The organism is Mucilaginibacter rigui (assembly GCF_014773275.1).
Lineage (GTDB): Bacteria > Bacteroidota > Bacteroidia > Sphingobacteriales > Sphingobacteriaceae > Mucilaginibacter > Mucilaginibacter rigui_A.
In genome coordinates this window covers 1,382,124-1,438,696 of record NZ_JACWMW010000001.1, presented here as the reverse complement: position 1 = coordinate 1,438,696, position 56,573 = coordinate 1,382,124, and the positions used below count along the sequence as shown (strand labels likewise).

Annotated in this window: 63 protein-coding genes and 1 riboswitch (2 of these 64 cut by a window edge); of the genes, 32 read left to right on the top strand and 31 right to left on the bottom strand. The window is 42.2% G+C overall.

Annotation, left to right across the window (positions count from 1 at the left end):
- On the bottom strand, positions 1-404 hold the 5' portion of the coding sequence (locus tag IDJ75_RS06450; RefSeq protein ID WP_191174755.1) for a DUF4112 domain-containing protein. Its footprint begins 70 nt before the window's first position; only the first 404 of its 474 coding nucleotides appear in the window; the start codon lies at positions 402-404; the stop codon falls past the left edge of the window.
- A gap of 56 nt (positions 405-460) precedes the next feature.
- Positions 461-1,414: a helix-turn-helix transcriptional regulator gene (locus tag IDJ75_RS06445; protein WP_191174754.1), complete on the bottom strand. Its 954-nt coding sequence runs from the start codon at positions 1,412-1,414 to the stop codon at positions 461-463.
- 129 nt (positions 1,415-1,543) lie between these two features.
- Between IDJ75_RS06445 and IDJ75_RS06440 the strand changes: the two genes are divergently transcribed.
- From IDJ75_RS06440 to IDJ75_RS06420, 5 genes are all read left to right on the top strand, one after another.
- A complete protein-coding gene (locus IDJ75_RS06440) occupies positions 1,544-3,601 on the top strand; it encodes a TonB-dependent receptor plug domain-containing protein (protein ID WP_191174753.1) in 2,058 nt (685 codons plus the stop codon).
- A gap of 28 nt (positions 3,602-3,629) precedes the next feature.
- Positions 3,630-4,244 carry an HmuY family protein gene (locus tag IDJ75_RS06435; protein ID WP_191174752.1) on the top strand — a complete coding sequence of 205 codons (615 nt, stop codon included), beginning with the start codon at positions 3,630-3,632 and terminating at the stop codon, positions 4,242-4,244.
- Between the two features lie 102 nt (positions 4,245-4,346).
- Entirely contained in the window at positions 4,347-4,673 is a 327-nt protein-coding gene (locus tag IDJ75_RS06430; RefSeq protein WP_191174751.1) for a DUF6686 family protein, read from the top strand.
- Between the two features lie 65 nt (positions 4,674-4,738).
- On the top strand, positions 4,739-4,915 hold the full coding sequence (locus tag IDJ75_RS06425; RefSeq protein WP_191174750.1) for a hypothetical protein: 177 nt from the start codon (positions 4,739-4,741) through the stop codon (positions 4,913-4,915).
- Positions 4,916-5,043: 128 nt separating this feature from the next.
- Positions 5,044-5,766: a DUF92 domain-containing protein gene (locus IDJ75_RS06420; RefSeq protein ID WP_224746499.1), complete on the top strand. Its 723-nt coding sequence runs from the start codon at positions 5,044-5,046 to the stop codon at positions 5,764-5,766.
- A gap of 134 nt (positions 5,767-5,900) precedes the next feature.
- Here the strand turns inward: IDJ75_RS06420 and IDJ75_RS06415 are convergent, their stop codons facing one another.
- From IDJ75_RS06415 to IDJ75_RS06400, 4 genes are all read right to left on the bottom strand, one after another.
- A complete protein-coding gene (locus tag IDJ75_RS06415; RefSeq protein WP_191174749.1) occupies positions 5,901-7,157 on the bottom strand; it encodes an aspartate kinase in 1,257 nt (418 codons plus the stop codon).
- Positions 7,144-7,962, bottom strand: a complete 819-nt coding sequence (locus IDJ75_RS06410) for a DUF3298 and DUF4163 domain-containing protein (RefSeq protein WP_191174748.1) — start codon at positions 7,960-7,962, stop codon at positions 7,144-7,146. Before IDJ75_RS06410 ends, IDJ75_RS06415 begins: the two co-directional genes overlap by 14 nt.
- 2 nt (positions 7,963-7,964) lie before the next feature.
- The gene (locus tag IDJ75_RS06405; protein WP_191174747.1) at positions 7,965-8,441 is read right to left on the bottom strand and encodes a GNAT family N-acetyltransferase; all 477 of its coding nucleotides are present in this window, start codon (positions 8,439-8,441) and stop codon (positions 7,965-7,967) included.
- 83 nt (positions 8,442-8,524) lie between these two features.
- Entirely contained in the window at positions 8,525-9,214 is a 690-nt protein-coding gene (locus tag IDJ75_RS06400) for a YggS family pyridoxal phosphate-dependent enzyme (protein WP_191174746.1), read from the bottom strand.
- Between the two features lie 42 nt (positions 9,215-9,256).
- Between IDJ75_RS06400 and IDJ75_RS06395 the strand changes: the two genes are divergently transcribed.
- The 3 genes from IDJ75_RS06395 to IDJ75_RS06385 all read left to right on the top strand — a co-directional run bounded on the left by IDJ75_RS06395 (position 9,257) and on the right by IDJ75_RS06385 (position 13,292).
- Positions 9,257-9,715, top strand: a complete 459-nt coding sequence (locus tag IDJ75_RS06395) for a DUF4296 domain-containing protein (protein ID WP_191174745.1) — start codon at positions 9,257-9,259, stop codon at positions 9,713-9,715.
- The gene (locus IDJ75_RS06390) at positions 9,715-12,078 is read left to right on the top strand and encodes an endonuclease MutS2 (RefSeq protein ID WP_191174744.1); all 2,364 of its coding nucleotides are present in this window, start codon (positions 9,715-9,717) and stop codon (positions 12,076-12,078) included. Before IDJ75_RS06395 ends, IDJ75_RS06390 begins: the two co-directional genes overlap by 1 nt.
- A gap of 146 nt (positions 12,079-12,224) precedes the next feature.
- The gene (locus tag IDJ75_RS06385; protein ID WP_191174743.1) at positions 12,225-13,292 is read left to right on the top strand and encodes a GDSL-type esterase/lipase family protein; all 1,068 of its coding nucleotides are present in this window, start codon (positions 12,225-12,227) and stop codon (positions 13,290-13,292) included.
- A 67-nt stretch (positions 13,293-13,359) separates the two neighbouring features.
- Here IDJ75_RS06385 and IDJ75_RS06380 read toward each other — a convergent pair whose 3' ends face one another.
- On the bottom strand, positions 13,360-13,896 hold the full coding sequence (locus IDJ75_RS06380; protein WP_191174742.1) for a hypothetical protein: 537 nt from the start codon (positions 13,894-13,896) through the stop codon (positions 13,360-13,362).
- A gap of 444 nt (positions 13,897-14,340) precedes the next feature.
- Here IDJ75_RS06380 and IDJ75_RS06375 point away from each other — a divergent pair, with 444 nt between their 5' ends.
- Positions 14,341-15,042, top strand: a complete 702-nt coding sequence (locus IDJ75_RS06375; protein ID WP_191174741.1) for a CoA transferase subunit A — start codon at positions 14,341-14,343, stop codon at positions 15,040-15,042.
- A 111-nt stretch (positions 15,043-15,153) separates the two neighbouring features.
- Entirely contained in the window at positions 15,154-15,810 is a 657-nt protein-coding gene (locus IDJ75_RS06370; RefSeq protein WP_191174740.1) for a 3-oxoacid CoA-transferase subunit B, read from the top strand.
- Between the two features lie 6 nt (positions 15,811-15,816).
- Here IDJ75_RS06370 and IDJ75_RS06365 read toward each other — a convergent pair whose 3' ends face one another.
- From IDJ75_RS06365 to IDJ75_RS06355, 3 genes are read right to left on the bottom strand one after another with little or no spacing between them, the layout of a single operon-like run.
- Positions 15,817-17,043 (bottom strand): RNA polymerase sigma factor, encoded by a 1,227-nt coding sequence (locus tag IDJ75_RS06365; RefSeq protein ID WP_191174739.1) that lies wholly within the window; start codon positions 17,041-17,043, stop codon positions 15,817-15,819.
- A gap of 40 nt (positions 17,044-17,083) precedes the next feature.
- The gene (locus tag IDJ75_RS06360) at positions 17,084-17,425 is read right to left on the bottom strand and encodes a YciI family protein (RefSeq protein ID WP_191174738.1); all 342 of its coding nucleotides are present in this window, start codon (positions 17,423-17,425) and stop codon (positions 17,084-17,086) included.
- Positions 17,426-17,435: 10 nt separating this feature from the next.
- Positions 17,436-17,789 carry a YciI family protein gene (locus tag IDJ75_RS06355; RefSeq protein WP_191174737.1) on the bottom strand — a complete coding sequence of 118 codons (354 nt, stop codon included), beginning with the start codon at positions 17,787-17,789 and terminating at the stop codon, positions 17,436-17,438.
- 174 nt (positions 17,790-17,963) lie between these two features.
- Between IDJ75_RS06355 and rpe the strand changes: the two genes are divergently transcribed.
- From rpe to IDJ75_RS06340, 3 genes are all read left to right on the top strand, one after another.
- Positions 17,964-18,614 (top strand): ribulose-phosphate 3-epimerase, encoded by a 651-nt coding sequence (gene rpe / locus IDJ75_RS06350; protein WP_191174736.1) that lies wholly within the window; start codon positions 17,964-17,966, stop codon positions 18,612-18,614.
- Positions 18,615-18,814: 200 nt separating this feature from the next.
- Positions 18,815-19,882: a 3-phosphoserine/phosphohydroxythreonine transaminase gene (serC, locus tag IDJ75_RS06345; protein WP_191174735.1), complete on the top strand. Its 1,068-nt coding sequence runs from the start codon at positions 18,815-18,817 to the stop codon at positions 19,880-19,882.
- Positions 19,883-19,969: 87 nt separating this feature from the next.
- The gene (locus IDJ75_RS06340) at positions 19,970-20,923 is read left to right on the top strand and encodes a D-2-hydroxyacid dehydrogenase (protein ID WP_191174734.1); all 954 of its coding nucleotides are present in this window, start codon (positions 19,970-19,972) and stop codon (positions 20,921-20,923) included.
- A 186-nt stretch (positions 20,924-21,109) separates the two neighbouring features.
- Here the strand turns inward: IDJ75_RS06340 and IDJ75_RS06335 are convergent, their stop codons facing one another.
- Entirely contained in the window at positions 21,110-22,360 is a 1,251-nt protein-coding gene (locus tag IDJ75_RS06335) for a TraB/GumN family protein (protein ID WP_191174733.1), read from the bottom strand.
- Between the two features lie 99 nt (positions 22,361-22,459).
- Between IDJ75_RS06335 and IDJ75_RS06330 the strand changes: the two genes are divergently transcribed.
- The 5 genes from IDJ75_RS06330 to rplT all read left to right on the top strand — a co-directional run bounded on the left by IDJ75_RS06330 (position 22,460) and on the right by rplT (position 26,465).
- On the top strand, positions 22,460-22,993 hold the full coding sequence (locus IDJ75_RS06330; RefSeq protein WP_191174732.1) for a DinB family protein: 534 nt from the start codon (positions 22,460-22,462) through the stop codon (positions 22,991-22,993).
- Between the two features lie 262 nt (positions 22,994-23,255).
- Positions 23,256-25,181, top strand: coding sequence for a threonine--tRNA ligase (gene thrS, locus IDJ75_RS06325; protein WP_191174731.1), 1,926 nt, complete (start codon positions 23,256-23,258; stop codon positions 25,179-25,181).
- A gap of 1 nt (position 25,182) precedes the next feature.
- Entirely contained in the window at positions 25,183-25,749 is a 567-nt protein-coding gene (gene infC, locus IDJ75_RS06320; protein WP_067059793.1) for a translation initiation factor IF-3, read from the top strand.
- A 94-nt stretch (positions 25,750-25,843) separates the two neighbouring features.
- Positions 25,844-26,044 carry a 50S ribosomal protein L35 gene (gene rpmI, locus IDJ75_RS06315; RefSeq protein WP_191174730.1) on the top strand — a complete coding sequence of 67 codons (201 nt, stop codon included), beginning with the start codon at positions 25,844-25,846 and terminating at the stop codon, positions 26,042-26,044.
- A gap of 76 nt (positions 26,045-26,120) precedes the next feature.
- Positions 26,121-26,465 carry a 50S ribosomal protein L20 gene (gene rplT / locus IDJ75_RS06310; RefSeq protein WP_067059791.1) on the top strand — a complete coding sequence of 115 codons (345 nt, stop codon included), beginning with the start codon at positions 26,121-26,123 and terminating at the stop codon, positions 26,463-26,465.
- Positions 26,466-26,630: 165 nt separating this feature from the next.
- Here rplT and IDJ75_RS06305 read toward each other — a convergent pair whose 3' ends face one another.
- Entirely contained in the window at positions 26,631-27,473 is an 843-nt protein-coding gene (locus tag IDJ75_RS06305; RefSeq protein WP_191174729.1) for an SRPBCC family protein, read from the bottom strand.
- Between the two features lie 111 nt (positions 27,474-27,584).
- A riboswitch (cobalamin riboswitch) is annotated at positions 27,585-27,789 on the top strand.
- A gap of 99 nt (positions 27,790-27,888) precedes the next feature.
- Between IDJ75_RS06305 and IDJ75_RS06300 the strand changes: the two genes are divergently transcribed.
- The 5 genes from IDJ75_RS06300 to IDJ75_RS06280 all read left to right on the top strand — a co-directional run bounded on the left by IDJ75_RS06300 (position 27,889) and on the right by IDJ75_RS06280 (position 33,059).
- Positions 27,889-29,913 carry a TonB-dependent receptor plug domain-containing protein gene (locus tag IDJ75_RS06300; RefSeq protein WP_191174728.1) on the top strand — a complete coding sequence of 675 codons (2,025 nt, stop codon included), beginning with the start codon at positions 27,889-27,891 and terminating at the stop codon, positions 29,911-29,913.
- A gap of 10 nt (positions 29,914-29,923) precedes the next feature.
- Positions 29,924-30,982, top strand: a complete 1,059-nt coding sequence (locus tag IDJ75_RS06295; protein ID WP_191174727.1) for a YncE family protein — start codon at positions 29,924-29,926, stop codon at positions 30,980-30,982.
- Positions 30,983-31,032: 50 nt separating this feature from the next.
- Positions 31,033-31,599 carry a DUF6580 family putative transport protein gene (locus IDJ75_RS06290; RefSeq protein ID WP_191174726.1) on the top strand — a complete coding sequence of 189 codons (567 nt, stop codon included), beginning with the start codon at positions 31,033-31,035 and terminating at the stop codon, positions 31,597-31,599.
- Positions 31,600-32,060: 461 nt separating this feature from the next.
- A complete protein-coding gene (locus IDJ75_RS06285; RefSeq protein ID WP_191174725.1) occupies positions 32,061-32,753 on the top strand; it encodes an SIR2 family NAD-dependent protein deacylase in 693 nt (230 codons plus the stop codon).
- Positions 32,754-32,756: 3 nt separating this feature from the next.
- A complete protein-coding gene (locus tag IDJ75_RS06280; protein WP_191174724.1) occupies positions 32,757-33,059 on the top strand; it encodes a hypothetical protein in 303 nt (100 codons plus the stop codon).
- A gap of 300 nt (positions 33,060-33,359) precedes the next feature.
- Here the strand turns inward: IDJ75_RS06280 and IDJ75_RS06275 are convergent, their stop codons facing one another.
- Both IDJ75_RS06275 and IDJ75_RS06270 read right to left on the bottom strand, forming a co-directional pair.
- Complete coding sequence (locus IDJ75_RS06275) at positions 33,360-33,608, bottom strand: hypothetical protein (protein ID WP_191174723.1); 249 nt, start codon at positions 33,606-33,608, stop codon at positions 33,360-33,362.
- Between the two features lie 8 nt (positions 33,609-33,616).
- On the bottom strand, positions 33,617-34,315 hold the full coding sequence (locus IDJ75_RS06270; protein WP_191174722.1) for a DUF3291 domain-containing protein: 699 nt from the start codon (positions 34,313-34,315) through the stop codon (positions 33,617-33,619).
- Between the two features lie 75 nt (positions 34,316-34,390).
- Between IDJ75_RS06270 and IDJ75_RS06265 the strand changes: the two genes are divergently transcribed.
- From IDJ75_RS06265 to IDJ75_RS06250, 4 genes are read left to right on the top strand one after another with little or no spacing between them, the layout of a single operon-like run.
- Positions 34,391-34,873, top strand: a complete 483-nt coding sequence (locus IDJ75_RS06265; RefSeq protein ID WP_191174721.1) for a GAF domain-containing protein — start codon at positions 34,391-34,393, stop codon at positions 34,871-34,873.
- Positions 34,866-35,516, top strand: coding sequence for an alpha/beta hydrolase (locus IDJ75_RS06260; RefSeq protein WP_191174720.1), 651 nt, complete (start codon positions 34,866-34,868; stop codon positions 35,514-35,516). Before IDJ75_RS06265 ends, IDJ75_RS06260 begins: the two co-directional genes overlap by 8 nt.
- A gap of 1 nt (position 35,517) precedes the next feature.
- Complete coding sequence (locus IDJ75_RS06255) at positions 35,518-35,943, top strand: DNA-3-methyladenine glycosylase (protein ID WP_191174719.1); 426 nt, start codon at positions 35,518-35,520, stop codon at positions 35,941-35,943.
- 41 nt (positions 35,944-35,984) lie between these two features.
- On the top strand, positions 35,985-36,482 hold the full coding sequence (locus tag IDJ75_RS06250) for a pyridoxamine 5'-phosphate oxidase family protein (RefSeq protein WP_191174718.1): 498 nt from the start codon (positions 35,985-35,987) through the stop codon (positions 36,480-36,482).
- Here the strand turns inward: IDJ75_RS06250 and IDJ75_RS06245 are convergent, their stop codons facing one another.
- On the bottom strand, positions 36,483-37,100 hold the full coding sequence (locus tag IDJ75_RS06245; RefSeq protein ID WP_191174717.1) for a hypothetical protein: 618 nt from the start codon (positions 37,098-37,100) through the stop codon (positions 36,483-36,485).
- 109 nt (positions 37,101-37,209) lie between these two features.
- On the opposite strand from IDJ75_RS06245, the gene kynU reads away from it, so the two are divergent.
- The 3 genes from kynU to IDJ75_RS06230 are packed head-to-tail and all read left to right on the top strand — an operon-like array spanning position 37,210 to position 40,268.
- The gene (kynU, locus tag IDJ75_RS06240; protein WP_191174716.1) at positions 37,210-38,496 is read left to right on the top strand and encodes a kynureninase; all 1,287 of its coding nucleotides are present in this window, start codon (positions 37,210-37,212) and stop codon (positions 38,494-38,496) included.
- A gap of 6 nt (positions 38,497-38,502) precedes the next feature.
- Entirely contained in the window at positions 38,503-39,360 is an 858-nt protein-coding gene (locus IDJ75_RS06235) for a bestrophin family protein (RefSeq protein WP_191174715.1), read from the top strand.
- A 5-nt stretch (positions 39,361-39,365) separates the two neighbouring features.
- Positions 39,366-40,268, top strand: coding sequence for a histone deacetylase family protein (locus tag IDJ75_RS06230; RefSeq protein ID WP_191174714.1), 903 nt, complete (start codon positions 39,366-39,368; stop codon positions 40,266-40,268).
- Between the two features lie 58 nt (positions 40,269-40,326).
- Here IDJ75_RS06230 and IDJ75_RS06225 read toward each other — a convergent pair whose 3' ends face one another.
- From IDJ75_RS06225 to IDJ75_RS06210, 4 genes are read right to left on the bottom strand one after another with little or no spacing between them, the layout of a single operon-like run.
- Positions 40,327-41,706, bottom strand: coding sequence for an MATE family efflux transporter (locus IDJ75_RS06225; RefSeq protein WP_191174713.1), 1,380 nt, complete (start codon positions 41,704-41,706; stop codon positions 40,327-40,329).
- A gap of 38 nt (positions 41,707-41,744) precedes the next feature.
- Complete coding sequence (locus IDJ75_RS06220) at positions 41,745-42,368, bottom strand: AlbA family DNA-binding domain-containing protein (protein WP_191174712.1); 624 nt, start codon at positions 42,366-42,368, stop codon at positions 41,745-41,747.
- 14 nt (positions 42,369-42,382) lie between these two features.
- Positions 42,383-42,838, bottom strand: coding sequence for a GNAT family N-acetyltransferase (locus tag IDJ75_RS06215; protein WP_224746498.1), 456 nt, complete (start codon positions 42,836-42,838; stop codon positions 42,383-42,385).
- A gap of 1 nt (position 42,839) precedes the next feature.
- Positions 42,840-43,319 carry a DUF4442 domain-containing protein gene (locus IDJ75_RS06210; RefSeq protein WP_191174711.1) on the bottom strand — a complete coding sequence of 160 codons (480 nt, stop codon included), beginning with the start codon at positions 43,317-43,319 and terminating at the stop codon, positions 42,840-42,842.
- A 204-nt stretch (positions 43,320-43,523) separates the two neighbouring features.
- On the opposite strand from IDJ75_RS06210, the gene IDJ75_RS06205 reads away from it, so the two are divergent.
- Positions 43,524-43,733: a hypothetical protein gene (locus IDJ75_RS06205; protein ID WP_191174710.1), complete on the top strand. Its 210-nt coding sequence runs from the start codon at positions 43,524-43,526 to the stop codon at positions 43,731-43,733.
- Positions 43,734-43,804: 71 nt separating this feature from the next.
- Here IDJ75_RS06205 and IDJ75_RS06200 read toward each other — a convergent pair whose 3' ends face one another.
- The gene (locus IDJ75_RS06200; protein WP_191174709.1) at positions 43,805-44,599 is read right to left on the bottom strand and encodes an SDR family NAD(P)-dependent oxidoreductase; all 795 of its coding nucleotides are present in this window, start codon (positions 44,597-44,599) and stop codon (positions 43,805-43,807) included.
- A gap of 153 nt (positions 44,600-44,752) precedes the next feature.
- On the opposite strand from IDJ75_RS06200, the gene IDJ75_RS06195 reads away from it, so the two are divergent.
- Positions 44,753-45,535 (top strand): NIPSNAP family protein, encoded by a 783-nt coding sequence (locus IDJ75_RS06195; protein ID WP_191174708.1) that lies wholly within the window; start codon positions 44,753-44,755, stop codon positions 45,533-45,535.
- A gap of 130 nt (positions 45,536-45,665) precedes the next feature.
- Here the strand turns inward: IDJ75_RS06195 and IDJ75_RS06190 are convergent, their stop codons facing one another.
- From IDJ75_RS06190 to IDJ75_RS06140, 11 genes are all read right to left on the bottom strand, one after another.
- The gene (locus IDJ75_RS06190; RefSeq protein WP_191174707.1) at positions 45,666-46,913 is read right to left on the bottom strand and encodes a tetratricopeptide repeat protein; all 1,248 of its coding nucleotides are present in this window, start codon (positions 46,911-46,913) and stop codon (positions 45,666-45,668) included.
- 79 nt (positions 46,914-46,992) lie between these two features.
- Positions 46,993-48,099: a tetratricopeptide repeat protein gene (locus IDJ75_RS06185; RefSeq protein WP_191174706.1), complete on the bottom strand. Its 1,107-nt coding sequence runs from the start codon at positions 48,097-48,099 to the stop codon at positions 46,993-46,995.
- A 3-nt stretch (positions 48,100-48,102) separates the two neighbouring features.
- The gene (gene gyrA / locus IDJ75_RS06180) at positions 48,103-50,706 is read right to left on the bottom strand and encodes a DNA gyrase subunit A (RefSeq protein WP_191174705.1); all 2,604 of its coding nucleotides are present in this window, start codon (positions 50,704-50,706) and stop codon (positions 48,103-48,105) included.
- A gap of 179 nt (positions 50,707-50,885) precedes the next feature.
- On the bottom strand, positions 50,886-51,284 hold the full coding sequence (locus tag IDJ75_RS06175; RefSeq protein WP_191174704.1) for a hypothetical protein: 399 nt from the start codon (positions 51,282-51,284) through the stop codon (positions 50,886-50,888).
- A gap of 2 nt (positions 51,285-51,286) precedes the next feature.
- Positions 51,287-52,201, bottom strand: coding sequence for an oxygen-dependent coproporphyrinogen oxidase (hemF, locus tag IDJ75_RS06170; protein ID WP_191174703.1), 915 nt, complete (start codon positions 52,199-52,201; stop codon positions 51,287-51,289).
- A 112-nt stretch (positions 52,202-52,313) separates the two neighbouring features.
- Entirely contained in the window at positions 52,314-53,558 is a 1,245-nt protein-coding gene (locus IDJ75_RS06165; protein WP_191174702.1) for an MFS transporter, read from the bottom strand.
- Positions 53,559-53,677: 119 nt separating this feature from the next.
- Entirely contained in the window at positions 53,678-53,875 is a 198-nt protein-coding gene (locus IDJ75_RS06160; RefSeq protein WP_067061679.1) for a cold-shock protein, read from the bottom strand.
- A 221-nt stretch (positions 53,876-54,096) separates the two neighbouring features.
- On the bottom strand, positions 54,097-54,570 hold the full coding sequence (locus IDJ75_RS06155) for a hypothetical protein (protein ID WP_191174701.1): 474 nt from the start codon (positions 54,568-54,570) through the stop codon (positions 54,097-54,099).
- 265 nt (positions 54,571-54,835) lie between these two features.
- Positions 54,836-55,642, bottom strand: a complete 807-nt coding sequence (locus IDJ75_RS06150) for an SDR family oxidoreductase (protein ID WP_191174700.1) — start codon at positions 55,640-55,642, stop codon at positions 54,836-54,838.
- A 137-nt stretch (positions 55,643-55,779) separates the two neighbouring features.
- Complete coding sequence (locus IDJ75_RS06145) at positions 55,780-56,523, bottom strand: menaquinone biosynthetic enzyme MqnA/MqnD family protein (protein WP_191174699.1); 744 nt, start codon at positions 56,521-56,523, stop codon at positions 55,780-55,782.
- 11 nt (positions 56,524-56,534) lie between these two features.
- Positions 56,535-56,573, bottom strand: partial view of a histidine phosphatase family protein gene (locus IDJ75_RS06140; protein ID WP_191174698.1) — the end only. The gene runs 588 nt beyond the window's last position; only the last 39 of its 627 coding nucleotides appear in the window; the start codon falls outside the window, past its right edge — the gene reads right to left on this strand; the stop codon is at positions 56,535-56,537.

Here is a 56,573-nt window from a genome sequence, read left to right as displayed (position 1 = left end):
AATACGATAAGCAAAATGGCTATAATGCCATTGCCGCTGCCTGTGTGTTTACCTTCATGATAGTGCTCTTTCAACAACTTGATGTTGCGGGTGTTGGCTTTTATATAAAAATCAGAGATCTGCCCCAATAGGGGTATAGCGCCTACTGCAGCATCTATGCTGATGTTAACAGCCATAAGTATTAGCACTTTGCGGCTTACGCCATTTTTGGCCATTACATAAAGCAAAGCGGCCGACACCACAAAGCCCGATACGTCGCCGGCAAAAGGAATAAGGTTAAGGATAGGGTCGAGGCCGAACCTGAAACTGGTACCCGGTATACGGAATTTATCATCCATGATGGACGATATCCGTTCTACCCATTTCAACTGGCTGCTTAATACAACTTGTTTTGATTTATCCATGCTTCTGCTAAAGCAATAAACAAGCCGTTATTTATTTTAAAAATAATGCTTAAATACTAACCGGCCATTTTAGCTACCATGCTTGGCAAGAAGCCAAACTTCTTTTTAAAGGCAGCGGTAAAATGGTGCGGGTTTTTATAACCGATAATTTCGGCTACTTCGCTAACGCTTTTACCATCCTGTAAAAGGCGGTAAGCGTTATCCATACGCAGTTCAAACAGGTAACCAAAAACCGTGTGGCCAAAAAGGGCTTTAAAACCCTTTTTTAGCTTAAAATCATTCAGGCCGGTTTTGCGGGCAAGTTCAATTAATGAGCATGGCGTCTGCAGGTTTTGGGCGATGATCTGCTTTGCTTCCTGCAGCCTTTCCACATCATCCTTGCTAAAGCCCTTTGTCGCCGCCTTGGTTTCTGCCTGGTGCAGTTGTATAGAGAGCAGTTCCAATACTTTCGATTCGAGGTATATACGGCGGATAACCCCTGGTTGTGCAGCCCCTGTTATTTCTTGTATTACAGCCTGCAACCGGGTGTGTTTGTAATTACCCGTTGCAATAAGCTTCGCATTTTCATTTAATGATAATTTGATAGTATCGTTACCCATTAGCTTACTGATAAACTTACGTGTAAGGCATACGGTAAACATCCTGGCCGACCGTTTTAAAACCAATTCTGCATTCAACACCGGGGTGTAAAAGGTATGGTGGCTACCTTCATTTAACTGGATAGTTTTAATATTTTCCAGCTGTATGGTTAGATCGCCGGTTTGCATAAAATTCATTAACCAGCAAAAACCATTGCAGCCAATATTTATAGTACAAGGTTCTTTTAAAATGGCTTCGGTTTGTATAACACAGGCGCCATCAAACCATAACTCTTTGGCGTTGAAGGTTCCCCAGGTTTCTGCCAGCGCTGTTTTACGTTCCTCAAAATGTACCGGTCCTGCAAAATCTACGGGGTAGGGTAACTCCAGTTTTTTTTGTACGGATGAGTAAGATGTAAAGGTAAGGTGCATAAAATCCGTTTGGCGTCGTTTTCAATCCGTTTGGCGTTAACCAAGTCGCTAATCTTACCGCAAATTTGCATCATTATTTTTAATTAGTCTAAATAAATGAAATATATCTTCTTCTGCTTGCTAATCTTAGTGACACTGAATGCCAAAGCGCAGCATGCAGATACCCTGTCTACTGATACATCAAAAACCAAAAAACTAAAAGAGGTAGTAGTTACCGCTACCCGTACTAATAAAAACCTGATGCAGGTACCTATGCCGGTAACAACCATCAGCAATAAAGAAATTAAAAACCGCGGCCTGGTTCGCCTTAATGAGATATTAAATGAACAAACTGGCTTAAGCGTACTACCTGATGCACACGGGCAGGGGATACAGATTCAGGGTTTTAGCCCCGATTATACCATGATCATGCTGGATGGTTTGCCGCTGATAGGCCGTACAACAGGCATACTCGACTTATCGCGAATTACCACAAACAACATCGAAAAGATAGAGATAGTTAAAGGCCCGGTATCATCATTATACGGCAGCGAGGCTATGGCGGGGGTTATTAATATCATATCGGCAACACCTCCAATTGGTACAACAGGCAACGTTTCGGTGCGTTATGGCACCAATAAAAATGCCGATGTATCATTAAATGGCGCCTATGCTACCAAACGCTTGTCCATATCGGGCTTTGCAAACAGGTATAGCAGCAGCGGTTATACGCTGGTGCCCGAGTCTGGTAGCGCAACGGTATCGCCATTTTACGGATATACGCTAAACGGCAGCCTTGGTTATAAATTCAATGACCGCACTCAAATTAAATTCCAGGTGCGCGATTACACCAGTACGGCCGATAATAACTTTTTGGTTGATAACGACCGCATAACCGGAGATGGGACCGAAAAAACATTGAGTGCTTCTGCCGGGTTAACACACCGCTTTACAGATAAGTTTACGGGGGATGTGAGGCTTTACCATGCGGGCTACAGCACTAAATCGCTTTTAATAAACAACACGGATAACTCTGTTTACGACGAAACATTTTTTGACCAGAACTTTAACCGCGCCGAACTACAGGGAGATTACAAGAGCATCAATGGCCTGCGGTTTACCGGCGGTGTTGGAGGGCAGGACGAAAGTGTAAGGGCTACCCGTTATAACGATAAAAAAACATTCCAATCGGGTTATGCCTATGGGCAGGCAGACTGGATACCGTTGAAAAAACTGGATGTTATTTTAGGCGGCCGTTTTGATGCGCACAGCGTTTACCGCTCGCAGTTTAGCCCCAAACTGGCTGCCAGCTATCAGTTTAGCGATAAGTTTGTATTGCTTGCATCAACAGGCAAGGGTTATAAAGCGCCAGATTTTAGGCAGTTATACCTGAATTTCAATAATGCTATTGTAGGGTACAGCGTATTCGGTTATGAAGAAGCAGCTACCGAATTAAAGAAACTGCAGGATCAGGGCCAGATACAAACCATACTGATAGACCCGGCAACGCTACAAAGGTTAAATGCCGAAAGCTCTACCGCGTATAATTTTGGTTTCCGTTACAAACCTTTCAAGGGCGTTATGTGGACGGTTAATGCCTTCCGTAACAACATCCGCGATCTGATAGATTCGCAGCCCATCGCCATCAAAACAAATGGGCAATCGGTATTCTCATACTTCAACATTCATGATGTTTACACGCAGGGTGCCGAAACCGATATCAGCTACAACTTTTTAACCCATTGGACGGTTGCCGGTGGCATGCAATACCTGGAGGCTTACGACCAAAGCGTGCTCGACAAGATCAAAGCAGGGCAGGTGTTTGGCACCGACCAGGCCACCCGCGAAACTATCAAGGTGAAGAAAAGCCAGTACGGTGGTTTGTTAAACCGGTCGAAATATATGGCCAATGCCCGCATTGCTTACCAGGACGATAAAACAGGCATCATTACATCCATACGTGCTATTTACCGCGGCCGCTACGGTTTCTCGGATGTGGATGGCAACGGTATCGTAAACCGCGATGATGAGTATGTAAAAGGATATGTGCTGTTCAATGCATCGGTATCAAAACTATTCCTGAACAACCAGTTGCGCTTACAGGTAACCGGAGAGAATATAGGCAACTACAAAAACCCGGGCGCCATCAGCAACCTGGCAGGCAGACTGATTTACGCAGGCGTTACTTACAATTTTAATAAACAATAAAAATCATATACACACTTAAACAAACAACATGAATAAATTTAAAACTCTGGCATTAGTATTATTTAGCAGCACTGCTTTATTGGTAACCTCTTGTTCAAAAGACAATGATAACGCACCTGAGCCTGTAAAACCTGTAACCCTTACCGTAAATACCGTTGCCGATTTAGACGGCACAGGCCGTGATGTTTATTACAGCTTAAGCAAAAACGCCGAAGTAACCGGTACCGATATCACCAGCAATAAATGGGACATAAAATTCACCGCTACAAGCATTTTTGTAAATGGTGGTACATCTGGTACAGGCACAACACAGGCGCAGGTTGTAAATAACACCTTTGCCGACCTTGCTACAGCACCAACAGATGGTTATAAAACCGATGCTACAGGCGCAAACGCAATTACGGGCTGGTACACTTATACTGCCGAAACTGCACCGCAACATGCTATACTACCGGTACCGGGCAAGATCATCGTCATAAAAACTACCGATGGTAAGTATGCTAAGTTGGAAATGAAAAGCTATTACAAAGGCAACCCTGATACCACTACGCCAACATTTGCCGATTTAGCAACAAGGCCGACTTCAAGGTTTTATACCTTCAGGTTTGCTTACCAGGCAGATGGTAGTACAACATTAAAATAGCCCCAAAAATGAATAATTAAAGATAATAAGCCCTGTGTTTGCCTGCGGTATTTTAGAGCGTTTGCCGCGGGCGAAACAGGCACCAATTAAAACATCACCATTATGTGCGAAACCAGGATACTTACCCAGAAGGGCCAAACGGTAATAAGCCATTGTGCCGAATGCGGAATGATAAATATATGGCATCAAAATTTGATGCTGTGTTTTACACCCGAACAATTCATGTCGTTCCATCGCTTTACGCAGGAGATGGATTTTGAAGACAGGTGTTTCCCGTTCCCTGATGGCTCTGACAGGGTAGTACTGTGTACGCCAAACCGTGATATTAATTTTGTGTTCACCGACACCGAATGGGACGACTTTAATGCCTCTATGATGGAAGCTATGTACCTGATGGAGGTTTATAATACTATTTACCAAAGCAGATAGGCACAGTTGTTGCAAGGATATAACAAAGGCTGCTAAAGCTTATTTATAAACTAAATACATCTGTTATGAAAACTCAGGATCTTAAAAACAACCCAACCGGCCAGGGCTCACCAACTGCCGACCGCGCTTTTAACGACGCTAAGGAAACACAAAAGCAAAAGGGGATAAGCAACGGCGGTGGCCAGCGCTCCGATCAAACATCAAACAGGGACAACACCCGCAAGCACGAAAATCACAAGTAATAATAATTTAGATCAATTACCCAAAACGCCCTGTAGCAAAAGCTAAGGGCGTTTTTTATGTAACCAGGCGAATATTGCCACGCTATCGCTCAAAGTAATGACCGTGTGTTTTTTAAAGTAATGTTATTATGTTTGATACCACAATGCCAATACCGCAAATTGTTTTTCTGATCCTCCTGATAGCGGCCAGTTATGCCAGTTACAAAACCGGCAAACTAACCGAGGGCGGGGCGATAACCGGCGGGTTTATTGGTTTATGCATTTACCTAGGCACGGGCTATACAGGCATTTCCATGCTGGCTGTATTTTTTGTACTGTCGATTTTAGCTACATCACATAAAAAGAGAGAAAAAAGATACTTAGGTGAAGCCGAACACCCCCAAAAGCGCGACGCGCGGCAAGTGTTGGCCAATGGCGGCTTACCTGCAATATTGGGAATATTGGCAGTTACCATGCCCGATAATACACTACTGGCAACTGTATTTATGGCTGCCGCTTTCGCTTCGGCTACGGCAGATACCTTGTCATCAGAGCTGGGTACAGTTTATGGCAGGCGTTTTTATAATATCCTTAATTTAAAGCCGGATGAAAAGGGCATGGATGGCGTCATCAGCCTGGAAGGTACACTGATCGGCATAGCTGGTTCGGCCGCTATTGCGTGCGTTTATTCATTTACGTTCGGCTGGAACGGAACATTCTTCAACATCCTGATAGCCGGCACCATCGGCAACATGGCCGATTCGGTATTAGGCGCCACGCTGGAGCGTAAAGGTTATATGAATAACAACGAAGTAAACTTTCTGAACACGTTTACGGCTGTTTTAGCTTCATGCCTGTTATTATTGTTATAGCAATATCAGCGCTTAGTTTAGTCATTCGACAGCTTTGCTTTCCTCACTTTCTTTGCGAAGCAGAGAGGGTCGACAAGCGTAGCGATGGCGGGTGAGTAAATTTAAGAATAAACAGGATGTTCCTAACGATCTTACTATCTCAATACCACCTGCGCGGTGTTCCTATTGGTTTGCTTCATTAATATGGTTTTACCGGCTGTTAGCTCTGCAACTGCTGCATCGGTGTAATGCCTTAACGTAATAAGGGTGAGCTCATTATTATATCTTACCTTAAAAGTTTCTTTAAGTGATTGTAATAACTTTTCAAAGCGGTCGGCAGTGTAATCAATACAAGCGGTAAAGCTCAGGGCCGATGTTTGCATCATATTCATCTTTACGTGGTACCTGGCAAACAAGCCGAAGATCTCGCTCAAATGGCTCTCTGATATAAACGAATAATCGTTAGCGGATATGGATAACAATACCTGCTTTTGTTTTATAATGATAACCGGTTTTTCAAACTTGTTGACCGCGTTCTCTTTGATCACCGTACCGGGTGCATCAGGATGTGTAAAGGGCTTAACCAGTAACGGTATATTGGCGTTTTGCAGTGGCTTTATGGTTTTTGGATGGATAACACTTGCGCCGTAGTAAGTCATTTCTATAGCTTCCTGGTAACTTAGTTCATCAAACTTAATGGTATCGGCAAAAAACTTTGGGTCGGCGTTTAAAATGCCGGGCACATCCTTCCAGGTGGTAACAGATTCAGCGCCAAGGCAGGCCGCAAAAATGGATGCCGTGTAGTCGGAACCCTCACGGCCAAGGGTAGTGGTAAAGTTTTCAGATGTGCCGCCTAAAAAGCCCTGTGTTACTACAATGCCTTTGTTAAGCATGGCCGGGATATCTTTTTGGATGCTTGCACGGGTTTTATCCCAATCAACCACACCTTCGCGGTAGGTGTTATCGGTATGTATATAGCCGCGAACATCAAGCCATTTGCTGGTGATGCCTTTATGGTTAAACCAGGCGTTTACTATGCGGGTTGATACCAGTTCGCCAATGGATACGATCTGGTCGTAAATAAAGTCGTAATCATCGTGTGGTTCATCTTCAATAGCCCAATCTATCTCAACAAAGGTATTGGCTATCTCATCAAATACAGGGTGGCCGTCGCCAAACAGCTCATGCGCTATCTGGTAATGATAATTTTTTATCTCTTCGAATATCTCATGCAGATCATCAGCACCGTTAAAATAGGCATCCGTCAATTTTTCGAGCGCGTTGGTAGTTTTGCCCATGGCAGATACGACCACTAAAATTTCATTCCCCGAATAAGTGCTAACCACATTGCCCAGGTTTATAACCCCCTGCGCATCCTTAACCGACGCCCCGCCGAACTTAAATACCAGCATTTTTATATATGTATTGTGAAGCGACAGACTTCGGCCGCATTAATGTTTTAATTTGTGAATAGGGGATTATCAATTCTGTTTGCCCCGCGGCATAAGGCTTTATCTCATACTGGTTATAAACAAAACGGATGCCTGCCGGGGTTATCGAGTAATTCTCGTTCAGCGCGAATTTGTCATCCTTAAAAAAGTAATCGTTCTTTAGCGATGAGGTATCGGTCAGTTTTTCATTTTTACGGAATATCTTTTCGGCAATTTTGGTTAGTTGCGGTTTATAACCATCCACTAAAATATCATCAAGCGTTACATTCTTATTGGTTTTGGTATCCCAATTAATAAACCCTTTAAAACTGCCGCCATGCGCACCACCCTGGTATGAATAGCCTCCATATTCTAAAGCCAGCAAAGCCGAATCCTGCCGAATCACCCTGGCGTAGCTCTCAAGCGTGTAAAACATTGCCGACCGCGGATCATCCTTTTTGGCATCAGTGTACGATTTTAAAAAATTAGTGGCCAGGCTGTTAAGGCCGGTGTCCGGCTTTTCGCCCAACATAAATATGTTAAGCAGCTTGTGTTTTATGGTATCGTTTAAAACACCCTGCCCCTTAAAAAGCGGGTATTTTATATCCACCACCGTACAGGTACTATCAGGTTTGCTGCCACAATCGGCAGCACGTTCATGTATGGCCCGGTAGGTGTAAGTAAGAGTATCCGTAAAAATAGCAGCCGGTACTTGTTTTGCCGGGGTTCCCCACTGGCATGAGCTTAGGCCCAGTACCGCTAAAAATAGTAATGATGTTACCTTCATAGTTATAAGTTAGCTATCTGTTCTTTTGATAAAGATGCATTTAACCAGCCGGCCTCAATATTGGCCCCGTATTTTTTGTAAAAGTTTATAGCCGGTTCGTTCCAGTCAAGCACCTGCCAAACCATACCGCTAAAGCCCAGTTCGCGGGTTTCCTGAAATAACCTGTCGAACAACAGCTTACCAATGCCTTTGCCACGGTATTCTTCGGTCACTATCAGGTCTTCCAAATACAAACGGCTGCCTTTCCAGGTAGAATAGCGTACGTAGTACAAAGCAAATGCCACTACTTTACCGTCGGCCTCAACAACAAATGCTTTCCAAACAGGTTTGCTGCCAAATCCTGCATCTTCAAATTCTTCCAGCGTAACGGTCACCTCTTCGGGTGCACGTTCAAACAAAGCAAGTTCATGAATAAGCTCCAGCAGGCGCGGGCAATCTTGTTTTTCGGCTATACGAATGTTAAAATTATTATTTGTCATTGAGTTCATTAGGTCATTGAGTCATTAGGCCCAATGTGATTTTTTGTTTTTAACTAATCACCACTTACTTAATCAACCACCCACTAATTATTCTTATAGTGTTTAATTACCCTGCCGCCAAATATGGTACTGCCCAGGCGCACCATGTTGCTGCCCTGTTCAATAGCCAGCTTATAGTCTGATGACATGCCCATTGATAAGGTATCAAAAGAGTCCTCCTTGCGGAAAAAGCTAACTTTAATACCATCAAAAAAGGTTTTCAGCTCGTAATACTCTTCCTTTATCTGCTTTTCGCTATCGGTATTGGTGGCTATACCCATCAACCCGCGGATGCGGATATTTTTTAAGGCCGCGTATTCATCGCTGCGTAACAGTTCAATAGCTTCGTCAAAGCCCAGGCCAAACTTTGTTTCCTCGTCGGCAATGTAAATTTGCAGCAGGCAATCAATAACACGTTTACTTTTTTCGGCATGTTTGTTAATTTCCTGTAAAAGCTTCAGGCTATCTACAGATTGTATCATGCTGATGAATGGCGCTATATATTTAACCTTATTGGTTTGCAGGTGGCCAATCAGGTGCCACTCAATATCTTTAGGTAATTGCTCGTGCTTTTCAACCAGTTCCTGTACTATGTTCTCGCCAAATAAACGCTGCCCGGCATCGTATGCCTCTTGCAGGTCGGCTGCCGGTTTTGTTTTTGAAACAGCCAGCAGGGTAACATTTATTTCGTTAGTTTCTTTTTTTAAGCTTTTAATATTATCCGCTATGCTCATTTATCGTAATTTTGCGTTATATAAACGCCGCTAAATTACAGAATGCAAAAATATATAAGCTTGTTTTTTTCAGTATTGCTTTTTTTAACCGCATGCCAAACCGAGGACCGGCCAAAGGGTGTACTGAATGAGAAGGATATGATAAGCCTGCTGCTTGATATACACTTAACCGATGGATCGGTATACCAGGTGCCGCAAGTGCCTGACAGCATGTACAAATACTCGAGCCAAAAATATGTGGCCTTATTTAAAAGGCACCACACAACCGACGCGGTTTATAAAAAAAGCCTTAAATATTATAGTAAACAACCGGAAAAGATACAAGACATATATAGTAAGATTGAGGCTATTATAAAGGCTAAAGTTGATTCATTGAATAAAGTAACAGCTGCCGAAGCTGCTAAAGCCAAGCCCGCGCCGGCTGGCCCAACGCCTGTACCTACACCCAAATCATCAACACCTGATCCATCATTAAAACCGGTTTTAAAGGAAATTAAATAATGTTATACCCCCAAAACAGTGCTGATAAGCTTGGGTTTACAGAAATAAAAGAACTGATAAAAGCACATTGCCTGAGTATTATGGGCCAGGAAATGGTTGATAAGATACAGGTAATGAGCAATTACGACCTGATCAATAAGTTTCTGAACCAGGCAAACGAGTTTAAGAACATCCTGCAAAACGATGATGCCCTGCCTATCAATAATTTTTACGATATAAAAACGCTGGCCAATAAGGCCCGCATTGAAGGTTCTTTTTTATCCGAAGAGGAGTTTTTCCGTGTACAGGCGTCGCTAACTACGGTTTTCGCGGTTATCGCTTATTTTAATGAGCGCGAGGGCGTATACCCAAACCTCGAGGCCCTGTTTGAGCACCTGCCCATTGAGAAAGCTATAATCAAAAAAATTGACCAGGTTATTGACCCGAAAGGAAAAATAAGGCCAAATGCATCGCGCGAGCTATTGGATATTACCACCGGTATTGCCAAGGCCGAGCAGGAAGCCCGTAAAAAAATAGACCAGATCTTTAAAACCGCCACAGGCAACGGGTGGACGGCCGACGGCTCATTAACCGTGCGCGATGGACGCATTTGTATCCCTTTACTGGCCGAGAACAAGCGCAAGTTAAAAGGGTTCATACATGATGAATCGGCATCGGGCCAAACGGTTTATATGGAGCCTGAGGAGGTGTTTTCGCTGAATAACCGCATCCGCGACCTGGAGTTTGACCGCCGCCGCGAGATCATCAAGATACTAACCGCCTTAACAGACGAGTTGCGCCCTTATGTGCCTATCCTGTTATCATACCACGGTTTGCTTACCAAGCTCGATTTTGTGCGCGCCAAGGCCTTGTTTGCCATTGATATTGAAGCCGAAATGCCAAAGCTGGTGAATGAGGCAAGGTTGAAACTTTACAATGCAAGGCACCCCTTGTTGCTGCTTAACTTTAAAAAGGAGCATAAAGCGGTTGTGCCGCTTAACGTGGCCATTGATGAAGGTACACGCGTTATTGTGGTTTCTGGGCCGAATGCAGGCGGTAAATCTGTCTGCATGAAAACCGTTGGCCTGCTGCAAATGATGGTACAGGCGGGCTTATTGATACCCGCAAGTCCCGATAGCGTGGCAGGCGTGTTTAAGCAGTTGTTTGTTGATATTGGTGATGACCAGTCGATAGAAAGTGATTTGAGTACTTACAGCGCGCACCTTTCAAAAATGAAAAAGTTTGTTGAGGATGCCAACGGTAAAACGCTGATACTGATTGATGAGTTTGGTACCGGTACCGACCCGCAGTTTGGCGGCCCGATAGCCGAAGCCGTATTGGAAGCTTTGAACCATAAAAAGGTGAGGGGCATGGTTACCACGCACTATTCTAATTTAAAGATCTTCGCCAGCAACACCGAAGGCATAGAGAACGCTTCCATGTTGTTTAACAATACCGAAATGCTGCCAATGTACATGCTGGAGGTAGGCAAACCCGGCAGTTCGTACGCTTTTGAGATAGCCCAGAAGATCGGCCTGCCGCAAAATGTATTAAACCTGGCTAAAAACAAAATAAGCAGCGGCCAAAAAAAGGTAGATAGCCTGCTGGTTGACCTGGAACGCGAGAAGAAAGAGATCTTCGATACCAAACAAAAGCTGGACAGACAGCAGCGCCGTGTGGATAGCCTGCTTGCCGAAAACGAGGAGCTGAAAAGCTTTTTGGATGAAAACCGCAAAACGCTGCTGAAGGAAGCAAAACAGGAAGCAAAAAACATCATCCTGAATGCAAATAAGCTGGTTGAAAATACCATTGCCGAAATAAAGAGCAGCAATGCCGATAAGGAAGTTACCCGTACCCTGCGCGAAAATTTAAACAACGAGGTTAAGAAAAATACGGTTAAGCAAGATGTGGTAAAACCTATTGTTGCAACCGACGGGGAACTTAAACCCGGCGATTGGGTGAAACTGATAGATGGTGATACCACCGGGCAGATCATCGAACTAATAAAGGACAACGTAGTGATTGCCATGGGTGAATTGCGCACCGTGGTAAAACGTAAACGTTTAGAGAAAGTTACCAAAGCCGCTGTGCCGAAGGAATTGCGCAAATCAATGACCAGCCATACCAGCGATATAGCCAGTTTTAGCCCCGAGATTGATGTAAGAGGTATGCGTACTGAGGATGCTTTGTTTGCGATTGAAAAACTGTTTGACCGCGCTTTAATGATGGGTTTTGGCAACCTGAAGATATTACATGGTAAAGGGGATGGCATTTTAAGAAAGATGATACGCCAATACCTTAAAAAGTACGACCAGGTTGACCGCATGGAAGATGAGCACCCCGACAGGGGCGGTGACGGTATTACTTATGTATATTTAAAATAAATACGGAATTTATTTCAACTTGTCGTCCTGAGCGATAACGAAAGATCTATTCGCGAACTGTGCATAACGAATAGGCATGGCGGCGAATAAGTGCTGCAAAATTTCAGCATGACAAGTGAAAGAGTTAATAAAACAATACTTAACACATGAAACGTTTTGCATTTTTTCTGTCCTTAGCACTTGCCACGTTTACCAGCCGTGCGCAAACCATTATCAATTTTGATAACCATAATATCAAATTTATGGGCAGGATAGCGCTTACCGACAGCGCGGCGAAGCTCACCTGGACGGCATCGTCCGTATTGATAAACTTTGAAGGCACCGCTGCTAAGGCTACTTTAAAAGATAATACCGGCATGGACAGGGTAACTGTGGTGGTTGATGGCAAAGTAACCAATACAGCCATCCAGCCTGCTCAAACCCCAACCGAATATACACTGGTAACCGGTTTGCCAAAAGGCAAACACCGCCTGGAATTATTTAAACGTACCGAGTATGATATGGGTACATTATCGTTTTACAGTTTTAATATAGATGGTAAGATATTGCCGCCGCCAAACTTTGCCCATAAAATAGAGTATTATGGTAATTCTATTACCTGTGGGTATGCCATTGAAGATATTGAGGGTAAAGACAGGGGCACAGCCGAGTTTGAGAACGGGTACAAAAGCTATGCTAATATTACTGCGCGCCATTTTGATGCATATTATCACTCCATATCAAAAAGCGGGATAGGTTTTTTAATAAGCTGGTTTAATTATACCACCCCCGATATTTACGATCGAGTAAGTGCGCACGACTCGACCGCCAAATGGGATTTTAAGAAGTACACTCCCGAGCTGGTGATTGTAAACCTTGGCCAGAATGATGCCTGGCTCACCAAAAATAAAGATTACCCGGAGTTTAAAAGGCTGTTTGGCACCACGCCGCCAACACCGGAGTTTATTATAAAGTCGTATCAGAAATTCATCACCTTAGTTAGGGGTAAATATCCAAAAGCCAAAATTATATGCGCATTAGGTGCTATGGATGCCACTAAAGAAGGCTCGCCATGGCCGGGCTATATTGAAAAAGCTATAACCGGTTTACAGGATAAAAATATCTATACACACTTCTTTGCTTATAAAAACACACCCGGCCATCCCAGCGAAAAAGAACAGCAGGCAATGGCCGATGATCTGATAGCTTTTATTACGAAGACGTTTAAGTGGTAATAGCCAGAGAGTAGTGAGTGGAATGGTGAGTAGTGCAGGTCTACTGTTATACCACTCACCATCTATCTTATTCCCCAACCTTTTGCTGATCAGGCAGTTCATTTGGCCCCGGGATGTTCACATTATCATCACCATCGGCAGTGCCTTCCTGGTAACTTTGCTGCGATTCGTTCCGGTTGTTATCCGCATCTTTATCATCATCCGCACCCTCTTTTGCAGGCGCGGTGTTCTCCGCATCAGATTGCCCCGTTGGCACAGCACCGCTGGCTTCTGTGAAGTTCGGCTGCCCTAACTGGATGGGATCCTTAAAGTTGTTGTACTCCGGGTGCTCGTCAGACGGTTCCGTACGCTTGAAATACCCGTTATTATTACCCGCGTTTTGCGATGGGTTATTCTTATCATCGCCTGAAGGGGTGTTGCTGTTTTCGCCAAAGCGTTGTCCGCCTGCCGGGCTGCCCTCCATACCGGGCTCTTTACCCGTTTTTTCCTCGCTGCCAAACATAAATGCAGTGCGGCGAAGGTCTTTTTCTTCCAAATTGCTGTCGTCATCTATACGTGTAGCGGTGGGTTTTGGGTCCTGGTTGTTATCGTTGTATGCTGTCATGGTGTTTATATATTGATGTATATAGGTAAAGACTTTTATTGTTTAATTGTTTGTGTTTTTTAATCTTAGGTTAATTAAATTTTGTCCAATTCTATTCCATTTTGAATAAAACGGAACAGATGCGTATATGTAACATATCTATAAAAGGTGTTTAATTTTTACCTGTTTTATACTTTAATATATTTTTTATTGTCATAAAAGGGCGAAAAGAGGCGAAAAAAAGACTAAAAAGGTCGCTTTTTGCTGTGCTCAGCTTTGTTCTATTTTAAAAAATGGAATAAGAAAGGAAATTAATATATGCCTGTATTTTTAAAAGTGACCAGAACATAAAAAGGTAATAATGATGATGTGTTTGGGGAGATCAAAAAATATTATGCTTGCATAGTAATTTTACTGGTAAGCTTCGCTCAAAATACCTAATTTTACCGCAACCAATTATAAAACATGAATAAAGTTGTGAGCGGCGCCGACGAGGCCATACGCGATATAGAAGACGGCATGACACTTATGCTGGGCGGTTTTGGCATGTGCGGCCTTCCCGAAAAAACTATCCTTGCACTTGTTAAAAAGGGGGTGAAGGACCTTACCTGTATATCAAATAATGCCGGTGTAGATGATTTTGGCATCGGCCTGTTACTGCACCAGCACCAGGTTAAAAAAATGATCTCTTCATACGTTGGCGAAAACGCCGAGTTTGAACGCCAGTTGCTTAGTGGCGAACTGGAGGTGGAGCTGATCCCGCAAGGCACATTGGCTACGCGCTGTATGGCGGCGGGCTATGGTATGCCCGCTATATTTACCCCGGCAGGTATCGGTACCGAAGTAGCCATTGGCAAAGAAGTACGCAATTTTAACGGTAAGGATTACCTGATGGAAATGGCCTTTGATGCCGATTTTGCCATTGTAAAAGCCTGGAAGGGCGATAGGCTGGGTAACCTGGTGTACCGCTCTACCGCACGTAACTTTAATCCTGTTATGGCCATGGCGGGTAAAATTACCATTGCCGAGGTGGAAGAGTTGGTTGAACCCGGCGAACTTGACCCTGATAACGTTCATACCCCAGGCATATATGTGCACCGCATTTTTCAGGGAGAGAATTACGAGAAACGGATTGAACAACGGACGGTTAGGAAACGCGATAATTAAATAACCACCATGTCATTACGAGCGATAACGCGGCAATCTCAGCATATCCGTATGTCCTATGAGATTTCCACGTCACTACGTTCCTCACAATGACATATAGTAAAAAAAGATATGTTAGACAAAACAGGCATCGCAAAACGAATTGCCAAAGAAGTTAAAGACGGTTACTACGTAAACCTGGGTATTGGCATCCCAACGCTGGTAGCAAATTATATACCCGATGATGTAGATGTGATACTGCAATCAGAAAACGGCCTTTTAGGCATGGGGCCTTTCCCGTTTGAGGGAGAGGAGGACCCGGATACTATTAACGCCGGTAAACAAACCATTACCAAACTGGCGGGCTCGGCGGTATTTGATTCGGCCATGAGCTTCGGAATGATCCGCGCCAAAAAAGTAAACCTAACCATCCTTGGCGCTATGGAAGTATCCGAGAATGGCGACATAGCCAACTGGAAAATCCCCGGTAAAATGGTAAAAGGCATGGGCGGCGCTATGGATCTGGTGGCATCTGCAGAGAACATTATTGTGGCTATGCAGCATGTAAACAAAGCCGGCGAATCAAAGCTGTTGCCAAACTGCACATTACCCTTAACCGGTATTAAATGCGTTAAAAAAATAGTAACCGAATTAGCGGTGCTTGATGTATTGCCCGAAGGTGGTTTTAAACTGCTTGAACGTGCGCCCGGTGTTACTGTTGAAGAGATTAAAGCTGCAACTGCCGGTAAGCTGATCATTGAGGGTGATATCCCGGAAATGGTGATATAAAGCTTATTATAAAGCTTCTATCTTTGCGTAGATCGTTTTTTTATCGGTATCTGTTTTGGCCAGGTGCAGGGCGTTAATAAGATGTCCTTTGGCTTTCAGCAGGTCAATATCTTTATATAATTCACCCAATAGTGTGTGGTAGAATGGGTTATTGCTTAGGTTTAGTTTTTCGGCTTCTATGATTGCTGCTTCTTTACCTTTAACTTTGGCAAGCGCATAGGTGCGGTTTAATGCCGCAACCGGAGAATATTCAATCGATAGTAAATGGTTATATAAGTGCAGTATGTTCTCCCACTTTTCAGGCGTATCAGCTTTAATGGTATGCCAGTAAGCGATGCTGGCTTCCAAGTGATATTTTGACAGGTAGCTACCTTGCGCGGCCATACCTAAATGCGTAACGCCTATTGTTATCAGTTGCTTATCCCACATACTTTCGTCCTGGTCATCGTATAGCATAACCTCACCATTTTTATCTTTTCTTGCCGCAAAGCGGGATGCCTGGAAACACATGAGGGCAAACAGCGCGTTCACTTCAGGCTTGTTGGTTAAAGTGTAATCGATCAGCATTTTTGTTAGTCGCATGGCTTCCTCGCACAGGTCCTTACGCAATATTTCATTTTCAGTTTCTGAGTAATACCCCTCGCTAAACAGTAGATAAAGCGTGGTAAGCACATTTTGCAGGCGAGTATTCAGCTCACTTTCGGCCGGGAACTCCAACTTAATATGCTCTGTACGCAGTTTCTCCTTCGCCCTGAACAACCTTTTGTTGATGGTTTCCTTATTGCTTAAAAAGGCATGGGCTATTTCATCAATCCCGAAACCGCACAGGATACGCAAGGCAAGGCCTATCTGTGCCTCGGGTGGGATAGAGGGGTGACATACAGCAAAAAGCATTTGCAGCTGGCTATCGCTTATGTTCCGGTCGGTCAGGTCTATTTCCATCACATCTTCGGCAGGGTGTTCGGCCTGTATGGCCGGGCTTACTTTTTCTTTGAAAAGTTGATTACGTGAAAGGCTGTTTTTTGCCTTATTCTTAGCTACGGCATACAACCAGGCCTGTGGGTTTTCGGGTATGCCTTTATATGGCCATGTATTTAAGGCAGCTAAAAAGGTTTCGCTTGCAATATCTTCTGCCACGCTCACATTATCAAAACCAAATAGTTTGCACAGTACGGCCGTTATCCGGCCAAATTCGGTTCTAAATAAATGCGGTATAAGTTCTTGCTGCTGCATATTAAAATGGCCCTGCCGTATAGCAGGGCCGTATCATTGTTTACATAGGGGTGATTTCCCTGATCTCTATTTTACCGTTTAACTCAAAAACAGGTGAGCCATCCATCAGCTTAACCACCTCTTCGTAAGATTCGGCCCTGATCAAAGAATAGCCTCCGATAAATTCTTTCACCTCGGTGTAAGGGCCATTGGTAACCACATTCTTTGCAGCCACCACCTTACCTGTAGGTGCAAGGCGATTCCCCCTGTCAAGCAGTTTACCTTTACCTGCAATACCACCTATCCAATCCATGTACCTTTGGGTTACGGCTTGCCTTTCGTCTGCCGACATCCCGGCCATATATGAATAATCGGCCCTGAAAATTAATATATAATCTTTCATGAGATTAGTTTTAGTGTATGTTATCGTTTTTGGCTATTTTCCTCACTTCAACCGTGTTGCCTTCGCCTTGTAGCACGGGGCATTCCTTAGCAAATTCAGCAGCCTCGTCTGCCGATTCGGCCCTTACGATGATAAAACCGCCGATGGTTTCCTTGATATCGCCAAACGGACCGTTTGTTACTACTTTACTGTGTCTTACCACCTTAGCCTCGTCAAAAGGCAGGCCCGTACCGCTTACAAATTTGTTTTGGGCTGCAATGCCACCTATCCAGTCCATGGTTTGTTTCATCCATGCCTGCATCTGCTCGGGCGATGCCACTTTGGTACCGTCCTCGTGCCTCATAATTAATGCGTACTCGTTCATGATGTTAAATTATAATTTATTGAAGTATTGTTTTATACCCCAATAACAATTGAGTTTTTACGGATTGGACAACCTTATAAACTTTTTATTTGCCTCTTAATTTTACACTCGTATTAAGTACAATATAGGCATATCACTTTACAACCTTAAAACAATATCCCTATATTTACCGCTATGAACCACCTGATAGCACCTTCTATATTATCTGCCGATTTTGCCAACCTGCAGCGCGATGTTGAAATGATAAATAACAGTGAAGCCGATTGGTTTCATGTAGATATTATGGATGGTATGTTTGTACCGAATATATCCTTTGGCTTCCCGGTGGTGAAGGCTACTAAGCAGCACGCCACCAAACCGCTGGATGTGCACCTGATGATTGTTGACCCCGACCGTTACCTGAAAGATTTTGCCGAAGCAGGTGCAGATAGCATCACTGTACATTACGAGGCTTGCCCGCATTTGCACCGCACCGTGCAGGCTATAAAACAACTGGGCTGCAGGGCAGGGGTGGCCATTAACCCGGCTACACCGACGGCCATGTTAAAAGATATTATTGCCGATCTGGATTTGGTGCTGGTGATGTCGGTAAACCCGGGTTTTGGCGGGCAAAAGTTTATTGAGCATACCTATACCAAGGTTGCCGAGGTAAAAGCCATGAGCGCCAACAGCAACCCAAACCTGTATATAGAGGTTGACGGGGGCGTGGGCGAACAAAATATTAAAGGCCTGATTGAGGCCGGAGCCAACGTTTTTGTAGCCGGTAATTCGGTATTCTCGGCAGCCGACCAATCCGCGGCTATTTCCCTGCTAAAGCGATCGTGAATTTATCAGTTTGATAATTTATTCCCTAGATATAGGCCTTGCGATATTATAATTGCAATAAAGGGTCTGCACGGCATATAAATTCTATATTTTTATAAAAATTAAAAAAATAGTCTATAAAATTTGTCGAATTTATTAACTTCGGCCTTTCTTAATACAAAGTTGATAATTAGTTATTAGTCAAATATAGTTCAACCATTATGAAACACAATTTCGGTGCCGGCCCCGGCATATTACCTCACGAAGTTTTAAAACAGGCTGCAGAAGCAGTAGTTGATTTTAACGGAACCGGTCTTTCCCTGCTGGAAATTTCACACCGCTCGCCGGAATTTGAAGCAGTATTGAACGAAGCCGTAAGCCTCGTAAAAGAACTTTTCAGTGTTCCTGAAGGGTACTCTGTTTTGTTTTTACAAGGTGGTGCAAGCACACAGTTTGCATTAGCACCTTATAACCTGTTGCCTGAAGGCGGCAAGGCTGCTTACCTGGAAACAGGCGTATGGGCAAACAAAGCACTTAAAGAAGCAAAATTCTTTGGCGATGTGGAGATAGTTGCTACCTCAAAAGAAAGTAACTTTACTTACATCCCAAAAGATTATACCGTACCTGCCGATGCAGCGTACTTCCACATTACATCAAACAATACCATATACGGCACACAGCTGCACCAGTTCCCAAAATCGCCGATACCGGTGGTTTGCGATATGTCGTCAGATATATTCAGCCGCACCGTTAACGTTGCCGATTTTGGTTTGATCTATGCCGGCGCTCAGAAAAACATGGGCCCTGCGGGTGTTACTTTGGTTATTGTTAAAGATGATCTTTTAGGTAAAACCGGCCGCAAAATACCTGCTATGTTCAATTACCAGGTACAGATAGAAGGTGGATCAATGTATAATACGCCTCCTTGCTTTGCTATATACGTATCTATGCTTACCCTTAAATGGTTAAAAGCAAAAGGTGGCGTACCGGCTATCGAACTGGAGAACAATGCGAAAGCAAAAGTGCTTTACGATGCTATTGACAGCAACCCGCTATTTAAAGCCGTTGCCGCGCCTGAAGACCGCTCGCACATGAATGTTTGCTTTGTGGCCGAAAACCCTGAGCACGAAAAACCATTCCTGAAACTTTGCGACGAAAAAGGAATTGTTGGCTTAAAAGGCCACAGAAGTGTAGGCGGTTTCCGCGCATCTATCTATAACGCGTTGCCTATTGAAAGTGTTAATGTGCTTATTGAAGCCATGAACGAGTTTGCTGAGAAAAATAAATAATTCACTTCGTTGTCATTGGGGCATTGAGTCATTAGTCATTTTAGTATGGCAATGACTCAATGACCAATGACTTAATGACCAAATAAGATGATCAAAATATTAGCTAATGATGGTATCGACCCGATAGGCAAAAAAATGCTGGAAGATGCCGGATTCTTTGTTGAAACCAATAACATCCCACAGGATGAACTGCCTGTTCGTTTACAGGAGTTTGATGCTATAACTGTACGCAGCGCTACAAAAGTACGCGCAGCATTAATTGATGCTTGCCCAAACCTGAAGCTTATTGGCCGCGGTGGGGTAGGTGTTGACAATATTGATGTTGACTATGCCAAAAGCAAAGGCATCGGCGTGTATAACACACCGGCATCTTCATCATTATCTGTTGCCGAACTGGTTTTCGCACAGTTGTTTACGGGTGTGCGTTTCCTGCATGACAGTAACAGAAAAATGCCTGTTGAAGGCGGCACCAAATTTAACGACCTGAAAAAGGCTTACGCAAAAGGTGTTGAACTACGTGGTAAAACATTGGGTATTGTAGGCTTTGGCCGTATAGGCCGTGAGGTTGCCAAAATTGCAATAGGTGTTGGTATGGATGTAATTGCTTACGATCTGTTCCAGTTTAACCCTGAAGTGGAGATAATTTTAGGTACAGGCGGTACAAAAGTTAACGTAACCGTTAAAACAGCAACGCTTGACGAGATCATCAAAACTGCCGATTTTATAACCCTGCATACACCATTTATTGATAAAGCCTTAATTGGTGCCGAGGAACTGGCGCAGATGAAAAAAGGTGTTCAGCTGATCAATATCTCACGTGGTGGTTTAATTGACGAGTTGGCATTAATAGATGCCCTTAACAGCGGCCATGTATCATACGCTGCTTTAGATGTGTTTGATAACGAGCCTACGCCTCGCCAGGAGATCCTGTCTCATCCAAAAATATCATTAACCCCGCACATCGGCGCCGCCACAAACGAAGCCCAGGAGCGTATAGGTGTTGAACTGGCCAGTTTAATCATCGGCCATTTTAATAAGTAAAATTGTCATCCTGAGATTGTCGAAGGATTTAGAGAAGCCCTTGCCGAAAAGCAAGGGCTTCTTTGTTTAAAAAAACGTATCAGTGCGAGGAGCGATAGCGACGCGGCAATCTCGTAGCCAGTGCATAAACGGCTTGCATATCGAGGATTGCTATGCTCGTAATTGACGCGCGGTAAGGGTTTAATACTATTTATCCATTCCCCCTGTCAACGGTTCAGTAGCAGGGGAGTTGTTGATCAGGATCAATAGCTGGAACATTTCATCAACATTAGCATATTGGTCTTTATCCATTAAAAAGCTTTTCTGGCCTTTAAAGGGTGTGCCTTTAGCTGTCAGGTTAAACAGCACGGCTTTACCGCTATTATTAAATGGCGTTAACAGGTCACCATCGGTAAAGCTGCCGGTGAAATAATCGTAAGTATTGGCTACTTGTTTGTATTTATTGCCGGTTTTAGTGGTATCGCTGCTTCCCTTTGGCATCATAATATATCCCGCATTGTAAACCATTAATGCCGAGCAAATGCCTTTAACAGCGCCCGACCGCTTTAACAACGACGCGAACCTGATATCATTAGGCTGGTCGGTTTGCTTTACGTGGAAGCCACCAAACAGGCCTACAAGCTTTTCATTCTCCAGATGATAGCGTTGCTTGTAGATGTTGAAATTCTCCAGCATCACACTATCACGGCGGGTATCGGCTGCTTTTTTAAGGGCAATATTCAGCATTTCAAAAGTATTCCGCAGCAGGAAATCGGCATCGTCAAAACGGCCACCTAATACTTTTTTATAAGTATCAATATCGGCTTTATAAGCAGGGTATATCCTCACCATTTCTGCAGCTATTTCTTTCCCAACACCTTTTTCACTGTCAATTTTATTAAGGGCTAAACCAACAGGTGTATTGGCGTTAGCGCCGGTAAACATATTGTCTTGTAAGTATTTAATGGCTTTACGATAACCGTGCTCAATATCAACAGGTAGTATAACTATCTTCTTACCTTGGGGTAGGGTTTTGTTTAGGCTATAAAGTTTCTTAAAAAGCTGGTGCACACTTTTGTTGTAGTAATAGGTACCGTTGTATTTTTCAAAACCCGCCAAGTATGCCGAATCGTTACCGGTTTTTAGGTAATCATTTAACAGGATGCCATCCAGGTAGCCTAATTCCATAAACACATACTTTACACCGGCTTTTTGTTGCAGATATTTCACCAGGTCATACTGCAAATCGTAAGAGTAGGCTATGCCATGCCCTTCGCCTATCATGAATAGCTGGTTCTTTAAAACCTCGTGGGTAAACACACGCTCCATGTTTTTAAAACTGCCATTCCAGGTAGCAGAGTTTTGAGTAAGGAATGCGGCCTTTTCTTTTCCGTTTTGTGCGAAGACGGCAGTTATATTTAACAAAAAGAATAACGCGAGTGTATATTTAAGTTTCATCAAAAAAAATCCGACTGTTTGCTGCAAAGACGATGATAATTTATAAAATGTTGCAGCGTTTATATTTTATTTTTACAGCACAACAAACCACCTGTAAATATGCGCGTTATACAACCACCCAAGCCCGGCGATTACCCACCGTACGCTATCATGTATATGAAACTGATACCAACCGACGGGCTGTTGCTTAAATACCTGCAGAATAACTTTTACAGGGTAAGGGAACTTATCTATTCGCTGCCCGAAGAACGCTTGCTCTACCGCTATGCACCGGGCAAGTGGAGCATTAAAGAAACGCTGGTACACATTATTGACGACGAACGCATATTTGCATACCGCGCCCTGCGCTTTGCCCGTAACGAGAAGCAAAACCTCATTGGCTTCGATCAGGATAGCTATACCAAATATTCGGGCGCGGATAAACGCAATCTGGATAATATCTTTGAAGAGTACGAAGCAGTAAGGCTGGCAACCATTGCCCTGTTTAACGGCCTGCCCGAAGAAGCCTTCGACAGGATGGGGCATGGCACCGGCAGCGCTAATGATGCCACCGTTAGGGCTTTAGGCTACCATATTGCCGGGCACGAAATGCATCATTATAATTTAATAAAGAGTAAATATTTGACTTTATAAATTCACGCAAAGACGCGAAGACGCTATTGTCATGGTGAGCCTGTCGAACCATTTACCAGTGGCTAAGTCTTCGACAAGCTCAGACTGACAAACCTAACATGCGTCATCGCGTCTTTGCGTGACAAAAAAACACCTTTCATCAAAAAGCATAATTTACTTTCGCTGTATAAATAAAATCCTATTTTTGCGATAAGTTCAAATCGCGTTAGTATGCGATTAGTTACAATTCACATATTTATTAAAATTTAAATCATAGTTGTAGATGATTAGTATTACACTTCCGGATGGTTCCGTTCGTCAGTACGACAAAGGGATCACTTCCATGCAGATAGCGCTGTCTATCTCCGAAGGTTTAGCACGTAACGTATTAGCAGCCGAGGTAAATGGCGAGGTTTGGGATGCCAGCCGCCCCATTGAAGAAGATTCGGCCGTTAAATTATTAACCTGGAACGATGCAAAGGGTAAATCTACCTATTGGCATTCATCAGCCCACTTACTGGCCGAAGCTTTAGAGGCTTTGTACCCGGGTACCAAATTTGGTATAGGCCCGGCTATTGAAACAGGCTTTTATTACGATGTTGATTTTGGCGATGAGCCGTTCTCGTCAGATGATTTCAAGAAAATTGAAGACAAGGTTATCGAACTTGCTAAAACCAAAAGCGAATACATCCGCAAACCGGTTAGCAAAGCCGATGCAATTGCATATTTTACCGAGAAGGGGGATGAGTACAAGCTCGACCTGATCAAAGACCTGCCCGATGGCAGCATAACTTTTTACACACAAGGTAACTTTACCGACCTGTGCCGTGGCCCGCACATCCCAAATACAGGCGCTATCAAAGCTGTAAAGCTAATGAGCGTTGCCGGTGCATACTGGCGTGGTGATGAAAGCCGCAAGCAGCTTACACGTATTTATGGGGTTACTTTCCCTAAGGCAAGTGAGCTAACAGATTACCTGCACCTGATTGAGGAAGCCAAAAAACGCGACCACCGTAAATTAGGTAAGGAGCTTGAATTGTTTGCTTTCTCTGAAAAAGTGGGTATGGGTTTACCATTATGGTTGCCTAAAGGCACGGCCTTGCGCGAGCGTTTGGTAAACTTTTTACAAAAAGCGCAGGTTAAAGCCGGTTATGAGCAGGTGATCACCCCGCATATCGGCCATAAAAACCTGTATGTAACATCAGGCCACTATGAAAAATATGGCGCGGATGCATTCCAGCCGATAAAAACCCCGCAGGAGGGAGAGGAGTTTTTCTTAAAACCGATGAACTGCCCGCACCACTGCGAGATCTATAAAACAAAACCACGCTCTTACAAGGACCTTCCGGTTCGTTTGGCAGAATTTGGTACTGTTTACCGTTACGAGCAAAGCGGCGAGCTGCACGGTTTAACCCGTGTACGTGGCTTTACTCAGGACGACGCGCACTTATTTTGCCGACCCGACCAGGTTAAAGAAGAGTTTAAAAAAGTTATAGATCTTGTACTTTATGTATTCGGTGCTTTAGGTTTTGATAATTATACTGCGCAGGTATCCTTACGCGACCCAAATAACAAAACCAAATACATTGGTACTGATGAGAACTGGGCGCTGGCCGAATCATCGATCATTGAAGCCGCAGCAGAAAAGAACCTGCCAACCATAGTTGAATACGGTGAAGCGGCTTTTTATGGCCCTAAGCTTGATTTTATGGTGAAGGACGCCTTAGGCCGTAAATGGCAGTTAGGTACTATCCAGGTAGATTACAACCTGCCCGAGCGTTTTGAACTGGAGTACACCGGCAGCGATAACCAGAAACACCGCCCGGTAATGATCCACAGGGCACCGTTTGGTTCACTGGAACGCTTTGTGGCTGTATTGATAGAGCATTGTGCAGGTAATTTCCCGCTTTGGCTATCTCCAGAGCAATTTATTATCCTCCCTATATCTGAAAAGTACGAAGAATATGCAAAAAAACTTTCAGATGAGTTAAAAGATTCCGATATTTGCGGGCTGATTGACTTTAGAGACGAAAAAATTGGTCGTAAAATACGCGACGCTGAAGTTAAAAAGATCCCATATATGCTGATTGTGGGCGAAAAAGAGGCAACTGAAGGGTTGGTTTCGGTTCGTAAACATGGCACCGGCGATTTGGGAAGCATGAGCATAGAAGAATTTAAAATACAAATAATTAAAGAAATAACAGTATAACTTGGCTTTAAACAAACCTTTCAACAGAGGACCCAGGCTTCCATTTAAGAAAAAAGAGGCCGAACATAACATTAATCAATTCATACGTGCACAAGAAGTGCGCCTTGTAGGTGATAACGTTGAGCAAGGCATATTCTCATTAAGGGATGCTTTGGCCATCGCACAGGAACAAGAACTTGACCTGGTTGAGATATCTCCAAACGCAGTACCTCCCGTTTGCAAAGTAACCGATTATAACAAATTCGTTTACGAGCAAAAGAAGAAGCTTAAAGAGATAAAAAGCAATGCCAAGCAAACAGTTATCAAAGAGATTCGTTTCGGGCCGAATACCGATGACCATGACTTTGAATTTAAATTAAAGCATGCACAGAAGTTTTTGGAAGCCGGCGAAAAAGTAAGGGCTTACGTACACTTTAAAGGCCGTGCAATTGTATACAAAGAACAAGGCGAGATTTTATTGCTGCGTTTTGCACAGGCACTTGAAGAATTAGGTAAGGTAGAGCAATTACCAAAGCTGGAAGGGAAACGTATGTTTTTAACTGTTGCTTCAAAAGCACAAAAAAAATAATAAGGTTATAAGTGCAAATGCGTGTGGTATGCAAATGCAATTAAAATAAAACGTTGAGATAACGTAAATCATCTAAAAACAAATAAATAGAGTTATGCCAAAAATGAAAACCAATTCCAGTGCAAAAAAGCGCTTTAGGCTTACTGGAACCGGTAAAATTGCCAGAAAAAACGCATTCAAGAGCCACATCTTAACCAAGATGTCGACTAAACGCAAGCGTAACCTTAGTCATACCAGCTTAGTATCAGCTGCAGACATGGGCAACGTAAAACGAATGCTTTGCATAGGCAAGTAATCAAACAAATTTTTTAACCAGGTATTAGAGTACAGAAGCTTCCGAGAGGAACACTCACTACCAAAAACAACACAAAATGCCACGTTCAGTTAACGCAGTCGCGTCGAGAAGACGCCGGAAAAGGATCATGAACCTCGCCAAAGGTTATTGGGGTTCAAGAAGCAAGGTTTATACCGTTGCAAAAAACACAGTAGAAAAAGGTTTGCAATATGCATACCGTGACCGTAAAACCAAGAAAAGAGAATTCAGGGCTTTATGGATACAGCGTATTAACGCAGGTGCCCGTCAGCACGGAATTTCTTACTCTCAGTTAATAGGTAAGTTAGCCGCTAAAGAAATTGGTTTAAACCGTAAGGTATTAGCTGATTTAGCGATGAACCACCCGGATGCTTTCAAAGCAATCATTGATGCTGTAAAATAATCAGCGCATACTTTATAAGAAAAGGCCCCGAAATTCGGGGCCTTTTTATTTATACTATTTTCCGGGATATTATTTAATACATGTAAATTTGAAAGATTTGATTATAAGATACTTATAACATTAACATGCGTTCACGTCAGTGAACGTGAACGCTTCATCGCCATTTTACAACGACGAATTTTCTGAACCTTGTTTTTTCTCATTATTATCCAAAGGCTCAATATGCGACTGGAAACGGGGCTCAGTATCAATGAGCGTTTCCTCAATTATAATTGCCAAGGGCTCTTCAAAAACAGCTGCAGATGGCTCACCGCCATCAATATCCATATATTGTTTAAAGTTGCGTACATCATTATCAACCATATTTTTAAATACAGGGTTTAATATATGCGCAATGCCGCCGCCAAAGCCACCTGCAGGCGGGCGATAGGAGATCACGATATCTACCAGGGTGCCATACCCGTCGGGGCTATCCTGGAAGCGTACCTTTCCGGCATTATCTATAAGTGAATCGGGCAGCGAACTCCAGCCGATACTGTAACCGGGCTCGTCTCGCACTATTTCAGCATCCCAGCTTACTTTGGCCACACCAGTTGGCAACTTAAGTACCCAGTGCGAATGTTTCCCGTCAATTATTTCTACACTTTCCAGGTGTTTCATAAATAATGGCAGGTTATCCAGCTTGCGCCAAAAATCGTACACTTCCTGTCGTGGTTTATCTATCAGATAAGAGGAACGAATGTTAACGTTAACCGGTTCGGTGCTGTTACGGCCCATACGCGAGTATAGTTCGCAATGGCCGGTAATACCGCGGTTTAAAAGATAGCCGCCCGCGCCAAGCTTTATGATGCTGGAGAAAGGGCTTTTAAATATCCCTTTAAAGCCCGATAAAGCTAGTTTAACACCAGTGGCTATAGAGATGGTACGTTCTGCGGATGATAGGTTGATAGATGGTCCCTGATCCTCGGCAGGGCCTCTCCATTTATTTTGTATTGCTAATGTTGTCATATACTGGTAGTTTGTATCTTGTTTAACATCATAACAAACCATGAGTTTGCTTTTATTGAAATTTATTTAACCGGCGTTGCTTTTTAGCCTTTGCTATTAACAACGGTAATACTACATTTGCAGCGCTTTAGGTTTCTTACCGGTTGCGATTCCGGTACGAATTAAAAGGGAATACAGTGTAAATCTGTAACTGTCCCGCAGCTGTAAGCTCCGTTAACCAATGTCCAATCAACAAGTCACTGTTCTCCAACCGGCGGATGGGAAGGCAGGGCAGAGGGGAGCAAGTCAGAATACCTGCCTCAGCATTATATTATTCACAGCTTTCGGGGATTGAAGCTTGAGTGCAAATGCTCTTTTTATACCGGCGTATTTCCATTCTGTGCCATTCCTGTATGCTGTAAGTTTTGCTTACAACATGAAAATAACCATATCTGGCATTTTTAAATACTCACGGAGTTTATCCGGATATTTTGCGTTGCTGTTTATTTTTTTACTGGCATGTGCCAATGCCCTTGCCCAGCAAGACTCCAGTAAAAAGCTAAAAGAAGTTGTTATTTCATCATCGAAAGCCCCTTTCATACAAACCATTACACCATCGCAGCAAATTACGGCTACCGATTTTACCCGCTACAGTGCTGCAAACGTTGCCGATGCTATTCGCAATTTTGCGGGTGTTAATATTAAAGATTACGGGGGGATTGGCGGTTTAAAAACGGTATCAGTGCGTGGCCTGGGCGCAAATCATATAGCCGTATTATATGATGGTGTACAGATTAACGATGCCGAGAATGGTCAGGTTGACCTAGGCAGGCTTAACCTGAACAATGTACAGGAAATAGCGCTGTATAACGGGCAACCGCCAAATATCCTTCAGCCTGCACGCTCGTTTGCGTCGGCGAGTATTCTTTCCATAATCACCGTAAAGCCCCGGCTGGATTCCGGTAAACCCTTTTTGATAACCGCAGGAGTTAAAACAGGTTCGTTTGGTTTGTTTAACCCCTATGTGCAATGGCAACAACGATTGAGTAATAACTGGTCATTTATTATAAACAGCTATTTGCAAAAAGCCAATGGTCGCTATAATTATATTAATGACGACGGACTTGTTAAAAGCCGGCAAACGCGGGTTGGCTCGGATATAGATGCCCAACAAGTTGATGGTGCGATATATTGGGCCAAAAACGATAGTAGTAAATTTAATTTACGCGCCAACTATTACAATTCAGACCGTGGCCTTCCCGGTGCTGTCATCGTCAACAAGCCGCCACCGGCAGGCCAGCGCTTGTGGAACAAGGATTTGTTTTTGCAGGCCGGATATGATCATCTGTTTAATTCGGGCATTCATATATTGTTAAACTCCAAATTTTCAAAGAATTACCTGCATTACTTTAATCCTCAGTTTCCCAGTACGGCGGGCTTTCTGGATCAAAACTTTACTCAGCACGAGTATTATCAATCTGCAGCATTATCCTGTTATCTTTTGCCAAACTGGGAGATTTCGTACACGGCAGACCTATCCGTAAATAACATGAGCGCCGATTTGCCTGGCTTTCGTTACCCAACCCGGGTTACTTTATTAAATGTTTTAGCAAGTACTTTTATCTTAGGCAAAACCACCTTTCAGGCAAGCCTGCTAAACACCAACGTTACCGAAAATGTTGCCACCGGTACCACTATCCCGCATCGCAATATATTTTCGCCTACTGTTATGGCAACAATAAAGCCATTTGACGATGCCTGTTTTCAAATAAGGGGATTTTATAAATACATATTCAGGGTACCCACCTTTAATGAACTATACTATAATTTTATAACCAATACCAAGCTTAAGCCCGAGCTGACCAACCAATACGATCTTGGCTTTACATATAGTAAGAATCTCGACGGGCTGTTCGAGTACATCAGCTTCACTGGAGATGCCTATTATAATAACGTGACTAATAAGATTGTATATACCCCCAATTTATATAATGGTTCGGTAGAAAATTTTGGAAAAGTTGATATTAAAGGATTGGATGCCGGCTTAAAAACACAGGCCAGATTAGGGGCGGGGTATGATGCTGTATTATCGGTTAACTACTCGTACCAACAGGCACAAAATGTAACCGACCCAACATCTTCAATATATCTTAATCAATTGCCTTATATCCCCAAAAATACATTTGCCTTTAATGCAGGGGTAATTAAAGGCCCTATCGGGGTTTATTATAATCAGCAGCAATTATCATCAAGATACTATAACAACAATAATAATGATGAAGATTATCTGCCTAAATACACTGTAAGTGATGCCTCAGTTGTGTACAAAGGAGCATACAAGCACCTGCCGGTAATATTATCCGCAGAGGTTAACAACCTGTTCGATAAAAATTATATGGTGGTACAAAGTTACCCTATGCCAGGCCGCTCATTCAGAATTTCATTTCAAATAACCATATAACAACAATAACATGAAACAAATTAAACTTAAGTATCTGTTTATTTCGCTTGCCTTTGCTACTGTTCTGGCATCCTGTAGTAAAGAAAAAATAAAACCAACACCCGATACCCCGGGCTCAGAAAGGGCAGGACTTTATGTTCTAAACCAGGGAGGTATTGGCCATAACAACAGCACGCTAACTTATTATGACTACACGCTTAAAAAACTCACATCGGATATATTCACCGTTGCCAATACCGAAAAGTTAGGCGATACCGGTAACGATCTGGGAATTTACGGTTCTAAAATGTTTATCGTAGTAAATAACTCCGATCTTTTAGATATCGCTGAAGCCAAAACCTCTAAGCTTATCAAGAAAATTAACCTTACCCAACCCCGAAGCGTTGTTTTTTATAAGAGTAATGCATTTGTAACCTCTTACAGCGGTACGGTATCGGTAATTGATACTACATCGCTTACTATTATAAAAACAATAAACGTTGGCCGCAGCCCCGAGCAAATGGTTGTATCAAATGGTAAATTATATGTAGCAAATTCTGGCGGGTTGGATTATCCTGATTTTGATAAAACAGTATCTGTGATTGATTTAACCACTTTAGCTGAAGTTAAAAAGATAACTGTAACAGTTAACCCTATAACCATTACTGCTGATACATATGGCAATGTGTATGTACTGTCGGCAGGGAATTATGGTGATATATCTGCGGGTATCTCTATTATCGACAATACAACAGATATAGTAAAATCTCAAAGTGATTTAAGCCTTGGTTATAACATCCCTATTGCTGCTTACGGCGATTATGTTTATTACCCAACTGCCGATAATAAAATTGCGATGTATAATGCTAAAACTCAAAAATTAGAACGCGCTAACTTTATTACAAGCGATGTAACTATTACCGCCCCATACGCCATTACGGTTGATAGTATAACAGGTGAAGTTTTTATTGCTGATGCAAAAGATTACTCATCTAACGGTACGGTGACTGCCTTTGATAAAAATGGCACAAAAGAATACAGTATTGAAACCGGCGTAAACCCAGGCAGGATAACTTTACTGAATAAATAGCATTTTATATTACACTGTATTATCAATAAATTTGCGCTACATTATAAAACATGGCATCACAAAAAACAAACACCCGTACTACTGTATTAATGCTTATGATCATCGTATCTGTAGCTATGCGTATAGTTACATTAGAATTTCAATGGCTCAGTAACTTTACACCAATAGGTGCAGTAGCATTATTTGGGGGTACTTACTTTAACGATAAATGGAAAGCCTACGCTGTTGTGTTAGCTTCCATCTTTTTGAGTAATATCCCTATTAATTATTTCTACTTTCATAAAATAATGCTGTTCTCGGTGGGCGACTTGTGGATGTACGGATGTTTTGCACTGATCATCTTTGCCGGAACTTTAATTAAAAAACTTACGGTTTACAATATTGTATTAGTAGTCATATTACCAGTTCTGATTCACTGGTTAATAATGGATCTGCCGTGGATAACAAGTTACCCAACTACGCTTGCAGGCTACGGTGCATCTTTGGTAGCTGCTATCCCGTTTGAAAAGAATATGTTATTTGGCGACCTGTTATTTGGAGCCATCCTGTTTGGAGGTTTCGAACTGGCAAAAAGCAAGTACACCGTATTGCAGGAAAAAAGGCAACTGGCTTTATAAGCTGATAAAATGATATTGAAAAGCGGTTGGCCATTGGTTAACCGCTTTTTTTTGTGATTGTGTTTCCCGCAAAGGCACATTGTTATGGTGAGCCTGTCGCGAACCACTAAGTTGTAAAGTCTTTGACAAGCTCAGACTGACACTTTTTATTTTTTTACTTTGCTACTTAACGTGAGGATTTAACATTATTTTTCGCCCTTGTTGGTGTTGTCACCAACAAGCCGCCATGCATCCACCCTTGCAATTTAGCCGTCCTAAATGTTGTTGGTGACAACACCAACAAAGGCGAATTGTGTTTTTTGCAAAGGCGCATGGTCATGGTGAGCCTGTCGAACCACTAACTTGCTAAGTCTTCGACAAGCTCAGACTGACACTTTTTTTTGCGCCTTAGCATCGTTGCGAGAGAAATTAACTTTATCACTTGCATTCGGTGTTTATATTCTATTTTTAAGCACTTAAATATGAAAAACATAATAGTACTCACCGGCGCGGGAATAAGCGCCGAGAGCGGCTTAAAAACGTTCAGGGATAGCGATGGGCTATGGGAGGGATACAATATTGAAGACGTTGCCACACCCGAAGCCTGGGAGCGCGACCCGGCCCTGGTGCAGGATTTTTACAATCAGCGCCGTAAATCGGTTTTAGAAGCTGAGCCGAACGCGGCGCACTATGCTTTAACCAAACTGGAAGAAAAGTATAATGTAACCATCATCACCCAAAATATAGACAACCTGCATGAACGTGCCGGGTCAACCAGGGTTGTACACCTGCATGGTATTATCACCCGTTCGCAATCGAGTGTAAAAGCAAATTTGACTTACCCCATTGATGGATGGGAAATTAAGATGGGCGAGACATGTGAGCTTGGCTCGCAATTACGCGCCCACGTGGTTTGGTTTGGCGAGGCTGTGCCAATGATAGAAACCGCCGCGCAACTTTGCGCAAAAGCCGATCTGTTCATACTGGTAGGTACATCGCTTGCGGTATACCCGGCAGCCGGGCTCATCAACTACGTGCCCCGTGAGGTAACCAAATATATCATCGATCCTCACATCCCCACCGTTAGCAACAGGCGCATTGTTGAGATGCCTTATAAGGCTACGATAGGGGTACCCATGCTGGTTGATGAGTTATTACTTAATTCAGCTAATTAAAAAATGACCTTGGGTTTGTGGTACGGTAATAGCCTGCGTTCAACATCATCTGGAAGAAATAGTTGGAAAGGAAATAACCCTGGAGCTTATAAAAACCCTGCCCGAAAATATAGATGTGTGCGGAGAAAACGGGAGTTTCACACCTTCACTTTTAAAGGTCCGATCTTTAAAAACGAGATTAAATATAAAACAGGGGAGAAGGTATTTAAAAAATATAATGCTCCTGTAAATTTGAATGATCCCAGCGCAGAAAGCACTGATAAAGTATTATCTGGTTTTTGGTGTTGCGATCTTTTGTCTACCTAATTTAAATCACTTTAAAATACCATCCAAAACATCTGGCAGTAGATTGCAGATGTATATAATTACCCATATAATAGCTAAAAATGCACCCAAATAAAATTTTGTTTGTTAATTTTATTTAACATAACTAATTAAATATCAATTATTTAATTAGTACATATCATCGAAATATTGGAAGCCATTAACTATCTTTTTTTTAGGAAATATAGATTTATACTTAAAAAGCCACCAAATAAAATTTGGTTGTGAATTTGTAAAATATATAAATATTTATTTTACAGATAGTTATGAATTTTAACTCTATTAATAATTATATCTATAGAACGCATCTTTATAATCAGTGCCCATGGTTATGAAACGTTCTGCAATGGTCTTCAAAAACGCTTCATCAAGCAATTCAAAAACGCTATTTACGCCATCTGTCAAATCCATTTCGGGGATCTTATAGGTTTGCTCCAGGGCACCTTGTTCTATCTTTACAATATACTTTTGGTTCATGTTAAGGATAGATATTTTAAAATCAGGGTGGGGTAATTCTGCAATTATTCTCATAATCTAATTTATGTTTTTAGTAATCCTGCAAGCGGGTCTTTTCCGTTAATGGTACCACTGCTTTCAATGATCCTGAAACGGGCAAAAAGCTCTTCGCTGTACCAGTTTTCGCTACGTGTTTTTTTGATAACCTCGGCATGTTTACTACCGTAGGCAAAAGCCTTCATATGTTCCATACTTTCCCAAACCGAAAAGGTAGCCTGCCGGTATACAGGCGCTTCGCCTACGCCAAGTGAAGTGATGTACCCGGGGGCCTCCACCATTAAATCAGCAACCTCATCCACATGCGACCAAAAGTTCTTCAGCCTGCTCATCCTGATCGTGGCGCGGGTAAGTACACCCATTGGGCCATCGCCCATGGCGTTATTGGGTTTACCGAATGGCTCTTTGCCATCCCATTTACCATGGCTTTGCATCGGCTGGCATAAAAGTGTCCAGGTTTCGCGGCCCAGTACCCTCCACCATTTGCTTACGAAGGATTTTTTGGCAAATCGATCGTAATCTTCCCGATCATCCCATACCGCTAATAAGCCCCATTGCTGCCAGTCGGGTTGCAGATCGAAGGTGCCATTGCGGCCGCTGCCAAGCAACTTCCAAAAGCTACAGCCAGTTTGCAGCCACATAGGCAGGCGGTGCAAAGCCATGGCAAGCAGGGCAAATGGCACAAATGTCTTCCGGTAACGAACAATAGTGAGGCTAACAATCATCTTACCTGCTAAATAAAATATTAAATATGAGATTTGGCTTATTTACTTTCAACAAGGCATCATTACATTTGCTTTATGGCAGAGGACTTACAAATAACAGCTTCGGGGAGCAAAGAGGAGCAGTATCAATCGCTCATCCCGCAGATAGAAGGTTTGCTTTATGGCGAAACCGACCTTATTGCCAACCTGGCTAATGTGGCTGCGGCTTTAAAAGAACAATTTAAATGGTTTTGGGTAGGTTTTTATCTGGTAAAGAACGATGAATTGGTTTTAGGCCCGTTCCAGGGGCCGGTTGCCTGTACCCGTATTGCCAAAGGCAGGGGCGTTTGCGGCACCGCATGGGATAAAGCCGAAACACTGATCGTGCCGGATGTGGATGCTTTCCCCGGCCATATTGCCTGTAGTTCGTTATCCCGTTCAGAGATTGTGCTGCCTTTATTCTCGCATGGCGAAGTTATTGGCGTTTTGGATGTAGACAGCTCTGAGTTGAATGAGTTTGACGAGACAGATTCAAAATATTTGACACAAGTTATCGGGTTGATCAAATTTAATGCATAAGGTTTATCTGATATCAGGCCTGGGGGCTGATAGTCGCCTGTTTAAGCATATTAAGCTGCCTGCAAACTGTGAAGTAATTTTGGTCAACTGGCATATCCCGGCATCTGATGATACTTTAACCACTTATGCACAAAGCATTGTTAAACAATACGATATACAGGATAATTCAACCGTAATAGGCGTATCATTAGGCGGGATGATCTCGGTTGAAATAGCCAAACAAGTTAACCTTGGTAAAGTGATACTAATATCAAGCATCAAAACCGATAACGAGGCGCCATGGTACTTTAAATTCTTCCGCAGCCTGCCTGTTTACAAAGCTATACCAGGAAAATTAATGACGCATTTAGGTTTCCTGGTAAAACCCATGTTTGGCGCAATGCTGCCGAATGACCTGGCTTTATTTAAAAGCATGTTACGCAAGTCATCCCCCATATTTTTAAAATGGGCCATGCAGGCGGTACTGTCTTGGAAAAACACCGTAACAATCCCCAACCTTTATCATATTATTGGCGATAAAGATCTTGTTTTCCCTCAGCAAAACATTAAAAACCCTACGGCGGTTATAAAAGGCGGCACCCATATTATGGTGTTTGATAAGGCGGATGAGATAAACGCCTTACTGGCCGATATCCTGAAATGATATGAAACTTCCTGAAAGCTATTACCATAATACTGATACCGTAGCGATAAGTCGCGATTTGATAGGCAAGTACTTATTTACCTATATTGATGGTGAACTTGCCGGTGGGTACATTGTTGAAACAGAAGCCTATACCGGCGTTAATGACAAAGCCGCACACTCGTACGGTGGTAAGCTTACACCACGTACCCAAACTATGTATATGCAGGGCGGGGTATCATACGTGTATCTAGGCATTTCCCGTAAAATAAATGCCATGAGCCTGCAAAGCGATGTGATATGGGTAGAGGATAGGGGGCTAACTTTCCCCGACTCTGAGGTGGCGGCCGGCCCGCGCGTAGGGGTTGATTATGCAGGTGAGGATGCCTTGCTGCCTTACCGTTTTTATGTAAAAGGAAATATTTATGTGAGTAAGCCCAACAAATAATTTTGTTGTTGGTTTATTGGTTAGTTATAAGATAACATACTATGAGCAATTGGTCAAAAACAGAGAGCCTGAAATACATGCAGGACAAAATAAACGAAGTAAAAACAGCTATGCTGACCACCTATAACCAGGAAAACGGCTTTAACAGCAGGCCTATGGGTACGGCAGACGTAGATGATGACGGTAATATATGGTTTTTCACCAATGAATATTCACCGAAGGCCAGCGAGATATCGGTAGAGAATACCGTATCATTAACATATTCAGACTCCAAGAACCACACCTACCTGAGCATAGTTGCCGAAGCTACACTGGTTGATGATAAAGCCAAAATGAAGGAGCTTTGGAACCCGTTTGTACAGGCATTTTTCCCCGAAGGATTAGACGACCCAAAACTTATCCTGATAAAACTTGAGCCAACCGATGCAGAATACTGGGATAGCAGCAGCAGCAGTATGGTAGTGTTATTTAACATGTTGAAAGCTGCATTAAGTGGCAAGCAATATGACGAAGGTAAGCACGGTAAAATAGATTTGTAATTATATCACCGCACCAAACCTGGTTATATTGCCTGTGGCAAGTTCAGGTTTTTCATTATCCTTATAATTTGTGGCAGACAAGCCTTCGGCCTTTAAAACATTGATCAGTACTTCGGCGGTTTCCATTATTTTGTAATATGATGGGCGTCTGTAGTTATACGTTAAAAGGTCGCCTACGGCTCCTTCGGTCCAGGTGTATAATTTATTCCTGTTTTTAATATTATCAATATCACCATTATAACGGGCTGCAAAATCCTTATCAAATAAAACATTCACGGCTATTGCGGCACCGCCGTTTGGCCACGTATAACTCACAATAACGGTGTACCCATTTATTACCCCAACAGCAGCGTAATCCTTTTGGATAAAACGGTTCATCAGTAAATCAACAAAAGGGGATTTATCAAATAGCTTTTTACGCTTTTTTGGGCCCCATTTGGTATCCTGAAAGTAAAAAAGCGTACCCGCAATAAGGCTGATTACAAAGGCTGTTGCAAGGGCAATAAGCAATGCTCTGTAAAAAGTTTCGGTATGCTTATCCAGCAATATCTTTATTAAAGTTGCAGCAAACATTCCGGCAAAAGTTGCTAAATAGTATTTCTTTATAATATTCCACATAGTTGTGCATGGGTAAATATGCCTCTAAAATAACAACGAATATCATTAAAAGGAAGGATGTTTAAATTTAGTATAAAACAGGTAATGCAGTTTTTTGTAATATTGACTAATGATTTACCATAACACTTTACAATTTGCCCTACATTTGGATGAGCAGGATGCTTTAAAAAGCTTTCGCGATGAGTTTTTAATACCAAAACATAACGGGCAAGATGCCGTTTACTTGTGCGGAAACTCTTTAGGTTTGCAACCCCGTTCGGTTAAAAAATATGTACAGGATCAGCTAAACGCGTGGGAAGATAACGCGGTAGAAGGCTGGTTTATTGGCAACGAGCCCTGGCTTAAGTATCATAAAACTCTGCTTGGGCCATTATCAAACATTTTAGGTGCCAAACAAACCGAAATAACAGTGATGAACTCGCTCACGGTAAATCTTCATTTACTGATGGTAAGTTTCTATAAACCAAAAGATAAACGTTATAAGATATTGATGGAGGCGGGCGCTTTCCCGTCAGACCAATACGCTATGGAAAGCCAGGTACGTTTCCATGGTTTCGACCCAAAAGATGCCATTATAGAGGTTGCACCGCGTATCGGCGAAACCACACTCCGTACCCGGGATATTCTGAAACAGATAGCCGATAACGCTGATGAACTGGCATTAGTAATGTTTAGTGGAATAAACTATTACACAGGGCAGTTATTTGACCTGGAGGCTATAGCTAAAGCAGGCCATGCCGCAGGTGCCCTCGTTGGGTTCGATCTGGCACATGCCGCGGGCAACGTGCCATTAAAGCTGCACGAGTGGGATGCAGATTTCGCCTGCTGGTGTTCCTACAAATACATGAACTCGGGTCCTGGTGGTATCAGTGGCATTTTTGTACATGAAAAGCATTTTGCAGATGACACACTGAACCGCTTTGCCGGTTGGTGGGGCTACCGTAAGGATAAGCAGTTTTTAATGGCGCCCGGTTTTGAACCCGAGAACGGAGCGGAAGGGTGGAACGTAAGCACCAGCCCAATACTGCTAATGGCTCTGCACCGCGCCTCGCTTGATCTGTTTGAAAAAGCAGGTGGCTTGCCGGCGTTACGTGCCAAAAGCGAAACACTTACCGGCTATCTGGAGTATTTAATAGGCGAGGTGAATAAAAAACACGGTGAGGATGTTTACCAGATCATCACACCCACAGATAAAGCACAACGCGGGTGCCAGTTATCGGTAGTTTGCAAACGCAAAGCAAAGGCCATTTTTAATTACCTGGCAGATAACGGCGTTATTGGCGACTGGCGCGAACCGGATGTGATCCGATTGAGCCCTGTGCCGTTTTACAATACCTATACCGATGTTTACAAAGCTGCTGAAAGCCTTTTTGAGGCCCTTGAAGCTGTTAAATAATACAACATGATATACTACAACCCTAAAAGCTGGTTCTCGCTTATATTTAAATTTAATAAGGCCGATACACTCCGCGAACTTTTCCCGCTGATGCTTTGTGTGAGCATTTACGCCGGTGTGATTACCTTTTTACTGATAGATTTTTGGCAGGTGCCAGAAACCAGCATCCTGCGCAAGGTTATCTATGTACATCAAACTATCGGGTTTGTATTTTCTTTATTACTTGCCTTTCGCATTAATTCTGCATACGATCGCTGGTGGGAAGGCCGTAAAATATGGGGCAGCTTAACCAACAACAGCCGTAACCTGGCTATCAAGTTAAAGCATCTGATCAGTGCAAACGATGCCGCATTCTTTAATTATGCTATTCCGTTATATGCACGGTCGTTAAGAGATCATTTACGTGACGAATACGTACCCTGCGACCAAACCATATTGGCTACAGATGGCAATAAACATGTACCCAACCAGGTAGCATCGGCCATCATCAAAAATGTATACCGCTTAAATAAGGAAGGGCAGATAAACCCGGAGCAACTGGTTAGTATAACTGCCGAAATAACCTCTTTTACAGATATTTGCGGTGGCTGCGAACGGATCAGGAAAACACCCATACCATTCTCATACAGCGTATTTATCAAAAAGTTCATCTTTACTTATATCATGACACTGCCCTTCACCTGGGTTTTTGACCTTAAGTATTTCATCATGCCCATCATCGGGTTCATCCTGTTTGTATTTGCCAGTATAGAGCTGATAGCTGAAGAAATTGAAGACCCATTCGGTTACGATGCCAACGACCTGCCGCTGGATAATATTTGCGACAATATAGAAAAACATGTTGGCGAGATCTTTGCCGAATAGTATACATGCTTAAAATAGCTTACGACCCTATATACGCACATCCGTTACCACCCGGGCACCGTTTCCCGATGCTGAAGTACGAGCTGATACCTGAACAATTATTGCACGAGGGTATCATCACAGCAGATAGTCTTTTTTCGCCCAATGCGGTTGATGAAGCTACCATAATGCTTACACACGATGCAGACTACTGGCATCAGTTGCGCGATCTTAGCTTGTCGCCAAAAGAACAAAGAAGGATAGGGTTTCCCTTATCGGCACGATTGGTAGAGCGCGAGGTACGGATAGCACAAGGCACTATAGACGGGTGCCAATACGCTTTTGAATACGGCGTAGCTTTTAACGTAGCCGGTGGCACACATCACGCGGGCAGTAATTGGGGCGAGGGTTTCTGTATGTTAAACGATCAGGCAATAGCCGCTAATTATCTGTTAAATAATAAATTAGCCACATCTATCTTAATTATTGATTTAGATGTACATCAGGGCAATGGCACTGCCGAGATATTTGAGAGAGAGCCGCGCGTGTTTACCTTTTCCATGCATGGCGATAAAAATTTCCCGTTCAGAAAAGAAACTTCAGACCTGGATATACCTTTGCCCGATGGCATTGCCGATGATGAATACCTGGGCTTATTAAAGGACACTTTGCCCGGTTTAATTGAAAAACACAAGCCCGATTTTATCTTTTACCTCTCGGGGGTAGATATCCTGGAATCAGACAAACTTGGCAAGCTGGCCCTGTCAAAAGAAGCCTGCAAAGAACGTGACCGTTTTGTATTTGAACAATGCAAACAAAAAAATATACCCGTACAGGTAAGCATGGGTGGGGGCTACTCGCCGCAAATAAAAGACATTGTTGAAGCGCATTCCAATACCTTTAAGGTGGCTAGTGATTTGTTTTTTTAGATATCGGGCAGCTTAATTCCCCTATGCAGTCGCTCGGCTCCAGCCAAGGGACTGCATATTATACTGATGCTATATCATCTACAATAATCAGATCATTGCTTTTGCTGATCTTTTGAAAGCGCAGGAACAACATAATGGAGGATGCCATCAACCCTAAAACTAAACCGTACCAAACCCCCATAACGCCAAAGCTAAAATGTATTCCCAGCAGATAAGCTATTGGTAAACCTATTACCCAGTAAGATATAAAGGTGATAACAGTTGGCATATTTACATCGCCCATGCCGCGCAGTATACCCAGGCCAACTACCTGCGTACCATCAAATAACTGAAAGAATGCAGCTACTATAAGTAATTGTGCAGCAATAGTAATTACGGTTTTATCGGAAGTATATATCCATGGAAAATACTGGTTAAACAACGTAAATATAATGGCCGTAAAGCTCATAAATACAATGACAATATGGTAGTTGGAAATAGCCGAAAGCCGTAACTCTTTATGATTGCCCGAGCCAAAGTAATTACCCGATCGGATAGCCGCTGCTGAGGAGATCCCGCTCGCCATCATATACGTCATGGCGGCAAGGCTTATGGCTACCTGGTGGGCCGCTTGCTCTATCATACCAATACTGCCAATAATTAGTGCAGCCCCACCAAAAGCGCCAACCTCAAAAACGTATTGCATGGCAACCGGAGTGCCTATCTTCATGATCTGCAAACCGCGCATGCGATCCATATTACGAATAGCGAAATCTTTAAGATACTTTTTAAAGATAGGGGAGCGGAAAACATATATAGCCATTACAACAGCCATTACACTACGGTCTATCAAAGTGCTGTAACCTACGCCTTTTATCCCCATAGGTTTAACACCAAACAGTCCTTTTACAAATATGATCCCTAATATTATATTAAGTATATTGCCCCATATAGATACAAGCATAGCTTGTTTGGTGAAGCCCAGGCCTTCGGCAAATTGCTTAAATGTGCTAAAAACCATCAAGGGGATAATGGATAAGCTTAGCAGGAATAAATATGGTTTGGCCTGTACAACAACCTCAGGCGCCTGGTGCAGTTTATCTATAAACAAAATCACCCCAAAATAGATGGCGCAGAATAAAATTATACCGGTGATGATATTTAAAAAGAAACTATTAGAGAGCAACCTGCCGCACTCGGCGAAATTGCCGCGACCGTTGTTTTGGGCAATTAACGGGGTTATACCATAGCTGATGCCCATACCTATTACCAGGGGGACTAAAAACAAGCTGTTTACCAATGATACTGCCGCCAGCGCCGTTGTGCCTGCAAAGTGGCCTACAATGATCGAATCGGACGTTTGTACAAGGGTGTGGCCCAACTGCGATATCACAACCGGTATAGCCAGCTTCAGGCTGTCGCGATAATAGGAACGGTATTTTTGGTAGAGGGCTTTCATTACAATGGGGAGGCAAAAGTAACGAATAGCCGGCTAAATCAGGAGGCTGTGTAAAACTCTTCTTTTTCGGTGGTGTGTACACGCAGTATACCACTCAACACCAGGTCTACCAGGATGCGTTGCGCACGCCTGCGGCCAATGTTAAGCAAAGTGCAAAATTCCTTTACGGTGATGCGCTCTTCTTTATCCAAATGCTCAAGCAGGGCTTTTTCTTTTGAGGAATATTCTATCAGAACGCCTTTATCGTCTGCCGATCGTTTCAGCACATCAACCACCACTTTACTGGCCAGTACGCTTTTGTCTTTAACACGGATATAAACCCACCATTTACCATCCTCGGCAAGGGCATAATGTGGTTTTTCTTCGCTTTCGGGGATATCAACAATTAATACCAGTTTATCATCATAATAAACCTCCTCAAAAATTGGCTCGAGCGCCGGCCGGGTAAAAATGTGCGCGGCCCTGGTTATCATATAACGCTCCTCGTCCTCGGCTTTTACACCTTTTATAGTACCATCATCAAGTACACCAATTAGCAGCCGCCCGCCAACGTTATTGGCAAATGATACCATCGTTTTGGCAATCTTTCCGCAGCTGGTTATGGTTTTCTTAAAATCGAGTGATACGCCTTCTCCCTCAAAAATCTGTCGTTTTAAATTCATTTTCAAAATCCTCGTTATTCTGCTATGTAAGGCGTAAAAATCTGCATCCAGCGTTCCGGGTTATTAATCTCCTTAAACCCAAACTGCTTATATAAACCATGCGCATCCTGCGTGGCTAAACTCCATCGGCGCAGCCCCTGTAACCCGGGATGTGCCATAATAGTTTGCATAAGCCATTTTGATAAACCAACGCCCTGGTATGCCGGCAGTATAAATACATCACAAAGGTATGCGAAGGTAGCCTCATCAGTCACCACACGCGCAAAGCCTGCCTGTATGCCATCTTTATACACCCCAAAGCATAACGAATGCGCTATGGCCCGTTTCAGTTTAGCAGGCGGCATGCCCTTTGCCCAATACGATTGCTGGTCAAGATAATTAAATATCGTATCAAAATCCAGTAATGACTTATCTGTTGATATCAGGTAGCCTTTCTTAATAAAGGCCTCATCATTCATAAATACAGGCATCTTATAACACAGCTGTTGGTTTAAAATTAAGGTCGCGTATGTAAACCTCATTCATTAGGGATGCGCAAACCTCGTTGTTATCATCATATATTTCTATCAGGAAGCAATGCTCGTATTTACCATTGGTATTTAACGTTTGTATAGCCAGTTCAATATCAGCATCGTTTAAAAATATGCTGAATGAAACGTTGGATAGGGCGGGTTTCAAAAAATCAATTTTTGATGATTTAGACCAGATCCTCAGCTTCCTGTCGCCGTTATTCAGCACCCTGTCAAACAATACCGGGTAAAAGGGGTCGGCCGCGGCGAAAATAGTGCCACCAAATATAGACCCATTGTAGTTTTTATTGAAAATACTTTTTATGATCTTTACCCTAACTCCCCTAAAATCCTTATCAAAACCACTTACCCAGATCCGTTGAAAAAGGAGAGGGGGGTAGAGGCGCATGATCCATTTAAGGGTATTTTCTGATACAACCATTAGCGTTAAATATCAGCATTATATTATTCACTTTATTGTTTTGAGATACATTGTTGATATTTATTTGACATAACAACAACCTTATTAAAAGTAGCGTTTGGAACGCTAATTGAACAATAAAAGAAAGTTTATTAAACAACTTTGATGTTTAAGGGTTTATAACCTTAACGCATTTTGTTTAACATTACTATTAAATTTATATCTATGAAAAAGCACATTTTAAGTTTCGCATTAGTCGCGACAATGGTTGGTTCAATTGCGGCAGGCTGTAGTTCAACAAAATCTACTGACGGCTCTGACAGCACAAAAACCGACTCGGCAGCAACTGTGGCTCCGGCACCTGATAGTGCAAAAACTGATACCACGGTTAAAATGGATACCACTAAAAAAGATACAACTAAAAAACCAATGTAATTGGTTTATACTGATATCTGATAAAAAGCCCGGGCTAAATAGTCCGGGCTTTTGTTTTTTTAATGTTATGGTTAAAACGCTGTTTTGATAACTCCGCCATCAGTACGCAAGGTTGCACCATTTGTGGCCGATGACAGTGGGCTGGCTATATAAGTTACCATATTGGCAATCTCTGCAGGGTCCAGGAAACGTTTTATTAATGACGAGCCGCGCATACTGGTGAAAAATTCGGTTTCCATTTCGGCATCTGTTTTACCCTGGTCGGCAGCCAATATTTTCATAAAGTCGCCAACACCGTCTGAAAGTGTCGGGCCGGGCAATACGGTATTTACGGTAACACCAGTATTTACAGTAAGCTCGGCAAGGCCGCGCGCTACGGCAATCTGTGCAGTTTTTGTTACACCATAATGGATCATTTCCGCAGGGATCTGCACACCAGATTCACTGGAGATAAATATGATACGGCCCCAGTTTTTGGCCAGCATTTTATCGAAATACACACGGGCTAAACGTACACCACTTAACACATTTACTTCAAAAAATCTTTCCCAGTCTTCATCGGTAATGTTTTTAAACTCTTTGGGTTCAAATATCCCAACGTTATTCACCAGGATATCAACCTCGGGTAATTGTTTAAGCAAATTATCAACCTGCTGCCTGTCAGAAAAATCTGCCGCGATACCTTTAATGTTTGTATTGCCTGTTTCGCCTTTTAGTTTCTCAACAACTTCATCGACCTTAGTTTGATTACGGCCATTGATGTAAACTGTTGCACCTTCGGCTGCTAATGACTTAGCAATAGCGTTACCAATACCGGCGGTTGAACCGGTGACTAAAGCTATTTTATCTTTTAATTTTAAGTCCATTATATAGTGTTATTAAGTTTCAGGTAAGTTTAGATAAATCTGCAATAACTAATACTGTTGTGAGCCGAAAGATGTTTAATTACTGACAATGATACACAGTTATGGCTTGTTGCAGACAATTTACATATATTTATGCTAACCAAACTTAGCAATATGCAACGCAGAAAATTTCTCCAATCTACGCTTGCGGTTACCGCAGCCGCGGCGGTAAACCTAAACCCGGCGACAGCGGGCAATAATTATTCGACACAAAAAGAAGTATACGAATGGCGCGAATATGAGATCCGTTTTGGGGCAGACCAGGGACAATTGGAAAACTATTTTAAAACAGCACTTATCCCGGCGTTGAACAAATATGGGGTAAAAACAGTTGGCGCTTTTGACGAATGGAATAAAACATCGCCGGCTAAATTTTATTTACTGATTCCTTATTCATCGCTTGATAGCTATCTGTCGGTAAACACAAAAATTAAGGCCGACGCTGATTATATAAAAAATAGTGCAGCCTACAACGCCATAACAGCCGACAAATCCGTTTACACCCGCTTTACATCGTCCTTAATGCTTGCTTTTGATGGCTGGCCTGCAATTGTTGCCCCGTCTAATAAACCCCGGATCTTTGAAATAAGAACGTACGAGGGCTATAGTGAAGAAGCTGTAAAAAGGAAAAATAAAATGTTCCACGATGGCGAGTTCGATATTTTTAAAAGGGCGAAATTGGAACCCGTTTTCTTTGGCGATGTAATTGCCGGCGACAAGATGCCACGAATTACTTATATGCTTACCTGCGAGAGTAAGGAAGAAAGCATCAAAGGCTGGGCTGCGTTCGTAGCGGATCCTGAATGGAAAAAATTAGTATCAAATCCAGAGTACGCAAATACTATCTCTAAAATTACGAATACGTTTTTGGTGCCGACGGCGTATTCACAAGTGTAACAGTAAGACGATAATTATGCTATAAAATGATATTTTGTAGCTATAATTAATTCTCATAATTAACATTATGTTAAGTAATAATATAAAAGTAAAACCCGCTTATTTGCGGGCTTTAACTATTTGGCGTACCCTATTGCTTTGGTAATGCAGCTATTTGTGCATTTAACTTAGCAATATTAGCAGTATCTTTTTTGCCCTTGTAGTAAGTAAGCAAATTGTTTAATGCATCGTACGATTTTGGATTTAACTCCACCGCTTTCAGCAAATATGGTTTTGCAAGGTCAAACTGTGCATTAGCTTTAGCCATTGCAGCATCATATGCTTTTTGCTGGTTTGTAGGCAATTTATTAGCCGCATTATAAGCATCAATTGCAGGCGATATTATTACATACCCAATATTAAGGTTAGCCTCAAAATAGTTTGGATCTATTTCAATCGCTTTTTTGTACATATCAGCCGCTTTTTGGAAATTCTGATCTTTTTCTGTCTGTAATGCTGCTTTAGAAGCTGCAGGAGCTTTAGCTATTTTTTGAGCTGCTGCATCGCCTATGTTTGAATACACTAAACCTGCGTAATAATAAAGGTTTTTGTTTTTAGGATCGTTTGCAATTGCACTTGTAATTTTATCAATTACTTCTTTTTGTTTGCCTTGTTGCAGGCTTATTTCAATCTCTGTTCTTCTCAGATCGGCACTGTTCGGATATTTCACCAAAGCATCGGTAATGGTTTTTAATGCACCTGTTGTATCCTTGCTATTCAGGTATAGCATTACAAGGTCGTTATAAACGCCTTCATTTTTAGAATATTTGGTTGTAACCAGCTTATTGTAGTTTGTAATTGCAGCCGGGTAATTTTTAGCGTTAGAAGCTGCTAAACCAGTATAAAGCATGGCGTTAGTATCTTCCGGTAATACAGAACGATAAAACTCAAAAGACTTATAAGCTTGATCATACTTTTGCGCCTGGTATTCTTTTACACCTTTATTTAACTGGTAACGGGCTAAAATGATGTTTGCGTTATCAATTAGTTTTTTGTTTTCGCCTTTTGTATCAAGCTCTTTAGCTTTTTTCAAAGCTTCATCAGCTGTGGTAAATAATGGCAATGAGGTTGTTGACACGGTATCAAGTTCGGCAAGTGCGCCGTATACATTTGCTTTTACAGCATATGTTTGTGGCAGTGCGGCAGTTTTTTGATTGGCTGATGCTTTATCAATCGATTCTTTAGCTTTATTAAGGCTGGGTAAAGCTAAGGCCATTTGTGACCTCAAGCCTTCAAATTTCTCATATTCTGTTTGTGCCGTGTTCAGCTCTCCTTTTTGTGCAAAAGTTGATGCCGTTATGAAGGCTAAAAGGCCTGTCATTAAGAATTTAATTTTCATTTTTAATTGTTTTAAATTGGTAATGATAATTACAGTTGTTAGTGTTTACAGCTGTAATAGTTATAGTGTTTAGTGTGTTTTAGTTTAATTGCTCAAGCCTGTTGTTTATCCTATCTAACTGGTTCTGATTACCGGTTTTTGTATAGGCCAATTGTAAAAGCTCAAGGCATTTTTTATCACGGGGCGCCATTTCATTAGCTTTTTCAAGCCACAATATGGCACTTGTAATATTTTTATCGTCGTTATTGTTTTTTAAAGTACTTTTTTTAAAATATAGCAAGCCTAAATTAAATACAGATTCGTAAGCATTACCATTTAATTCAATTGCCCGCAGGTATAACGACTCAGCTTTGTCATACTGGTTTAAATTATCATAGCAATTTGCCGCTACAAAAGTAATATCCGGGTTGTTAGCATTATTATCAATCAGCGGAATCAACAAAGGTTCTAACGCTTTGTAGTCTCTTTTGTTATTATAAATATTTGCCTCATCGTGCAGTAGTTGTTTATTTTGCGGCAGTAAACGCCTCCCCTTTTTTACTATTTGTAATGCTTTTGCTGTATCGCCAAGTGATTTATAAATTGTTGAAGCTGTTTCCAGGTATTCTACTTTGGTACTATCAGTACTTATAAGGTTACTGTAATATTTAGCGGCATCCTGCAGGTTGCCAAGCTTATTATTGGCATAAGCAATATATGAGTTTATTTGCTTTTGGGCGGGTGCGTACTTCTTTGCTTTTTGGAAAGCATCAACAGCATTTTTAAAATCGTTGTTTTTGGTTAGTAAAAACCCTTTGCGGATGTATACATTTGCCAGGCAGCGTCTTGCATAGTCCATTTCTGGCTGATATTTGTATATTTTACCTTTATCGGCAAATTTATCCAGCAGTGCGCTGGTTTGATCAAGAAACGCCTCGGGCTGGCCCAATTTATTTAAAGAGTCGGTATACAATATGCTGGAATTTACAATGATGCGATAAACATTCTTCTCCAGATCTGCAGAATCTTTCCTGGTTACCACTAAACTATCAGCAGACTTTTTGGCGTTGCTTAAATATTTCAGGTCGCCCTTTTGCTTATAAAAAGCAAGGTTGTTTACCACAACCTTTAATGCTTCAGACTGGCCGAAAGCAAAAGATGTAGTAAACAACGCTAAAATCAATATCCCGATCTTTCGCTTTTGCATTAATTATTCAGTTTTGTCGTCGTCGGCAGCCGGCTCTTCGCCTTTGCTCTCGTCGGTATCTGTAATTGTATCCGTTGTTTTGCCGGCAGGTTGTTCACCCTCAGCTGGTTCAGCACTTTCAACCAATTCTTCTTCTTCCTCCTCTTCGTGTTCAACTTTAGCTACTGATGCAATCTCGTCACTACCTTTCAGGGTAATTAACCTCACCCCTTGTGTAGCGCGGCCCATCGTACGCAGTTCGCTTATAGCCATACGTATAATGATACCCGATTTATTGATAATCATCAGGTCCTCTTTATCAGTAACACCTTTTATAGCAACAAGGTTTCCGGTTTTTTCAGTTATGTTAAGGGTTTTTACACCTTTACCACCACGGTTGGTAACACGATAGTCCTCAATATCGGTACGTTTACCATATCCTTTTTCAGAGACAACTAATACAGTGGTTTCTTTATCATCAATGGCTATCATACCAATAACTTCATCATTATCACTATCAAGGCTGATGCCGCGCACACCTGTAGCTGTACGGCCCATAGGCCTAACGGTACTTTCATTAAAGCGAATAGCACGGCCAGATTGCAGCGCCATTACAATTTCGCTGCTGCCGGTGGTTAATGTTGCTTCCAGTAATGAATCGCCCTCGTTAATGTTGATGGCATTGATACCATTAGCCCGCGGGCGTGAGTACGCTTCTAAAGATGTTTTCTTGATAACACCTTTACGGGTACACATAATAATAAAGTTATTCTCCAGGTACTCTCTATCCTTAAGCGACTTTAGCTTAATGTAAGCTTTAATATTCTCCTCTTTAGGTATATTGATGATATTTTGGATAGCACGGCCTTTAGATGTACGTGTACCTTCCGGAATTTCAAATACCCTTAACCAGAAACATTGGCCGCTTTCGGTAAAGAACAGCATGTAGTTGTGGTTACTTGCTATTAATAAATGCTCGATAAAATCGGCATCGCGGCTGTTACTGCCTATTGATCCTTTACCACCCCTGCCCTGACGGCGGTACTCTGTAAGAGAAGTACGTTTAATGTAACCCTCGCGCGAGATAGTGATCACAACATCCTCATCTTCAATAAAATCTTCGGTTTGCATTTCTGCAGACGAGTGTACCATTTCGGTTTTACGCTCATCACCATATTTTTCCCTTATTTCTATCAATTCATCTTTGATGATCTGCATCCGCAGGCCTTCATCAGCAAGGATAGATTTTAAGTACTCTATAGTTTTCATTAAAGCATCGTACTCGTCGCGTATTTTATCGCGCTCAAGTCCGGTTAAACGTCTTAGGGTCATATCCAATATGGCACGTGCCTGGATATCACTTAAGCCAAATTGGCTCATTAAACCTTCTCTTGCTTCATCAGGTGTTGATGATGCACGGATCAGCTTAATAACTTCCTCGATATGGTCAAGCGCAATTAGCAACCCTTCTAAGATATGCGCGCGTTTTTCTGCCTCTGCAAGTTCAAATTTGGTACGGCGGATAACCACCTCATGCCTGTGCTCAACAAAGTGGTGGATCAGATCCTTTAGGTTAAGCAGCATTGGGCGGCCATGTACCAACGCAATATTATTTACGCTGAATGATGTTTGCAGCGCCGTATATTTATAAAGGTTATTTAATACGATAGCCGCGTTCGAGTCGCGTTTTATCTCATAAACAACACGTATGCCCTCGCGGTTAGATTCATCGCGGATGGCGGTTATACCTTCAATTTTCTTTTCGTTAACAAGTTCTGCAGTACGCTCAATCATCAGCGCTTTGTTTACCTGGTAAGGTATTTCACTAACAACAATACGCTCGCGGTCGCTGCCGTAAGTTTCAATTTCGGCACGGGCACGTATCACAATACGGCCGCGGCCGGTTTCTAAAGCCTGGCGCGGGCCTTCGTAACCGTATATGATACCTCCTGTAGGGAAATCCGGCCCTTTAACATGAGTCATCAGTTCGGCTACTTCAATCTGGCGGTTATCAATAAGCGCTATAGTGGCATTAACAATTTCTGTTAAGTTATGCGGCGCCATATTAGTTGCCATACCTACCGCAATACCTGATGCACCATTAACCAAAAGGTTAGGGAATTTTGCAGGTAATACAGTTGGCTCCTCTAACGAGTCATCAAAGTTTAGCTGGAAGTCTATGGTATCCTTATTTATATCGGCCAGCATCTCTTCGGCTATTTTTTGCAGTTTGGCCTCGGTATAACGCATCGCTGCCGGTTGGTCACCATCAATTGAACCGTAGTTACCCTGTCCTTCAACAAACGGGTACCGTAAGCTCCAGTCCTGCGCCATACGTACCATGGCATCGTATACAGATGTATCGCCATGCGGGTGGTACTTACCCAAAACCTCACCTACAATACGGGCTGATTTTTTATAAGGTTTGTTGTTTGCCAAACCCAGATCGAGCATACCATATAACACACGCCTGTGTACGGGTTTTAAACCATCGCGTACATCGGGCAATGCCCTTGATACGATAACTGACATTGAATAATCAATGTAAGCGGCTCGCATCTCCTCATCAATATTTATTGAAATTATCCTGTCTTCTTTGTGCGAATTATCTTCGGTTTCTTCAGCCATTGGTTTTTCTTAGTGGAAAATTCTAACAGTAAATGCGTATATAAAAATGTGTTTTTATATGACCTGCGAAGTTAAGAATTTATATGGTTTTTGAGGTATGTTTTTGCTAACATTTATACTTGTTTTCAACGTTTTTTGCCGTAAAACAATAGTAATGTTACAATATAAAAAGCAGCCGCTTATTTTACCCTTTTCCAGTACTCCTGCACAATGGTTCCGTTAGGTAAAATACCGCTAAAAGTAAGGGTGTCGTTTTTTATTTGATAGCGATATTTGAGAGTGACATTAAGCAATTTGGACGGCTGGGCGCTAAAGGTTTGCGTTTCAAGGCAGGTATCCGGTTTTAAAACATAGTTGCCCTTCTCATAAGGGATGGGTTCCGCACCTTTTTCAATGAATAAAGCTGTGTAATGCGCTTCATCATACTGCCTTCGTAAAGTGTAATCTTTAGATGCCGGTTCTGGTTTACCATTGTATACCCCGCCGCAGTACTCCCAGCTGCCTTTTAATGATACATCTGCGGTAAAGGCTAACAGTATAGCCAGAATTAAAAAAGCAGGTACAATCTTCTTTATCATACTTAAACCCAGTTTAGGCCTTTTTTTAACAGGGATAATGTTTTCTCCTCTTCGCTGCCGGGCTGCGCCTGATAATTATACACCCATTTGGCAGTTGGCGGCAAGCTCATTAATATCGATTCGATACGGCCGTTGGTTTCCAGCCCGAATTTGGTACCAGCATCGTAAACAAGGTTAAATTCGGTGTAGCGGCTACGGCGCTGGTATTGCCATTGTTGCTGGTCACTGGTGAATTTTTTATCACGGTTACGGTTAACCAGTTCGGTATACGTTGGGATGAAGGTACGGCCTAATGCTTTTGAGAACTCGAACACCGTTTCCCAACTGATCTCGTCGGTAGCGGTTAAGCGATCGTAAAATATACCACCTATACCACGGGTTTCGTCGCGGTGCTTAATAAAAAAATAGTTATCGGCCCATACTTTAAATCGCTGGTAAAAGTCATGATTAAACCTATCGCAAACATCTTTTAACTGCTGGTGGAAAAAACGTGCGTCATCCTCAACAACGTAATGCGGTGTAAGATCTATCCCCCCTCCAAACCAACGTACAGGTGGTGTGGCATTGTTAAATGACGAGGGCATCTCAAAGTACCTGATGTTCATGTGGATAATAGGCACCAGCGGGTGGTTCGGGTGGATTACAATAGATACACCTGTAGCAAAGAAATCGTCCTGCTCTACATTAAGCGCCTTTTTAATAGTATGCGGCAAATGGCCATGAACGGCAGAGAAGTTTACGCCGCCCTTTTCAAAAATGTTGCCATTTTGAATAATGCGGGTACGACCACCGCCGCCGCCTTCACGTTCCCAAATTTCTTCTTCAAAGAGTGCTATGCCGTCTGTCGCTTCAAGTGCGGCGCATATCTCGTCCTGTATATGTTTATAATCGGCAGCTATTTGTTCCTTGCTTATCATTAATTAGTGGATGACTGAATTACTGAATGAGTGATTTACTCAGCAAAACTAAACAAACTATTGATTTGACTAAGTGATTTCAATCATCAATTAGCTAAATCGCTTTATTGAATTAACTAATTCCCGCTTCTTCCTCAACATAGTTAAGATCCTTACCGAATGTTTCTCTTAGCTGGCTAAGCGAGAATAGAGATATAAGCGTTAGGATCACCATCATGATATAACCGCTTGTAACCATGCCATAGTGAACTACAAAAGCATTAAAAGCAATATTAATGGGTATTAACGATCCGCGTACAAAATTGGGTACTGTGGTGGTAACTGTTGAGCGGATATTGGTACCAAACTGTTCGGCAGCAATGGTTACAAATGTTGCCCAGTAGCCAACTGTGCATCCCATAAAGAAACAGATCCAAACAAATTTATCGTGCGTGATGCCTTTTGAGCCTAAGTAAGTAAATGCACTTACAACAGACAGTATCAGAAATACTGCCATAGTTAATTTACGCGATTTGGTAACCTGTGCCAATAAGCCTGCAAAAATATCGCCTATGGCAATGCCAATGTAGGTATAAAGCACCCCCTCTCCTGCACTAAGCGGTTCGGTAGCGCCAAGGGCTTTTCCAAACTCTGGCGATAGGGTTACAAGCACACCTACCACATACCAAAGTGGTGCACCTATCAAAATGCAGTACAGATATTTTTTAAACCGTTCGCCACTGGTAAAAAGCATAAAAAAATCCCCTTTTGACACCTTACTTTCCTGCACATTTTTAAACATGCCCGATTCAAAGGTACCAACACGAAGCAACAGCAGTACAATGCCTAAACCGCCACCGACCATATAGGCATGCTGCCAGCCATTTTTAGCCACGGCATAAGCCGCAGCAGCGCCAAACAAGCCTATAACAGCAACTATCATGGTGCCGTAGCCGCGTTTCTCTTTACTCAGTGTCTCTGTTACCAGGGTAATACCAGCGCCAAGCTCGCCTGCCAAACCAATACCTGCTATAAAGCGGATGATGGCATAGGTATTTACATCAGTTACAAAGGCATTGGCAAAATTGGCGATTGAATATAATAATATAGAGCCGAATAAAACCTTTATACGGCCCATTTTATCGCCTATAATGCCCCATAGCAAGCCTCCCAGCAGCAAGCCGAACATTTGCACGTTAATGATAAACTGTCCCTTAGCCAGTATATCTGCATCAGCTACGCCTATGTCGTGTAAGCTGGCTTTGCGTACTATCGAGAAAACTAAAAGATCGTATATGTCAACAAAGTAGCCAAGGGAGGCTACCAGTACCAGGAAAACAGCATTTCGGGTAAGTTTTGCTGAAGTAGTATCAGTCATAAATCAGAGTTAATAATTTTGGTTTGGCTAAAGTATAAAATGCATGCAAAAAACAAATTAAAATACATAAAAAAACCCCTGCAGTTAAACAGGGGTTTATATTTAAAAAGGCAGCTTAATTAAACTTTTTTTACGTTTACTGCCTGTAAACCTTTTCTTCCTTCTTCTTCTTCGTACTCAACGTTGTCGTTATCTTTGATAGCGTTTACACCGCCTTGTACATCTTTAAAATGTACAAATAAATCTTTACCGTCATCGGTAATAATAAATCCGTAACCTTTTTGTGTGTTAAACCATTTTACTTTTCCAGTTTTCATAATAATATTATAATCGTATAAATAATTGTGTTAAGATCAGTAAGTAATTCAACTGAATATAAAAATGGTTTAATAATCAATATAGAATGTACAACTATCTCTATCAAATATATAAAATTATTAATAACCAAATAAATTTATTTAATAAGTAACAATTGTTGAAAAACAAAAAAGTCATTGGCATAAGCCAATGACTTTCAAACAAGTATATGCTGTGTTAATTATTTTACCTGCTGAAAGAAGTAAACACCGGCAGATGGGGTAACCCTTACCAAAACTTCTTCTTTGCTGCTTTTTAAATCAACAAAATATACAACAGAATCTAACCCGCCATCGCCGTTATCTAATTTGATAACTTCGTTTGCGAAATAACCTTCGTATTTAGCGCCAATTTCTTTTTTTGCTTTTGCAGGCAATTCTCTGTACTGTACATTTTCTGTAACCCCTATAAGGTCACCTTTAATTGTATAAAAAGCAGATTTTTTAACACCATCAATTACGAAGGTAGCTTTCTGGAACTGAGGGGTAACTTTCCAGGTTACATTTTCTGCCCTGCTAAAATCGCTGTTAAATTTTACTGATACTGAATATGATACATTATCAGACCCATCTGCTAATTTAGAAATTGTGTTAGCAGCAAAAACATTTACTGTGAACAATGCTGCGATAGCGGTTGATATAAATAATTTTTTCATGATCTTTTAAATTTTAATTTACATAACAAAAGTAAGTCAACATTATAAATATTCATAATTTAAGCTAATTTTTATGAATATTCAATAATATAAACTCATTTTTAATCAAAATTCAAAAATACGATTAAATACTTAGTGTACTTTTAACAATATGTCAATAAAAATGTAATATACTTATTGTAAAAAGTACACTAAGTTAAATCCATGTAAACAAACGCTGGTTTTCTGACTATTTAATGACAAAAGTGGATTCATACAGGGGCCATCAGCCGTTATCGGCAAAACCGGGATACAGAGTCATCCCGCCATCCATAAAAATTGTGGTACCGGTAATATAATCGGCGTCATCAGAAGCTAAAAAAACAGCTAATTTTCCAATGTCTTCAGGCTGGCCTATGCGGTTGTATGGAATAAGCGTTAAAAGCTTGTTCAATGCTTCGGGCGTTTCCCATGCGGCTTTGTTTATTGGAGTTTGAATAGCACCCGGTGCAATGCCCACTACCCTGATCTTATTCGGGGCCAGTTCCTGCGCTATGCTTTTCATAAACATGCTGATACCACCCTTACTTGCCGCATAGTTTACATGCCCTGCCCAGGGGATAACTTCGTGCACACTGCTCATGCAGATGATCTTACCTGCAGCGCGGCTCACACCATCTACCACTCCCCTTTTGATAAACATTTTTGCAGCCTCGCGCGAGCAAAGGAACTGCCCGGTTAGATTTATACTGATCACTGTATTCCACTCATCCAGCGTCATATCCACAAACTTCGCGTCCTTTTGCAGGCCCGCATTGTTTACAAGGATATCTATACCGCCGTATGCTGCTATGATTTTGGCAAACATAGCCTGCACTTCATCTTCCTTGCTTACATCCGCCTGGTAGGCAAAGGCTTCGCCGCCGGCAGCTTTTATTTCGTCAACAACTTCGGCTGCAGCTTTTTGATTGTGCACATAGTTTACCAATACCTTAGCACCAGCCTGTGCTATAGCAATTGCAACGCCTTTCCCTATGCCGCTGTCTGCGCCGGTTACAAGGGCAACTTGCCCTTTAAGTTTTTGTGGATCCATAGTATATTAGCTTTGATACATGCAATGCTAACATTAGGATATGGTTTTAGTTTTTTGAAGAAAAGTTTGATGGAAGATGGGGTACAACAGGCTCACCATTACAATGTGTCTTGGACCTCTTTTGCGTGAAATATTAACTACAACGCCTTTATATAATCCAAAAACAGATACAACGCCTTTTTTTTATCCTCCGTCAAATCAAAGTCCAATTTGTGCATCAGGTAATCTTCCAGATCAAAATCGGCGCGTTGGGGCAGTTCTTTTAATAATTCGTGCCTGTGCGCAAGGCCATGCCTAAGGGCTTGGTCAAACTCCTTTATAAAATCATCAGGAATAGGTTTATTGGCTATCCACGCGGCGAAAACAAACGGCAGGCCTGTAAACTTTTGCCATTCGCCGGCAAGGTCATATACATATTTATACTCTTCGGTTTTACCAAAGGTGCGGTCGCCTATTTGTACGAAAGCAGTTAGAGGATCGGTAGATTCGGCATAATCCGGCGCATTCAAAATTTGCTGGGGCTGTACCTTCCAATAGTTCTTTAATAACACCTTCGCCAGGTTGTTTGAGCTGCGCGATTCAGGGTCGAGCTGTATTTTGGTGGCTTGCTCTATGGGGCAGTTGCTAAATATAAAAACCGAGTTTACCGGCCCTACAGCGCCAATGCAATAGGCCGATACGATTTCCCAATGCGGTAGGCTTAAAGTAGCTGCTACAGGTATTAAACCAATATCAACCTTATTATCTATCAGTTTTTGGGCGCAGTCCGAAGGCATATCAAGGCTCAGATCTATCCTGTCTTTAATAGCTGAGTGCTGTAATCCGTATAAAAAGGGTTTGGTGTTAGTATAACTAACGGCGGATATTCTTATCTTATTCACGTAAGTTCTCTCTATGAGTTTTTTAAATGGAGGGCATTGTTGGCTTCTAC

Bases quoted from the DNA above. Each gene is read 5' to 3' on its own strand.
- IDJ75_RS06445 (WP_191174754.1), bottom strand. From the start codon at position 1,414: ATGCACCTTACCTTTACATCTTACTCATCCGTACAAAAAAAACTGGAG.
- IDJ75_RS06435 (WP_191174752.1), top strand. From the start codon at position 3,630: ATGAATAAATTTAAAACTCTGGCATTAGTATTATTTAGCAGCACTGCT.
- IDJ75_RS06430 (WP_191174751.1), top strand. From the start codon at position 4,347: ATGTGCGAAACCAGGATACTTACCCAGAAGGGCCAAACGGTAATAAGC.
- IDJ75_RS06425 (WP_191174750.1), top strand. From the start codon at position 4,739: ATGAAAACTCAGGATCTTAAAAACAACCCAACCGGCCAGGGCTCACCA.
- IDJ75_RS06420 (WP_224746499.1), top strand. From the start codon at position 5,044: ATGTTTGATACCACAATGCCAATACCGCAAATTGTTTTTCTGATCCTC.
- IDJ75_RS06415 (WP_191174749.1), bottom strand. From the start codon at position 7,157: ATGCTGGTATTTAAGTTCGGCGGGGCGTCGGTTAAGGATGCGCAGGGG.
- IDJ75_RS06410 (WP_191174748.1), bottom strand. From the start codon at position 7,962: ATGAAGGTAACATCATTACTATTTTTAGCGGTACTGGGCCTAAGCTCA.
- IDJ75_RS06405 (WP_191174747.1), bottom strand. From the start codon at position 8,441: ATGACAAATAATAATTTTAACATTCGTATAGCCGAAAAACAAGATTGC.
- IDJ75_RS06400 (WP_191174746.1), bottom strand. From the start codon at position 9,214: ATGAGCATAGCGGATAATATTAAAAGCTTAAAAAAAGAAACTAACGAA.
- IDJ75_RS06395 (WP_191174745.1), top strand. From the start codon at position 9,257: ATGCAAAAATATATAAGCTTGTTTTTTTCAGTATTGCTTTTTTTAACC.
- IDJ75_RS06390 (WP_191174744.1), top strand. From the start codon at position 9,715: ATGTTATACCCCCAAAACAGTGCTGATAAGCTTGGGTTTACAGAAATA.
- IDJ75_RS06385 (WP_191174743.1), top strand. From the start codon at position 12,225: ATGAAACGTTTTGCATTTTTTCTGTCCTTAGCACTTGCCACGTTTACC.
- IDJ75_RS06380 (WP_191174742.1), bottom strand. From the start codon at position 13,896: ATGACAGCATACAACGATAACAACCAGGACCCAAAACCCACCGCTACA.
- IDJ75_RS06375 (WP_191174741.1), top strand. From the start codon at position 14,341: ATGAATAAAGTTGTGAGCGGCGCCGACGAGGCCATACGCGATATAGAA.
- IDJ75_RS06370 (WP_191174740.1), top strand. From the start codon at position 15,154: ATGTTAGACAAAACAGGCATCGCAAAACGAATTGCCAAAGAAGTTAAA.
- IDJ75_RS06365 (WP_191174739.1), bottom strand. From the start codon at position 17,043: ATGCAGCAGCAAGAACTTATACCGCATTTATTTAGAACCGAATTTGGC.
- IDJ75_RS06360 (WP_191174738.1), bottom strand. From the start codon at position 17,425: ATGAAAGATTATATATTAATTTTCAGGGCCGATTATTCATATATGGCC.
- IDJ75_RS06355 (WP_191174737.1), bottom strand. From the start codon at position 17,789: ATGAACGAGTACGCATTAATTATGAGGCACGAGGACGGTACCAAAGTG.
- rpe (WP_191174736.1), top strand. From the start codon at position 17,964: ATGAACCACCTGATAGCACCTTCTATATTATCTGCCGATTTTGCCAAC.
- serC (WP_191174735.1), top strand. From the start codon at position 18,815: ATGAAACACAATTTCGGTGCCGGCCCCGGCATATTACCTCACGAAGTT.
- IDJ75_RS06340 (WP_191174734.1), top strand. From the start codon at position 19,970: ATGATCAAAATATTAGCTAATGATGGTATCGACCCGATAGGCAAAAAA.
- IDJ75_RS06335 (WP_191174733.1), bottom strand. From the start codon at position 22,360: ATGAAACTTAAATATACACTCGCGTTATTCTTTTTGTTAAATATAACT.
- IDJ75_RS06330 (WP_191174732.1), top strand. From the start codon at position 22,460: ATGCGCGTTATACAACCACCCAAGCCCGGCGATTACCCACCGTACGCT.
- thrS (WP_191174731.1), top strand. From the start codon at position 23,256: ATGATTAGTATTACACTTCCGGATGGTTCCGTTCGTCAGTACGACAAA.
- rpmI (WP_191174730.1), top strand. From the start codon at position 25,844: ATGCCAAAAATGAAAACCAATTCCAGTGCAAAAAAGCGCTTTAGGCTT.
- rplT (WP_067059791.1), top strand. From the start codon at position 26,121: ATGCCACGTTCAGTTAACGCAGTCGCGTCGAGAAGACGCCGGAAAAGG.
- IDJ75_RS06305 (WP_191174729.1), bottom strand. From the start codon at position 27,473: ATGACAACATTAGCAATACAAAATAAATGGAGAGGCCCTGCCGAGGAT.
- IDJ75_RS06300 (WP_191174728.1), top strand. From the start codon at position 27,889: ATGAAAATAACCATATCTGGCATTTTTAAATACTCACGGAGTTTATCC.
- IDJ75_RS06295 (WP_191174727.1), top strand. From the start codon at position 29,924: ATGAAACAAATTAAACTTAAGTATCTGTTTATTTCGCTTGCCTTTGCT.
- IDJ75_RS06290 (WP_191174726.1), top strand. From the start codon at position 31,033: ATGGCATCACAAAAAACAAACACCCGTACTACTGTATTAATGCTTATG.
- IDJ75_RS06285 (WP_191174725.1), top strand. From the start codon at position 32,061: ATGAAAAACATAATAGTACTCACCGGCGCGGGAATAAGCGCCGAGAGC.
- IDJ75_RS06280 (WP_191174724.1), top strand. From the start codon at position 32,757: ATGACCTTGGGTTTGTGGTACGGTAATAGCCTGCGTTCAACATCATCT.
- IDJ75_RS06275 (WP_191174723.1), bottom strand. From the start codon at position 33,608: ATGAGAATAATTGCAGAATTACCCCACCCTGATTTTAAAATATCTATC.
- IDJ75_RS06270 (WP_191174722.1), bottom strand. From the start codon at position 34,315: ATGATTGTTAGCCTCACTATTGTTCGTTACCGGAAGACATTTGTGCCA.
- IDJ75_RS06265 (WP_191174721.1), top strand. From the start codon at position 34,391: ATGGCAGAGGACTTACAAATAACAGCTTCGGGGAGCAAAGAGGAGCAG.
- IDJ75_RS06260 (WP_191174720.1), top strand. From the start codon at position 34,866: ATGCATAAGGTTTATCTGATATCAGGCCTGGGGGCTGATAGTCGCCTG.
- IDJ75_RS06255 (WP_191174719.1), top strand. From the start codon at position 35,518: ATGAAACTTCCTGAAAGCTATTACCATAATACTGATACCGTAGCGATA.
- IDJ75_RS06250 (WP_191174718.1), top strand. From the start codon at position 35,985: ATGAGCAATTGGTCAAAAACAGAGAGCCTGAAATACATGCAGGACAAA.
- IDJ75_RS06245 (WP_191174717.1), bottom strand. From the start codon at position 37,100: ATGTGGAATATTATAAAGAAATACTATTTAGCAACTTTTGCCGGAATG.
- kynU (WP_191174716.1), top strand. From the start codon at position 37,210: ATGATTTACCATAACACTTTACAATTTGCCCTACATTTGGATGAGCAG.
- IDJ75_RS06235 (WP_191174715.1), top strand. From the start codon at position 38,503: ATGATATACTACAACCCTAAAAGCTGGTTCTCGCTTATATTTAAATTT.
- IDJ75_RS06230 (WP_191174714.1), top strand. From the start codon at position 39,366: ATGCTTAAAATAGCTTACGACCCTATATACGCACATCCGTTACCACCC.
- IDJ75_RS06225 (WP_191174713.1), bottom strand. From the start codon at position 41,706: ATGAAAGCCCTCTACCAAAAATACCGTTCCTATTATCGCGACAGCCTG.
- IDJ75_RS06220 (WP_191174712.1), bottom strand. From the start codon at position 42,368: ATGAATTTAAAACGACAGATTTTTGAGGGAGAAGGCGTATCACTCGAT.
- IDJ75_RS06215 (WP_224746498.1), bottom strand. From the start codon at position 42,838: ATGCCTGTATTTATGAATGATGAGGCCTTTATTAAGAAAGGCTACCTG.
- IDJ75_RS06210 (WP_191174711.1), bottom strand. From the start codon at position 43,319: ATGGTTGTATCAGAAAATACCCTTAAATGGATCATGCGCCTCTACCCC.
- IDJ75_RS06205 (WP_191174710.1), top strand. From the start codon at position 43,524: ATGAAAAAGCACATTTTAAGTTTCGCATTAGTCGCGACAATGGTTGGT.
- IDJ75_RS06200 (WP_191174709.1), bottom strand. From the start codon at position 44,599: ATGGACTTAAAATTAAAAGATAAAATAGCTTTAGTCACCGGTTCAACC.
- IDJ75_RS06195 (WP_191174708.1), top strand. From the start codon at position 44,753: ATGCAACGCAGAAAATTTCTCCAATCTACGCTTGCGGTTACCGCAGCC.
- IDJ75_RS06190 (WP_191174707.1), bottom strand. From the start codon at position 46,913: ATGAAAATTAAATTCTTAATGACAGGCCTTTTAGCCTTCATAACGGCA.
- IDJ75_RS06185 (WP_191174706.1), bottom strand. From the start codon at position 48,099: ATGCAAAAGCGAAAGATCGGGATATTGATTTTAGCGTTGTTTACTACA.
- gyrA (WP_191174705.1), bottom strand. From the start codon at position 50,706: ATGGCTGAAGAAACCGAAGATAATTCGCACAAAGAAGACAGGATAATT.
- IDJ75_RS06175 (WP_191174704.1), bottom strand. From the start codon at position 51,284: ATGATAAAGAAGATTGTACCTGCTTTTTTAATTCTGGCTATACTGTTA.
- hemF (WP_191174703.1), bottom strand. From the start codon at position 52,201: ATGATAAGCAAGGAACAAATAGCTGCCGATTATAAACATATACAGGAC.
- IDJ75_RS06165 (WP_191174702.1), bottom strand. From the start codon at position 53,558: ATGACTGATACTACTTCAGCAAAACTTACCCGAAATGCTGTTTTCCTG.
- IDJ75_RS06160 (WP_067061679.1), bottom strand. From the start codon at position 53,875: ATGAAAACTGGAAAAGTAAAATGGTTTAACACACAAAAAGGTTACGGA.
- IDJ75_RS06155 (WP_191174701.1), bottom strand. From the start codon at position 54,570: ATGAAAAAATTATTTATATCAACCGCTATCGCAGCATTGTTCACAGTA.
- IDJ75_RS06150 (WP_191174700.1), bottom strand. From the start codon at position 55,642: ATGGATCCACAAAAACTTAAAGGGCAAGTTGCCCTTGTAACCGGCGCA.